Here is a 40,916-nt window from a genome sequence, read left to right as displayed (position 1 = left end):
ACGCGCTGGCCGAGACGGTGATCGGCCTGTTCAAGACCGAAGTGATCTACCGGCAGACCTGGCGCGGCCGCGAAGACGTCGAATGGGCGGTGGCCGATTGGGTGCAGTGGTACAACACAAAGCGACTGCTGGGGCCGATCGGCTACATTCCCCCGGCGGAAGCAGAGGCGGCGTTCTACGCCGAGACCAGCGGTTACGCTAAAGCGGCGTGACTCAACGAAAACAGCCTCCGGAAAAGCCGGGGCGGTTCACCCGGCTTCGCCGCCGGCTGGGCGGTCAACACGGCAGCCATCCGCACGGCACCGACGCAGCGAAGCGTTTCGATGGCCAAACGACACGCAGCACCCGCGTCGCCGGCTTGCGCCGGGCGCTGCAAGGTGGACCAGAGTCGATCCAAGGCGATATGCCGCGGCGGCAGCGTCACGGGCGCCTGCGTGGCTGGGTTGGGCTCGTCGAACATCGAGGTCGGCGCGGAGGCTGGGGCCGGGGTCGTCGAGGCCTCGACATCGCGGGGTGATGCCACCGTCGTGGGGGCGCGCTGCAGCAGCCACCACGCGAGCGCGACGACGCCGAGCGCGACGGCGGGCAAAGCGACGCGAAGGATCAGTCGCATGCCGACTCCCGATCCGCCAGCAAACCATCGGTCACGTCCTCCGCGCGCCGCCCTCGTTCGCGGGCCCGTGTTGCCCACGCATCGGAACGGCGGTCGGCTTCGGCCGCTTCTTCGGGCGACAGGCCGAGGGCCGCCGTGCTCTCCGGCGCATGGCCGCTGATCACCGCGGCGTAGGCGCGCAGCGCCGCGGCCGAATCGATCGGATCGGCCGGCTCGATCGGTCGAAGGCCGGCGCGGTCGGCGAAAGCAAACTCGAACCACAGCATTTCCGGATCGCCGCGCTCAAGCGCCGCGCGACGCACCGCGGCCGCGTCGCGACGCCATTGGTCGAACGCCGGCGAGCGCAGCCAGCCCCCACCCGCATTGTTTCCGCCAAAGCCGGTCGCCAGATTGACGGAGAAATCCGCCATCCATAGGCCGGAGGCGTACGTGACCATCGAATCCGGCTCCCCGGCGAGCGCGGCTTGGCGGAGCGAGTCGAGGATCTCGTCGTGGGAGATCGGTGGGGCGTCGGCGCAACGTCGGCCCCAGGCGTCCAGCCCCCGGAGGCTGTCGAACTCCTGCAGGGCTTGGGTATCCAGCCGCCGTTGGGCGTAGGCCCGATAGCGCTCGGGCAAGCCTTCCAGCGAGATACCGGCGTACTGCTGCCGCAGGTTCTCTTCGATCTGACGTGTCATTTCTGCGGATTGGCCGGACGTCAAGCTCACGCCGATCGATCGCGCCCTGAGGCACTGCGAACCGATCACCGCCAGCCGGCAGGCGGCGGTGGCGTTTCCGCGGTCTGCGGCGTCGCGGAGTGCGGGAATCTGCGCGGCGAGCGGCGCATCGATCGGGGGCAGGCCGGCGGTGTCCGGGCGGTACTCCCCGATCACGAGTGCCGGCGACGGGGAATCCGCGGTGCCCGCGATGGTCGAGGGCGTCATTGTCGCGGACGCGTCTGGAGCAACCGCGGGCGCCGACGGTGCGGCGCTAGGCGCCGCAGGTCGGAACGCCCAATGCCACGCGCCAGCGGCCAGAAGCAGGCCGAGCGCGGCGAGCAGGAGGGGCATTTGGCGGGAGCGGTGCATCGATCCTTCGATGGCATGCTGCGGGGGAGTCGCCACGCTAAGGCACTCACGCCCGCTTCGCTAGACTCCGCGGCCTCCGCACTGCTTCAACGAGGTTGCCCATGCTCTACCGCCGTCTCGGCCGCACCGGCCTGCAGGTCTCCGCGCTGTCCTTCGGCGCCTGGGTCACGTTTGGCACCTCGGTGGGCCGCGGCGAAGCGCGCCGGTTGATCACGCAGGCCTTCGACGCCGGCATCAACTTCTTCGACAACGCCGAGACCTACGCGAAGGGCGAGGCGGAGAAGATCATGGGCGACGTGCTCGCCGACATGCGCTTCCCGCGCGACGCCTACGCGGTGTCGAGCAAGGTGTTCTTCGGCGCGGCGACCGAGCCCTCGCCGATGCAGAAGGGGCTGTCTCGCAAGCACGTGCGCGACGCCTGCGATGCGGCGCTGAAGCGCCTGCGCGTGGACTACATCGATCTGTTCTTCTGCCACCGCCCCGACCCGGAGACGCCGATCGACGAGACGGTGTGGGCGATGGACCAGCTCGTCCGCGCCGGCAAGGTGCTGTACTGGGGCACGTCGGAGTGGTCGGCCGACGCCATCGCCGAGGCCGATCGCATCGCCAAGGCCCACCACCTCGTCGGCCCGAGCATGGAGCAGCCGCAGTACAGCCTTCTGCATCGCGAGCGCGTCGAGCGCGAGTACGCGCCGCTCTATGCATCGATCGGTCTGGGCACGACGACTTGGTCGCCGCTGGCCTCGGGCCTGCTCACCGGCAAGTACGCCGGCGGCATTCCGGCCGGTTCGCGACTCGCGACGCCGGGCTACGAGTGGCTGCAGAAGAAGGTGCAGGGCGAGGAGGGCGCGGCGACGCTGGCGCGCGTGCAGCGCTTCATCGCGGTTGCGAATGAGCTCGGCGTCGAGCCGGCGCCGCTGGCCATCGCGTGGTGCCTGGCGAATCCGCAAGTGTCGAGCGTGATCCTCGGCGCAACGAAACCCGAACAGCTCACGCAGAACCTGCGCGCGCTCGACGTGCTGTCGAAGATCGACGCTGCGACGAAGGCGCGTCTCGAGGCGGCCGTCGGCTGAACCCCAGCAGGGGAGGTGCGGTCCCCCGCTTCGGGCAGTGTTGACATTCAAATGCGAATCAGTAGCATTTGCATCGAAACACCCCCGCCTTGGAGTGCGCCATGCCTTCCGTCGACCTTCCCCCGCTGCCCCCGAGCCCGGCGCGACTGTTGTCCACCGCCCGGCCCGCCTCCGCCGTCCACGCCCCGGCGGTAGACAGCCGCCTGCTGCTCAATGGCGCCCGCGAGATCGAGATCGTCCACGGCGACAAGGTCTACCGCCTTCGCCACACGCGGAACGACAAGCTGATCCTCGTGAAGTGATCGTTTCCAGCTAATCCCCCCGCCGTCGCTCGACGGCCCGGTCGCCAGCCCCGGTTTCCACCGGACGCCCGCTCCACCGGTTCCTTTCCGAACCCTTGGAGTTGTCCATGCGTCCCCGCTGCCTTGCGGTGGCGGTCGGCCTCGCGCTGTCCGCCCCGCTGTTCCCTTCGACGGTTTTCGCCGCGCCGTCGCCATACCCTGCGCCCGAGCCAGCGACCCTCGATGCCATCATCGTCGTCGCCACCCGCGAAGCGGGCGCGATCGCCGACGCCCCCGCCACGGTCGGCGTCGTGTCGCGTCAGGAAATCGAGCGCACGCAGGCGCAAGACCTGCGCGAGCTGTTCCGCTACGAACCCTCGGTCACCGTGGTCGGCGGCTATGGTCGATTCGGCCTCGGCGATGTGCGCATCCGCGGCCTCGGTGGCAACCGCGTGCAGCTGCAGGTCGACGGCGTGAACGTCGCCGATGCCTTCAGCATCGGCAGTTTCGCCAATGCGGACCGCGATGCGGTCGATGTCGCCATCCTCAAGCAGGCGGAAGTGCTGCGCGGCCCCGCCAGCGCGCTGTACGGCTCCGATGCGCTCGGCGGCACCGTCCGCTTCGTCACCCTCGACCCCAACGACCTGCTCGACGGCGACGACGGGTTCAGCGGCCGGGTGCGGGCGGGGACTTCCAGTGTCGACGACAGCACGCGCCTCGGACTGACCATGGCGGCACGCGAGGGCGCATGGTCGTGGCTGCTCCATGCGCAGGCCCGCGACGGCGATGAAGCCAAGAACTCCGGTACGAATGAAGCGCTCGACGCCACCCGCACCGCCGCGAACCCCAGCGACCAGCAGCAGCGTGCGCTGCTCGGCAAGTTGCTCTACGACCTGGGCGATGGCAACCGGCTGCGGCTCACGCTGGATGCCGGCGAAACCGAGGCGACGACGAGCGTGCTTTCGGCCCGTGCCGACACGGTGGTGTTCGGCCAAAGGACACGCGTGCACTCGCTGGATGCCGACGATCGCAAGACCCGGGCCCGCGTGTCGCTGGACGGCGTGCATGCGATCGACCATGCGATGGCAGACACCCTGCGCTGGCAGTGGCATCGGCAGGAGAGCACGACGGAGCAGGCCACGTTCGAACAACGCGCTTCGATCATCGCGAACGCGGCGGTGAACCCCACGCGACGCGAGCGGCTGTTCGACTTCTTCCAACGGGAGGACGGGCTGGAACTGGTGGCCGACAAAGCGCTCGGCGGGTTCGACCTTCTTTGCGGCCTCCAACTCACCGAGACGGATATCCGCCAGAAGCGCGATGGCCGCAGCACCAACCTGACGACTGGGGCGGTGAGCAGCACGATCTTTCCCGATGTCTTCCCGGTACGCGATTTCCCCGTCAGCCGGACGCGCGAGTGGGCACTGTTCGCGCAGGCCGACGTTCCGCTGCTGGACGGTGCAATGCGACTGGTGCCCGCACTGCGCTACGACGACTACCGCCTTGATCCGTCGATCGATGCCATCTTCGCCGGCGACAACCCCGGCTTCGTTCCCGTTGGTCTCGATGCGCAGCGCTGGAGCCCGAAGCTCGGCCTGGTCTGGTCGTTCACCGATGCGGTCTCGCTCTACGCCAACGCGGCGGCCGGCTTCCGTGCACCGCCCTACGACGACGCCAACCTCGGGTTCACCAACGTTGCTTCGGGCTACGCGGCCCTGCCAAACCCCGATTTGAAGCCCGAAACCAGCCGCGGCGTGGATGTTGGCCTGCGCGGCGATCACGGCCCTTGGCAGTGGACCGTCACCGCGCACGCCACGCGCTACCGCGATTTCATCGATTCGCGTCGCAATGTCGGCATCGATCCGACGACCGGCTTGCTGCTGTTCCAGTCGGTGAACCGCTCGCGTGTCGACACCTGGGGTGCGGAGGCCAGCGCGCGCCTGGCCCTCGACGATCTCGGTTGGCACGGCGGTTTCCTGCGCTTCGCCGCCAGTCGCACGCGCGGTGTCGACCGCACGGCCGATGCCTGGCTTGCCTCGATCGATCCGCTGCGCGCCGTGCTCGGCGTGGGTTTGCGCGGCGAGGTCGCCGGCCTTGAACTCGTCGCCAGTGCCGCGGCACGGCAGCGGGATGTCAGCGGCACCGGCGCCTTCATCGCCCCGGGCCACGCGCTGCTCGACCTGATCGCCGACTGGGAGCTCTCGTCGGCGTGGCGGTTGGAAGCGGCCGTTTTCAATCTCGCCGATCGCCGCGTCTGGGATGCCACCGACACCGCGGGCGTGTCCGCGAGTTCAACGCTCCTCGATCGCTTTACCCGCGCTGGTCGCAATGCCCGGCTCACCGTTACCGCGTCGTTCTGACGTCGGCTTCGAACCCTTTCGCCCCTCACCCAGGAGATCGCCATGCGCGTCCCGATGTCCCCGCTCGTCCCATTGCTTCTCACCACCCTCGGCCTAGCCACGGCAGCGGCCGCCGCACCGCAGGCGGAAGACCGCGCCGCCATCCTCGCCATGCAGGGCGAGTACGCGGTGACCTTCCAGTTCAAGGAAACCGTTCCTCTCACCGCCGGCTACGAGGCGCGTGAGTCGAAGGACAGTGGTGCCCGGGAAGTGGTTCTCCTCATCGAGGACTCGCCGTCGAAGATCGTGTTGCAGCACCTGCTCGTGGCGCCGAACGGCCATGTGACCAAGCACTGGCGGCAGGACTGGACCTTCGAGGCGCCGTCGCGCTTCGAATTCGTCGCCGACCAGACCTGGCGTGTCCGCCCGCTGACGGCGGAGGAAACGGCCGGGAAGTGGACGCAGTGCGTGTTCGAGGTGTCCGACGCCCCGCGCTACTGCGGCACCGGCGCGTGGAACCACAAGTACGGCAACGCGACGTGGACCTCGGATCGCAGCTGGCGCCCGCTGCCGCGCCGCGAGCACACCGTGCGCGACGACTACAACGCGCTCAACGTCGAGAACCGCCACACGATCACGCCCTTCGGCTGGACGCATGAGCAGGACAACACCAAGACCGTCCGCGAGGGCGAGCGCACCGTGCGGACGCTGACCCGCGAGTTCGGCTTCAACGACTACCGCCGCACGACGGAAACCGACTTCGGTCCGGCCTACCGCTACTGGCAGGCGACGGCGCCGTTCTGGGCCGAGGTGCGCGCGCGCTGGCAGGCGGCGATGGACACGGGCGGTCTGGTGATCGACACGCAGGTCGACGGCATGCCGGTGATCGTCGGCCTGTTCAACCTCGCGTCGAAGGCCGAAAACGGCGACGCGGTCGAGGCCTCCGCCATCGACCGCGTCTTCGAGCGGCACATCGAACCGCTGCCGCCGTCCAACGAAGCGACGGCGGCGCGCTGATCGCGAGGCTCAGGCCATCGTCAGGCCGGCACCGGCGGGAGGTGCCGGCGGTGCCGGGGGCGGCGGGGGCGCGCCGTTCGGCGGGGCCGGAGGCGCGGGAGGTGCCGGCGGGGCGGGCGGTGGCGGCGGCAGGAAGTCGATGGGACGGCCTTCCGGCACGGTGATCTCGACGTCCTGCGCCGCGCGGTTGCGCAGGATGCGCAGCTTCAGTTTCTCGCCCGATTCCTTGGCGCCCAAGGCGCGCATCACGTCGCGCGGCGATTCAACGGCGCGGCCTTCGACGGCGGTGATGACGTCGCCGGACTTGAGGCCCGGCAGGGCAGCGCTGGCCGAGATGAGCAGCGCGCCCTTGTCCGCGCCGAAGTAGCGGCCCAGGTCCCCGTCGATGCTGCTCAAGTTCAGGCCGCGGAAGCGGAAGGCGCGCGACATGGCTTCGCGGTCGCAATCCCCTTCGCCATTGACGCAGGTGAGCACGCGGATCTCGCCGGGGCCGCCGTGTCGGCCGTGCCTGCCTTCACCCTCGCCGACGCGCTCGCGGAGGATGTGCACTTCGCGTTGTTCACGGCCTCGGCCGTCGTTCCATTGGATGGTCCCGCGCCCGGGCAGTTCATCCGCCACGACCGCTGCGGCGGCCGACCGGCCCTCACGCAGGTAGCCGACATTCACCGCCTGGCCTTTCTGGATGCCGCGCAGGGCCGCTAGGAGGTCATCGGGACCCGTCACGGTCTTGCCATGCGCGCTGCGGATGACGTCGCCGGCCTTCAACCCGGCCTTGTCGGCCGGGCCGCCGGGTGTCACCGCGGCAATGCGCGTGCCGCCGTCGACGGCTTCGCCGAGCACCACGCCGAGGCCGATGCGCGGCTCGCCAACGCGGTGCATGACGATGCGCGGTGCCGGCCCGCCGACATCGCGGGCGAGTTCGGCCATGCGCTTGCCGAGCTCGGACATCTCTTGTTGAAGGCGAGCCATCTCCGCGCGTTTCGCGGCGAGTTCGGCCGGGGCCGCGGGGGCGTTCGATTGCGCGACGCTCGCGCCCGCCAACGCGAGTGCGAGGGCGGCCGCAAGGGTTCGTTGCAGCTTCGGGGCGTTCATTCGTTTCTCCTCAGGGAGCTCATTCGAGGTCAGTGCAAAGCGACCAGGGTGGTTTCAAAGGACTGGCCCGCGGAAGCCAGCAGTCGTCGCGACGATTGCAGTTCGGCATAGCGCGACAGGATGTCGACGCGCTGCTGCCAGAGTTCTTGGGCGTCGCGCGAGCCGCGCGGCGCGGTGGCAAGGGCGGCGTCGATGCCGCCGAGTTCATCCTCGAAGGCGAGCCCGAGCACCAGCGCGTCGGCCGGCTGCAGCGGGTCGTCGTTGACGGCCGCGATCAGCCGTTCGAGGCGCGCGGATTCGCGCATCAGGGCGGGCAGGTCGACGGGGGTGAGCGGGCCCTCGCTCGCGGTTCCGTCCGCGACGGATTCCGCCGCGGCGCCTACGGCCGGCGCGTCGCCGGGCACCGGCAGCAGCAGGGCGAGCGCGAGTGCCGCTGCGGTGGCGAAGGCGTAGGGCCAGCGGGTCACGACCGGACGGCGCGGCTGATCGAGGTGCGCAGCCGCGGCGATGCCAGGCCACGCGCTGCGCGGCGGCGCCTCGAGGGGCAGGGCGCGCAGGGCCTCGGCGATCGGCAGGGCGCGCTCCGGGGGCGGGGTGTGGCCCACGTCAGGCATGGGAGGCCTCCGTCAGTTGCAGCAGGGTGCGCAGCTTTCGCGTGCCGCGCGCCAGTTGGGACTTGGAGAAGCTCACGCTCTGCCCGAGCAGCGCGGCGATCTCCTCATGGGTGTAGCCCTCGGCGTGGTAAAGCCAAAGCACGCTGCGGGTCTTGTCCGGCAGCCGGCCGAGCGCCTGCGTCAGCGCTGCGGCGTCCGCTGCCTGCGGCGGTAGCAGGCCCTCGTGTTCGATCAGGTCCGGCTCGAAGGCTTCGGCCTCCGCCGGCTCGTCGCGGCCACGGCTGCGAAGACGCATCAGGCATTCGTTCACGGCTACCTGCCGCAACCAGCCCCAGAACGGCGATTCGCCGCGGAAGCCGGGCAGTTTGTCGAACACCTTCAGGAAGGTGTCCTGCAGCACGTCCATCGCCGCGTCGGGGCAGCCAAGCATGCGCATCGCCAGGCCGTACACGGGGCGCTCGAACCAGCGGTACAGCTGCTCGCAGGCCGCGCCGTCGCGCTTCCGCGCCCGGTCGAGCAGGGCGTCGGGCACGTCGATGGCGAAGGCGGAACTGCGGGTCATGGCTCCTAGGATGCGCCAGGGCCGGAAAGCGTCGCAGCGTCCTCGCGAGGCGGCGTGCCTATACTCGCGTCGCGTCCGGTGCTGCGTGGTCGCGCCCCCACCCAAGGAGTCGTTTCGTGGAAATTCTGATTGGCGTCATCCTCGTCGCCGGCATCCTCTTCCTCTTCAAGATGGTCCGCATCGTGCCGCAGGGCTTCGAGTGGACGGTGGAGCGCTTCGGCAAGTACACCCACACGATGGAGCCGGGCCTGCACTTCCTGTTCCCCGTGGTGCAGGGCGTGGGCCGCAAGATCAACATGATGGAGCAGGTTCTGGACATCCCCAGCCAGGACGTCATCACCAAGGACAACGCGGTGGTGAAGGTGGACGGCGTGGTGTTCTTCCAGGTGCTGGACGCCGCCAAGGCCGCCTACGAGGTGTCCGACCTCGAGTCCGCCACCATCGCGCTGGTGATGACCAACATCCGCACGGCCATCGGTTCGATGGACCTCGACGAATCGCTCTCCAAGCGCGACGAGATCAACGCCAAGCTGCTCGGCGTGATCGACACCGCCACCCATGCTTGGGGCATCAAGGTCAACCGCATCGAGCTGAAGGACATCCAGCCGCCGCAGAACCTGATCGACTCGATGGCCCGCCAGATGAAGGCGGAGCGCGAGAAGCGCGCCAACATCCTCGAGGCCGAGGGCCTGCGCGCCGCGGAGATCCTGCGCGCCGAGGGCGAGAAGCAGGGCGCCGTGCTCGCGGCGGAAGGCAAGAAGGAGTCCGCCTTCCTCGAGGCCCAGGCCCGCGAACGCCTTGCCGAGGCCGAAGCAAACGCCACCCGCATGGTCTCCGAGGCCATTGCCAAGGGCGACGTGCAGGCCATCAACTATTTCGTCGCGCAGAAGTACGTCGAGGCCTTCCGCGAGCTGGCGAATTCGCCGAACAGCAAGTTCGTGATGATGCCGATGGAGACCACCGGCATCATTTCCTCGCTCGCCGGCATCGCCGAACTGGCCAAGGAAGGGCTGGGCAACCAGCAGGCCACGCAGGCCGCCAAGGCGGCCGCCCGCGCCACGCCGCCCGCGATCCCGCGCTGAACCCCATGGACCTCGATTTCCGCCCCATCGTCATCTTCTGGGCCTGCCTCGCGCTCGGCCTGATCGCGCTGGAAACCCTGGTGCCCGGCGCGGCGCTCATCTGGCTCGGCCTCGCGGCCGGCGCGATGCTGGTCCTCGTGGTCTTCGTACCCGACCTGCCGATGTTCTGGCAGGCGGTGCTCTTCGTCGGGTCGTCGTTCGCGATCGTGGCCTTCTACTGGACGCGCATCCGCAAGACCGGCATCGCCAGCACGCAGCCACTGCTCAACCGTCGCGGCGAGCAGCTGGTGGGGCAGGTGTATCCGCTGGAATCGGCCATCGAGAACGGCCGTGGCCGGGTCAAGATCGGCGACGCGTTCTGGATGGTCGTTGGCCCGGACCTGCCACAAGGCGAGCGCGTGCGCATCGTCGCCGCCGAGTCGATGCAACTGCGCGTCGAGCGCGCCTGAAGCAGGCCGAAGGGGCGACGCCGTCACGCGGCCTTGCGTTTTTCGGGATGAGAACGGTTATCATTTGTGTGCTTTCTCATCCTCTGGAGTCTCCATGCGCCTCTCCGTTTTCCCCCGCCTGCTGCCGATCGCCGCGGCCCTCGCCGCTGCGTTGACGCTCGCCGCCTGCTCCGCGCCGGCCGAGCCCGAATCGGCCGCTGCCGACGCTGCAGCAAACGCGGACAACGCAGCTGATTCGGCGGCCGCAACCTCCGCTACGCCGGAAGGCCCGCTGGTCGTTTACTCGGAGCGCAAGCCGCCGCTGCTCGATCCGGTGCTGCAGGCCTACACCGCCGAAACCGGCGTGCAGATCGAAACCCGCATCGATGGCGCCGACGCGCTGATCGAGCGCCTCGCCGCCGAAGGCGCGAGCACGCCCGCCGACCTGCTGATCACGGTCGACGCAGGCAATCTCTGGCAAGCCGCCGAGCGCAACCTGCTCGCGCCGGTGGTGTCGCCCGTGCTCGAGGCGAACGTGCCGGCCAATCTGCGTGACGCGCAGGGCCGCTGGTTCGGTCTGTCGGAGCGTGCGCGCACCATCATGTACGCGAAGGATCGCGTCGATCCCGCCACGCTGAGCACCTACGAGGCGCTGGCCGAGCCGCAGTGGAAGGGCAAGCTCTGCCTGCGCTCGTCGGCCAAGGTCTACAACCAGTCGCTGGTCGCCACCATGATCGAGCGCCTCGGCGCCGACGCCACGCGCGAGGTGCTGAAGGGCTGGGTGGCGAACCTCGCCGCGCCGCCGTTCGCCGACGACACGCTGCTGCTGCAGGCGATCGCCGCCGGGCAGTGCGAGGTCGGCATCACCAACACCTACTACCTCGGCCGCCTGCTGAAGGACGACGCTGCGTTCGCCGTGGCGCCGTTCTGGCCGAACCAGGCCGACGCCGGCGTGCACGTCAACATCTCCGGCGCAGGCGTGGTCGCGGCCAGTGATCGCCCGGAGCAGGCGCAGGCCCTGCTCGAGTGGCTGGCCAGCGATACGGTGCAGGCCAAGTTCGCCGGTCTGAACTTCGAGTACCCGGTGAAGCCCGGCATGGCGCTGGATCCCATCGTCTCGGGCTGGGGTGAGTTCAAGGCCGATCCGGTTGACATCGCCGTCGCCGGTCGTCGCCAGGCCGAAGCGGTGATGCTGATGAACGAGGCCGGATGGCGCTGACGCCGAGCCCGCTGTCCTTGTGGTCCACGCGCGGCGCCGTTCTCGGCGCCGCGCTGCTGTTGTGCGCGCCGCTGGCGTTCCTGGCGGTCTCGCCCGGCGAGGTCGCTCCCGGCCTCTGGCCGCACGTGGCCTCGGTGATGCTGCCGCGCGCACTGGGTCAGACCGTGGCCTTGCTCGTCGGCGTCGGCACGCTCGCGCTGGTGCTCGGCATCGGCTTCGCATGGGCGGTGACGCGCCATGAGTTTCCCGGGCGGCGTTGGCTGGAATGGGCCTTGGCCCTGCCGCTCGCGTTTCCCGCCTACGTGCTGGCATACGTGTATGTCGCCGGCCTGAGTTTCGATGCGGCGCCGGCCCGTGCGTGGCGTGCCATCGGTTTGCCGCCCGACGCCTTCCCCGAGGTGCGCAGTGTGCTGGGCGCCTGCGTGGTGCTCGGCCTCGCGCTCTTTCCTTATGTGTACCTGATGATGCGCGCCACCCTGCAGAGGCATGGCAGCGCGGCGTTCGACGCGGCGCGATTGCTCGGGGCCTCGCCGCGACAGGCATTCGTTCGCATCGTGTTGCCGGCGACGCGCGTGGCCTGGCTGGGCGCGCTCGGCCTCGTCCTGCTGGAAACGCTGGCCGATTTCGGCGCGGTCAAGCTGCTCGGCCGCGACACGCTCACCACGCTGGTGATCCAGAGCTGGACCGGGCTGAACTCGCTGGCGCTGGCCGCGCAGTTGGCTCTGGCGATGCTCGGCGGCGTGCTGCTGGTCCTGCTGCTGGCGCATCGAGGCCGCCGCGCCCTGCCGCCGCCGGGGCCCGAGCTGCGCGCGCCGCAGCGAACCCGCTTACCGCGCATGGCGGGGCTTGGCGTGGCGTTGGCCGCCTCGCTCGTGGTGGCGCTCGGCGTGGTGTGGCCGATGGCGCAACTGCTCGCATGGCTGCCGCCGACTCCCTGGTCTGCGATGCCTTGGGCGGCCTTGCGCGGCACCGTCATGATCGCTGCGCTTGCGGCGGTCGTCGCCGTGGCGCTCGGTGTGCTGATCGCCGCGGCGCGTCGGCGCTTCCCGCAGGATCGCTGGCTCGGCGCGGGCGCTTTCCTCGCCGGCTTGGGTTACGCGGTGCCGGGTGCGGTGATGGCGGTGGCGGTGTTCTGGTGCCTGCTGGCGATCGAGCGCGCGCTCGGCCTGTCCGGATGGTCGACTGGCCTGGCCGCACTCATCCTCGCCCTGGTGATGCGCTTCCAGCGCGTCGGCCTGTCCGGTGCTTCGGCGGCGCTTGCGGTGCTGCGTCCGCACCTGATGGATTCCGCCGCGCTGCTCGGCCAAGGGCGTTTCGCCCGCTGGTGGCAGGTGGGCCTTCCGGTGCTGCGCCCCGGCCTGTTCGCCGCTGGGCTGCTGGTGTTCGTCGAGGCCATGAAGGAGCTGCCGGCCACGCTGATGCTGCGTCCTTTCGGTTGGGACACCTTGGCGGTCGAGGTGTATTCGGCCACGTCAGAAGGGTTGTGGGACCGGGCCGCGCTGCCCGCGCTTCTGCTGGTGCTGGTGGGTCTCGTGCCGGTGGTCGCGCTGCTCCGCCAACGGCACTGACGCCGCGGCACTGCGGCAGGCGCATCTGCGATACTTGGTTCCATCCGAAACCACCGCAGAGCGCGCGATGACGAAGTCCACGGTTCTCAATGCCACCCATCGCGCCCGCGGCGCCCGCATGGTCGATTTCGGTGGCTGGGACATGCCGCTGAACTACGGCTCGCAGATCGAAGAGCACCACCTCGTCCGCCGTGATGCCGGCATGTTCGACGTCTCGCACATGACCGTGGTCGACCTCCGCGGCGAGCAGGTCCGTCCTTTCCTCCGCAAGCTCGTCGCCAATTCGGTCGACAAGCTCAAGGTGCCTGGCAAGGCCTTGTACGCCTGCATGCTGAACCCGCAGGGCGGCGTCATCGACGACCTGATCGTCTACTTCATGGGCGAGTCCTGGTTCCGCGTGGTGGTCAACGCCGCCACCCGCGACAAGGACCTGCCGTGGATCGAAGCGCAGGCGAAGCCCTTCGACGTCGCCGTGCAGGAGCACCCGGAGCTCTCGATGATCGCCGTTCAAGGCCCGAGCGCCCGCGCCAAGTTCGCCTCGCTGCTGTCGGCTGAAGCCTCGGCCAGCGTCCTGGCGCTCGGCCGTTTCGCCGCCGCCGAAGTGGCGGGTCCGCAGGGCTCGCTGTTCGTGGCCCGCACCGGTTACACCGGCGAGGATGGCTTCGAAGTGGTCGTCCCGGAAGCCGACGCGGTTGCACTGTGGGAAGCGCTCGAGGGTGCCGGCGTCGGTCCGGCTGGCCTCGGCGCCCGCGACACGCTGCGCCTCGAGGCCGGCATGGCGCTCTACGGTCAGGACATGGACGAGACGGTGAGCCCGCTCGAAGCCGGCCTCGCCTGGACGGTCGCCTTCGACGAGGGCCGTGACTTCACCGGCCGCGCGGTGCTGGAAGCGCAGAAGGCCGCCGGCGTGGCGCGCCAGACCATCGGCCTCGTCATGGACGAGAAGGGCGTGCTGCGCCACGGGCAGCCCGTGCACACCGCCAGCGGCGTCGGCGAGATCCTCTCCGGCACCTTCTCGCCGACGCTCGGCCGCTCGATCGCGCTGGCCCGCGTGCCGGGCGGTGAACTCGGCGCCGTCGAAGTCGACATCCGCGGCAAGCGCATCCCGGTGCGCGTCGTGAAATATCCTTTCGTCCGCGACGGCCAGCCGCAGCCCGGCGTGCTGGCCTGATCCACACCGAATACCCCGGCCCCGTCCGCCCCGCATTCCACCGAACCTGGAGATCCCGATGAGCAACGTTCCCGCCGACCTGAAGTTCATGAAGTCCCACGAGTGGGTCCGCGCCGAGGGCGACGGCCGCTACACCGTCGGGATCAGCGACCACGCGCAGGGCGCGCTGGGCGACCTCGTCTACGTCGAGCTGCCGTCGGAAGGCGACGAGCTCACTCAGGGCGCCGGTTGCGCCGTCGTCGAGTCGGTCAAGGCCGCTTCCGACGTCTACGCGCCGCTCTCCGGCAAGGTCGTCGCCGTCAATGCCGCGCTTGCCGACGCTCCCGAGACGATCAACGGCGACGCTTACGGCGCCGGTTGGATGTTCGTCGTCGAAGCCAGCGATCCGGCGCAGCTCGGCTCGTTGCTCTCGGCCTCCGACTACGCCGCGACTCTCGAAGACTGAGGAAACGCCATCGCGGCGGCGCCAATCGGCGCCTCGCGACGCTCGCGAAGGCCGCGCCGAAGGGTGCGGCCTTCGTCGTTCCGGGCCTCCGGAAGCGCGCATCGACGCTCCGGAATCGCGTCGCGGAGGAAAAAAGTTCGCGCAGTTTTGATTTGTGCGCTGCATCAAACGCCGATTTCGGCACTTTTGGTGTCGCTTCGTCGGCATGTCGGTTGCGTTCGGAACGAAGCGCTTCGCCGATGTCCGGAACGCTCCCGAGGCGAGTGCGCGTTTTCGATATCGCGGTTTATTCCCGCGTTTTATGCATTCTTCGCGAATGCGCCTCCGCGTCGCGAGGCATCGACGTCGAGCGAGCCGAGCTCATCGCGCGCATTTGGCGTCGGAGCAGCGGAAAAAAAATTCGCAAAGTTGTTGACACAAAAAAAATGCGTGGCTAGTTTCCGCCGCAACGCAAGTCACATCACGACGAGTGATCCGAACGCACCTCCATCCGTATTGCGAACACGACGATCTCGCCCGAACGGCTCCGGCCCGGGGCGTGCGGTCCGACTCCCTCTCTCGCAATGCCGAGGTCCCCTTTCCCGGAACTGTCCCGCAAGGCCGCGATGTCCGCGCCGGTGGGGTGCTTCCGCGCGCCGCGATCCAGCGGCCAACCGCATCCACGCCGACGATCCCGTCGGCGCGGGTTTGCCGCGACGCCCAGCGTCGTGGCTCTGCCTTTGCTACTGGGCAAGTGACACAAGGCACTACGCCAAACCACTGACGAGGAGTGAACCATGGCTGTCAAGAAAGCTGCGAAGAAAGCCGCCAAGAAAGCGGTGAAGAAGGTTGCCAAGAAGGCCGCCGCCAAGAAGACCGTGAAGAAGGCCGCCAAGAAGGCCACCAAGAAGGTCGCCAAGAAGGCCGCCAAGAAGGTCGTCAAGAAGGCTGCCAAGAAGGCCGCCCCGAAGAAGGCCGCCAAGAAGGCCGTGAAGAAGGCTGCCCCGAAGAAGGCCGTCAAGAAGGCTGCGAAGAAGAAGGCCGCCCCGAAGAAGGCCGCCAAGAAGGCTGCCCCGAAGAAGGCTGCGAAGAAGAAGGCTGCTCCCAAGAAGAAGTCGGCCCCGAAGGCCGCTCCGGCTCCGGCCGCGCCCGTCGCGGCGATGTAAGCCAAAGCCGTACCCGATTGCTGTAATCACCCCCGGTCCGTTGCCCAGGCGGCCGGGGGACTTTGCAAAGGCCATAACGCCCCGAGAGGGGCGTTAGCTTTTTCCGGGGAAGTGAGGCGTCAGCGACCGTTGACGAGGTCGACCCACTCGCCGTCGGGCTTGCCGAGCACGCGGTCGAGAAACGTCGGCATCAGTCCGGAGGGCAGGGCCGATTCGCTGTTCCAGAGCACGACGATGCCGACGTCGCGGCGCGGCAGCAGGCCGATCATCCCGCGATACCCCTGCACGGCGCCCGCGTGGTAGACGAGCGGCTCGCCGTCGTAATCGAACACGCGCCAGCCGGTGCCGTAGTGGGCGTTGCGAAGGCGCGTGCGGCGCCAAGGCGAGCCCGAGAGCTGGTCGGGCGTCCGCACCAGCGGTGCGTGCAGGTCATCGAGCATCGCCGTGGAGAGCACCTCGGGATGGTGACCGAGCTGCGCCTTCGCCCAGATGGCCATGTCGTGGATCGAGGCATTGATGCCGGCCGCCGGGGGCACGCGGTAGTAGTTCTCGCGCGGGCGCACCGGCGTCCAGCCACGGCCCGCGCGCACGTGCGGGCGGGCCCAGCGAGCGCTGCCCTCGAGCCCGTCGCGGCCGAACGTGGTGTCTTCCATCCCGAGCGGGGCGAACAGCCGCAGCTCGACCTGGCGGGTGTAGAAGTCGCCCGTCACCGCGAACACCACGTCGCCGATCAGGCTGAAAGCGACGTTCTGGTAGCCGAAGCACCCGCCCGGCGCGCACAGCAGTGGCGCCTGGTTGAGTCGTGCGGCCAGCAGCGGATAGGGCGTGTCACCTTCGAGGTCGCGGTCGTACGTGTGGTACTTCAGCCCCATGCGATGGGCGAGGGCATCGCGCACGGTGAGCCGCGTCGAGCCCGCTGCATCCGCGAGCTGGAAGGTCGGCAACTGTTGGTCGAGCGGCATGTCCCAGCGCAGGGCGCCGTCCTCCACGAGCAGCCCGGCCAGGGTGCCGGCGAAGCCCTTCGACAACGAAGCGATCCGGAAGACCGTGCGGTCGTCGATGCGCTCGCCGTTGGCACCGCCGGTGCGGCCGTAGCCCCTCGCCAGGCGCTTGCGATCGCCATGGACCACAGCCACCGCCACGCCAGGAACGCCGCGGCCGATGATCGCCTGCGCCAGCGCATCGATGTCGGCCGTGGCCTTGGCGACCGTCGCCTCGTCCACGGGGATCGTCGAGGGTGCGGGCGTCGAGAGGCTGGCCGCAGGCTGCGGAGCGGGCGGCGTCGCGAGGGTGGGCAGGGTGGCGGTCGCGATCAGGAGCGACAGGAGAAGCTTGCGGGGACGCATGGGCGACGTATGCTGGAACTGCGTCGATTCTAGCGCTTCGACGCGCCCCCCTCGTTCAAGGAGTGTTCGCGGATGCTGCTTTTCCTGCTCATCGTCATCGGTGCCGTCGCCGCTTTCGCGGTCTGGGTGGTGGGGGCCTACAACGGCCTCGTCGGAGCGCGGAACGCCTTCCGCAACGCCTTCGCCCAGATCGACGTCCAACTCACGCGCCGCCACGACCTGATCCCGAACCTGGTCGAAACCGCCAAGGCCTACATGGCGCATGAGAAGGGCACGCTCGAAGCCGTGATCCAGGCCCGCAACGCCGCGGTGTCCGGCCTCGGCGCCGCCAAGGCCGCGCCCGGCGATGCCGCGGCCATCGCCCAGCTCGGTGGCGCGGAAGGCCAGCTCTCCGGCGCACTGTCGCGCCTTCTGGTCACCGTCGAGGCCTATCCGGAGCTGAAGGCCAGCGCCAACATGCAGCAGCTCACCGAGGAGCTCACCTCCACGGAGAACCGCATCGCCTTCGCGCGGCAGGCCTACAACGACGCCGTGATGGGCTACAACAACCGGCGCGAGATGTTCCCGGGCAGCTTGGTGGCCGCCCGCTTCGACTTCCGGGCGGCTTCCTTGCTGGAGATCCCGGAAGCGGAGAGCCACAAGCGCAACGCGCCCCGCGTGCAGTTCTGAGCGCCACCATGAACCTCTTCGAGCGTCAGGAGGCGGTGCGCCGCCGTTCGCGCAGGCTGTTAATGCTGTTCGCGCTAGCGGTGCTGGGCATCGTCGCGGCGGTGAACCTCGTGGTGTGGCTGTCCCTCGCCTACATCGGTGCGGCCTCGTTCGCGACGATCGGCCAGGTCATGGCGATGACCACCATCGGCACGCTGCTGCTGATCGGCGGCGCGAGCTTCTACCGCACGATGACCCTGCGAAAGGGCGGCGGCGCGGTGGCCATGGCGCTGGGCGGCACGCCGGTGCCCGTGGACACCCACGATCCCGGCCTGCGCCGCCTGCTCAACGTCGTCGAGGAAATGGCGATCGCGTCGGGCAGTGCGCTGCCGCAGGTTTTCGTTCTCGAAGACGAACCCCGCATCAATGCTTTCGCCGCAGGCTTCGGTGGCCCGGACGCCGCCATTGCGGTCACCCGCGGTGCGCTCGACCGCCTGAACCGGCAGGAACTACAGGGCGTCGTCGCGCATGAGATCGGGCACATCCTCAACGCCGACATTCGCCTGAACCTGCGCCTCGTCGGACTGCTGTTCGGCATCACCATGCTCGGCGTGGTCGGGCGCTTCCTCGTCAGCACCCGCAACCGCGACGGGAAGCGCGAAGCGGGCGGGTTGATCCCCTTGGGCCTGGCGCTGATGGCGCTGGGTGCGATCGGCTTGTGGTTCGCCCGCTTGATCAAGGCCGGCATCAGCCGCCAGCGCGAGTACCTCGCCGACGCCTCGGCCCTGCAGTACACGCGGGATCCGGAGGGCCTCGTGGGTGCCTTCCTGAAGATCGCCGGCGTGCCCGGCCAGGGCCGCATGCTGGCGCCCGAAGCCGAAGAGATCAGCCACATGCTGTTCGAGGATGGCCTCGGTTTCTCGGGCTGGATGGCCACCCATCCGCCGCTGTTGGATCGCATCCGCGCGATCCGCCCCGGTTTCAAGCCGGAGAAGTTCAACGAGGCGCTGTCTCGACAGCAGTTGGCAGCGCCCTCGGGCCTCGACGAAGACCACGCCAAGGCGATGGTGGAGCCGCCGCCTCTGCCGCCGGAGGCCACTTCGATCCGCGTTTCCCCCGGCGCCGTGGCCGAAGGGCTCGGTGGCTGGCGTCCCGACGACGTGCAGCGCGCGCAGGCGGTGATCGCCGCCATCCCCGGCGTGCTCGACCGCGCCGCGCGTGATCGCGAGGAAGCGATGCCGCTGCTGTTCGGCCTGTTGTTCTCCGCCGAGCCCACGGTGCAGAAGAAGCAGCGCTTCGAACTGAAGGCCCGCATGGGCGAACGGATGACCGGGCAGTCGGCCGACTACGCCGAGCGCGTCCACGGCCTGCACGCGGCCCTGCGCCTGCCCTTGGCGATGCTCGCGCTGGCGACGCTGAAGCGTCGCTCCAAGACCGATGTCGCCGCCGTGGCCGATGTGTGCACGGCGTTGTCCCATGCCGACGGCCGCATCACCCTGCTGGAGTACGGCCTGGCGCAACTGCTGCATGCCGAGCTGCAGGCCTCCGCCGATCCGGCGACGGCGTGGCGCCAGCCGCGGGTCAAGCTGGCCGACGTCGAGGCCGACGTGGTGCAACTGCTGGCCGTGCTCGCCCATGCCGGTCATGCCCAGCCGGCGGAAGCGCAGCGCGCCTTCATGGCCGGTATGCCCCACGTGCTGCCGCAGTCCAGCGCCCGCTACGCGCCGCCGGCGCAAGGCGTGGCGGTGCTGGACGACGCGTGGCCGCGGCTTGACGCGCTGCTGCCGAAAGCGAAGCTGATGCTGGTGGAAGCCCTCGTCGCGACAGCGGCGCACGATGGCCGGATGACCATCCCCGAGGCCGAGCTGCTGCGTATCGTCTGCGCCATCCTGCACGCGCCACTGCCGGCTGCGCTGGAGCCGGTGCGGGCCGCCTGAGGCGGAAAGGCCCGCTCCGAGTGAGCGGGCTCAGCCGAGCATCAGGTCCGCGGCGCGCTCGGCGATCATGATCGTCGGGGCGTTGGTGTTGCCGCCGATCAGCTTCGGCATCACCGAAGCGTCCACCACGCGCAGGCCCTCGACGCCGCGCACGCGCAGCTGAGGGTCGACCACCGCGTTCGGATCCCCGTCGCGGCCGATCGCGCAGGTGCCGATCGGGTGGTAGATCGATTCCGCCTTGCGGCGGATGAAGGCGTCGATGGCGGCCTCGTCCTGCGCTTTCGCGCCCGGCAGCAGTTCGTCGCCGCGGTAGGGGGCGAAGGCCGGCTGGGCGAGGATCTCGCGCGAAAGCCGCACGCACTCGCGCATCACCTTGAGGTCGAAGCCTTCCGCGTCGCCGAGGTAGTTCGCCTCGATGCGCGGCTTGCTGGCGGCATCGGTGCCCGCGAGGTACAGGCGCCCGCGGCTCTTCGGACGCAGGAAACAGGAATGCACGGTGAAGCCGTAGCCCGGCAGCTTGTTGCGGCCGTGGTCGTCGAGCTGGGCCGGCACGAAGTGGAACTGCAGGTCGGGGCGCTCGTCCTCGGCCAACGCCGAGCGCAGGAAGCCGCCGGCCTCGGCGATGTTGCTGGTGCCCGGGCCCTGCTTGCGCAGGTAGTAGTCCCACGCGATCTTCGCTTCGTTGAGCAGCGAGTCGGAATCGTCGTAGGTGACGGCCTGCGTCGAGCGCTGCAGCGTGCAGATATCCAGATGATCCTGAAGGTTGCCGCCGACGCCGGGCAGGTCGACGCGGACCTCCACGCCCTGCTGGTGCAGGTGCGCCGCCGGGCCGATGCCGGAGAGCATCAGCAGCTGCGGGCTGTTGATGGCGCCGCCGCAGAGGATCACCTCGCGCGCCGCGCCCTCCGCGAAGGCCGCGCCACCGACGGTGTAGAGCACGCCGCTGGCGCGTCCACCCTCGAACAGCACCTTGCGAGCCATCGCGCCGGTGATGACCTTGAGGTTCGGTCGCTGGCCGCGGATCGGGTCGAGGTAGGCGGTGGCCGATGAGCAGCGCGAGCCGCCGCGCGTGGTGGTCTGGTAGAAGCCGAAGCCTTCCTGCACGCCCCCGTTGAAATCGGGGTTCGCCGGGAAGCCCGCCTGCGTCGCGGCTTCCACGAACACTGCCGATAGCGGATTGCGGAAGCGGTGGTCGCTGACGCCGAGCGGGCCATCGCCGCCGTGCAGCGCGTCCGCGCCGCGCTCGTTGCCTTCCGACTTGCGGAAGTAGGGCAGCACGTTGTCCCAATGCCAGCCGGTGGCACCGAGTTCGGCCCACTCGTCGTAGTCGCGACGCTCGCCACGGATGTAGCACATGGCGTTGATCGAGCTGCTGCCGCCCAGCACCTTGCCGCGCGGCCACCACAGCATGCGGCCGTCGAGCTTCGGCTCCGGCGCGGTGCTGTAGTCCCAGTTCACGCCCTTCTTGCCGACCAGCTTCGCGAGGCCCGCGGGCATGTGCACGAAGGGATGCCAGTCGCGTGGACCGGCCTCCAGGAGCAGGACCTTGATGGCGGGATCGGCGCTGAGCCGGTTGGCGAGGACGCAGCCGGCGGAGCCGGCACCCACGATGATGTAGTCGAACACGTACCGACTGCCGCTGAAGCGATGGGCGATGCTGGTCCGCACGTCTAGAGTGAATGCTCTAGCTCGGCGGCTGGCGGCGACTCCGCTAAAGTACGGGGCATCCATTGCCACGGAGTGACGATGCAGGCCCAAGGCCCCCAGCGACTCCGCTGGTCCGATCTGAAGCAGGCGCTGGCCGACGTGCCGGCCTTGGCGCTGTCGTTCGGCTACTTTTTCTGCCTGCTGTGCGGCTATTTCATGCTGCGCTCGATCCGTGACGCCTTCGGCGCGACGGACGACGCCTCGGCCGTGTTCCCCCCGGCGATGATCGCCTTCTTCGCGGAGCGGGGCATTGCCCTCGGGGCGCTGACCCTGCAGGTGCTGTTCACCGGCACCTTTGTGTCGATGCTGGTGCTACAGCCGTTCTACGGCGCGCTGGTGAGCCGCTACCCGCGCCGGGTGTTCCTGCCCTTCGTCTATGGCCTGCTGGTGACCGCGCTCGGCGTGTTCTACCTGGCCTTCGCCAATGACGTGCCGGGCCGAGGCGCGGCCTTCTTCATCTTCCTCGCGGTCGTGAACCTGTTCGCCGTCACGGTGTTCTGGAGCTTCATGTCCGACATCTACAGCTCGGCGCAGTCGCGGCTGTTCTACGGCTTCATCGGCGTGGGCGGCACGCTCGGGGCCCTGGCCGGCCCGGCGCTGACCAAGCTGATCGTCAAGGACGTCGGCGTCGAGACGATCATGCTCATCAGCACCGGCTTCATGGGCCTGTGCCTCGCCTTCGTCATCGCGTTGGCGCCCTGGGCCCGGCGCCGCGAGGAGGAGCGGGGCGGCCCGCGGTTCGATGAGGCCATGGGCGGGCGCTTCCTCGAAGGCCTGCGCATCGTCGCGCGCGACCCGCTGATGCGCGGCATGGCGCTGGTGATGTTCTTCGGCGTCGCGGTGGGCACGCTGCTCTACAACGAGCAGGCCGCCGTGGCGCGCCAGATCGCCGACGACGAGGCCCGGACGGCCTTCTTCGCGACCATCGACCTCTGGATCAATGGCCTGACGCTGGCCATCCAGCTGTTCATCACGCCGTTCCTGCTCGCCCGCTTCGGCGTGGCGCCCTTGCTGCTGATCCCCGGCCTGGCCATCACCCTCGGCTTCGCCGTGCTCGCGGGAAACCCGCTGCCGATGCTCTTGATGGCGGTGCAGATCGCCACGCGCACCGGCGAGTTCGCGCTGGCGAAGCCGGCCCGCGAAACCATCTACACCCGCGTGGACGCCGAAACCCGCTACAAGGCCAAGGCCTTCATCGACACCGCGATCTACCGTGGCGGCGATTTCACCTTCGTCTGGGTGCACAAGGCCATCGCGTCCTTCGGCTCGTCGGTGGTGTTCCTGCTCGGCACCGGCATGGCGATGGCGCTGTTCCTGTCGGCCTGGGGCGTCGTGCGCGCGCAGAGGGCGCTGTCGAGGGGCTGATGACGAAGGCGTCGGGCGCGCGCGGGGCTCAGCCCTTGCGCGACGGCTTCGGAGACAGCCACATCACCACTTCGGCGCGGAAGGTCGGCTCGCCGCTGGCGTCGTGCACTTCTACTTGCACGGGCAGCTCGTAGCCCGCGCTGGCTGACACGATCGGAATGCGCGGCTGGGCGATGCCGGTCTGCGGGCCCATCGCCTTCTTCAGGTACTGCACGGTCATGCCCTTGGGGATCCAGCGCATGTCGGCCGGGATCGAGGCGTCGGTCATCACGCCGGCGCAGAGCTCGGCGAGATTGCACAGCGCGATCGCGTGGACGCTGCCGATGTGGTTCTGCATGCCGCGACGGTGCGGGATGCGCGCTTCGCAGCGGCCCGGCACCAGCGCGACGAAGGTGGGATGGATCGTGCCGAAATAGGGCGCCTTGAAGCACACGGCGCGCGAAAACAGCCAGCGTCCCAGCGGCAGGCGCTCGAAGCGGCGGTACAGGGCGAGAAGGGGCGTGGTCGTGCTCATGGATGGCTCACGGTCGGTGGCGCGCAAGGGTTCGGATAGCAGAACGGCGGGCCTGGGCCCGCCGTTCCGTGGTGACGCATCGCGAGGCGATCAGGCCGCGCGGCGGGTGTCGCCGGACTTCGCACCGCGGTACAGCGATGCGGCGACGAGGTCCTCGTGGTCGAAATCGTCCACGCTGATGGCGTCCCAGGTGAGGCGGCGCAGCTCTTCGAGCTGGGCGCGCTCTTCGCCGGTGATCAGGCCCTTCTGCACGGCCTCGGCCAGCTGCGCGGCGTAATCCAGCGCGGCGATCTCGCCACCCTTCACCGCCTTCATGAACTTGCGCTCCACCGGCTCGGCGAGGATCACCTTGGCCAGCGCGGCGTTGACGCGACCAGCCGGGTTGTTCTCGCAGGGCGTCAGGAACACGCCGCTGACCAGGCGGTCGCGGGCGTCGGACGGCGACATCAGCAGCGCCGCGGCACGACGGCCGAGGCGGTCGCTCGGGGCCTGCGCACGACGGCCGAACGGGAACACCAGCAGCCACAGCAGCCAGCCGACCGGACGGATCGGGTAGTTGCGCAGCGCGCCGGAGAGCGCGTTCTCGATCTTGAACACGCTGTCGTGGAACGCCCAGGCCAGCAGCGGCTGCTCGGAAGCCGGACGGCCCTCGTCCTCGTAGCGCTTCAGCATCGCGCTGGCGATGTAGAGCTGCGAGAGCACGTCGCCCAAGCGGCCCGACAGCTTCTCCTTGAACTTCAGCTTGCCGCCCAGCGTCAGCATCGATGTGTCGGCGACCAGCGCGAGGTTGGCGGAGTAGCGGTTGAGGCGGCGGTAGAAGCGCTTCGTGTAGTCGTCGCCGGGTGCCTTGCCAAAGGCGGCGAACGTCAGGCCCATCCACAGGCTGCGGACGGCGTTGCTGATCGCGAAGCCGATGTGGCCGAACAGGTTGGTGTCGAACTCGCGCAGGCGCACGGCCGGGTCGGGGTGCGTCGCGGCCTGCATTTCCTTCAGTACCCACGGATGGCAGCGGATCGCACCTTGGCCGAAGATCATCAGCGAGCGCGTCATGATGTTCGCGCCTTCGACCGTGATCGAGATCGGGGCGGCCTGCCAGCCGCGGCCGAGGTAGTTCGACGGCCCCAGGATCACGCCCTTGCCGCCGTGGACGTCCATCGCGTCCTTGCCGACTTCGCGGGCCATCTCGGTGGCGTGGTACTTGGCGATCGCCGAGGGCACGGCCGGCTTCTCGCCACGGTCGACCGCGGCGGCCGTGGCCTGCGACAGCGCCGCGACGGCGTAGGTGTTGCCGGCGATGCGGGCCAGCGCTTCTTCGACGCCCTCGAAGCGGCCGATCGACAGGCCGAACTGCTTGCGGATGCGCGAGTAGGCACCGGTGGCCGCGGCGGCGAGCTTGGCCGCGCCGCTCGAGGTCGAGGGCAGGGTGATGGCGCGCCCCACCGACAGGCATTCCACCAGCATGCGCCAGCCCTGGCCCACGTAGTCCTCGCCGCCGATGAGCTGCGAGAGCGGCAGGAACATCTCCTTGCCATGCAGGGGGCCATTCATGAAGGTGCAGTTGAGGGGGAAGTGGCGGCGGCCGATCTCGAGGCCCGGCGTCTCGCGCGGGATCAGCGCCAGCGTGATGCCGCGATCGACGTCATCCGACAGCAGCTTCTGCGGGTCATAGAGGCGGAAGGCGAGGCCGATCACCGTGGCCACCGGCGCCAGCGTGATGTAGCGCTTGTCGAAGGTCAGCTTGACCCCCAGCACCTTGGCGCCGTTCCATTCGCCTTCGCAGACGATGCCGAAGTCCGGCAGCGAGGTGGCGTCGGAACCCGCCGTCGGGCCGGTCAGCGCGAAGCAGGGGATCTCGCGGCCGTCGGCGAGGCGCGGCAGGTAGTGGCGCTTCTGGTCTTCAGTGCCGTAGTGCAGCAGCAGTTCCGCCGGGCCGAGCGAGTTCGGCACGCCGACGGTCGAGCTCAGCGTGGCCGAGATCGAGGCCAGCTTCTGGATGACCTTGTGGTGGGCCAGCGCCGAGAAGCCGAGGCCGCCGTACTCCTTCGGGATGATCATCCCGAAGAACTTGTTCTTCTTCAGGTAGTCCCACACCTGCGGCTCGAGGTCCGCGTGCACGTGCGTGGTTTCCCAGTCGTTGGTCATCTTGCAGACCTCTTCGACCGGGCCGTCGAGGAAGGCCTGCTCTTCGGCGGTGAGCGTCGGCTTCGGCTGCGCGAGCAGGTCGGCCCACTTCGGCGCGCCGGAGAACAGCTCGCCCTCGAAGCCGACGGTGCCGGCTTCCAGCGCGGTCTTCTCGGTCTCCGAGAGCGGCGGCAGGATCTTGGTGTAGAACTTCAGCAGCGGCGCGGTGATCAGGTTCTGCCGGATCGGCGTGATCAGCAGCGGCAGCGCGACGACCGCCAGCAGCGAACCGGCGACGATGGTCGCGACCTGCGCCACGCCGGTGAGGCCGACCAGCACGAGGCCGGCGCCGGCGACGGCGGTGAACACCGCCAGCGACCAGCGGTGATACGCCGCAACGGCGACCACCAGCAGAAGGACGAGGAAGGGCAACACAGCGCTCATGGCTCAGGCTCCGCGGAGGGTCTGGAAGGATCCCGCGTGGGGGCGGGGAGAAAGGAATTCGATGACGGCCCGGGTGAAGGCGTCGTTGTCGTCGCCGGCCACCATGTGCGTGGCCTCTGGCAGGTGCACGTGTTCGGCGTGCGGCACCAGGTCGAGGAAATGCGCGACGGTCTCCTTCGAGACGAGGTCGCTGCGGCCGCCGCTCACCAGCAGCACCGGCACGTCGATGCCGCGGGCGGCCTCGGCGAGTTCGTCTTGATGCTTGGCGGAATCGGCGAGGTCGTGAAGCAGACGCGGGTCCCAGTGCCAGCGCAGGCGGCCGTCGTCGCCGCGAACGAGCAGGTGGGCGAGGTCGGCGGAGGATTTGCGCTCGCGGCGGTGCGGCAGGTACGCCGCGATCTCGCTCGCCGCGTGCTCATGGTCTTCGAAGCCATCCGGATGCGCGCCCATGAAGGCGAGGATGCGCTGCATTCCGGCGATTTCCCACTTCGGCGTGACGTCGACGAGCACCAGGCCGGCGAACCCAGCACCGCGCGACTGCGCGGCGAGGCCGACGAGGCCGCCCATCGAGGCGCCAACCAGCACCGGTGGCTGGGTCAGCGTTGCGCGAACGGCGAGGGCGTCATCGATGAACTGCTCGACGCCGTAGCGTTCTTCCGGCACGTTGCGCCCGGACTGGCCGTGGCCGCGCATGTCGTAGGCCGCACTGGCGATGCCGGCTTGGCCCAGCGCCAGCATCGAACGCGTCCACGCCTGTCGCGTCTGGCCGAAGCCGTGGGCGAACAGCACGCCGATGTCCGCACCCAGCGGACCGGCTGCGCTGGCGGCCAGCGGCAGGCCGCCCGAACCCGTCCATTCGAACGAGGCCAGGGAAGCGGGCAGGGGTGCAATGGAAACCATACGGCCGAGTATGGGTGGCAGTTTTCGCGCTTGTCAATACGTATGCGTATGGTGAAAGCGCGTCCGACACATTATTGTGTCGCTTCCATTGCCGTGAACGCCGCCAGCCCGCTGCCCATGCCCGCCGCCGCCAAGACCGAACGACCGATGCGTCTCTCCGCCGAAGACTGGGCCAACGCCGCCCTCGACGTCATCGCGGACGACGGCGTGGCTGCGGTGGCGGTCGAACCGCTGGCGCGCCGGCTTGGCGTGACGAAGGGCAGCTTCTACTGGCATTTCCCCTCGCGCGAGGCGCTGCTAGCGGCGGCACTCGAACGCTGGGAAGCCATGGAACAGGAGACCGTCTTCGGCAAGCTCGAGGCCTTCCCCGAGCCGCGCGAGCGCCTCAAGGCGCTGTTCCAGCTCGTTGCGCACGAGTTGAAGCCGCACAAGATCTACAGCGAGCTGCTGAAGGCCCTCGACCACCCGGTCGTGCAGCCGGTGCTGGCGCGCGTGTCGCAGCGGCGCATGGACTACCTCGCAGCGAGCTTCCGCCAGGCCGGCATGCCGCGGCTCGAGGCCGTCAACCGTGCGCGGCTCACTTACGCGGCCTACGTCGGCTTCCTCCAGCTGTCCCTGCAGCTCGGCCAGCCGCGCTTGAACCACGATGAGTTCGAGGCCTACGTCACCCACGTGATGGACGCGCTGATTCCGTGACCCTCCGCGTCCAGCTCGTCGAAGCCCTGAAGCGCGTGCTGAAGGCGCAAGGGCTGACCTACGCGAACCTCGCCGAGCGCATCGGCATGTCCGAGGCTTCGGTGAAGCGGATGTTCTCCGAGCAGTCGATCCGGCTCGAACGCCTCGAGCAGATCTGCGAGGCGCTCGACATGGGCCTCGCCGAACTCGCCGCCGAAGCGGAGCAGCGCCGGCCGGCCTTGGCCGAGTTGTCCGAGGCGCAGGAGCAGGCCCTGGTCGATGACCCGCTACTGATGCTGGCGCTGTATCTGGCCGTGAACCGCTGGACGCAGGACGAGGTGCTGGCGAACTACCAGATCAGCCTCCCGGACTGGATCGGCCGGCTGGTGAAGCTGGACCGTCTCGGCATCATCGAACTGCTGCCGGGCAACCGGGCCCGGGTCCTGACCGCCCGGAACTTCCGTTGGCGGACCGACGGCCCCATGCAGCGCTTCTTCCAGCAGCGCCTGCTGCCGGAGTTCTTCAAGAGCCGCTTCGCCGGTGGCGAGGAAACCCTGCTGCTGCTCTCGGGCATGGTCTCCCGGCGCTCGGCCGCGACCATCCGCGAAAAGCTCCGGGAGGCCGCCGGTCAGTTCGATCTCATGCTGGCGCAAGACGCCCACCTCCCCGCTTCCGAGCGGGTCGGCGTGAGCCTGGTGCTGGCCCAGCGGCCCTGGAGCCTGGGCCTGTTCGACCCCCTGCGGAAAGCCTCGGCGGACCCCGTCCCGACGCTATAGAATACGTATGCATTGAGGCGGGTCCCGGTCGCTGGCCGGTGGCAGGCGTCACGGGAGTGGTCCCGGCCTCCGACGATTTCCCTTCCGGAGTTCTCCCGATGAGCAGCAGCTCGCCGAGCCGTTTCGCGGCCCTCAATGACTGGGTCGCGTCCGTCGCCGCCCTCACTACGCCCGACCGCATCCACTGGTGCGATGGCTCCGAGGCCGAGGACGCCGCGCTCAAGGCCGCGATGCTCGCCGACGGCACCCTGCATGCGCTGAATCCGGAAACGCACCCGGGCTGCACGCTGCACCGCTCGCACCCGGGCGACGTGGCTCGCGTCGAGCACCTCACCTTCGTCTGCACTTCCGAGAAGGACGACGCCGGCCCGAACAACCACTGGATGTCGCCTGCCGACGGCCACGCGAAGATGGACGCGCTGTTCGCCGGCTGCATGAAGGGCCGCACGCTCTACGTCATCCCGTACTGCATGGGCCCGATCGACTCGCCGCTCTCACGCTGTGGCGTCGAGATCACCGACTCGCCGTACGTCGTGGCGAACATGCGGATCATGACCCGCATGGGTTCGGCGGCGCTGGCGCGCATCGAGCGCGAGGGCTCGTTCGTGCGCGGCCTGCACTCGACGGGCGAGCTCGACCCGGATCGCCGGTTCATCATGCATTTCCCGGAAGAGCTGGCGATCAAGAGCTACGGCTCGGGCTACGGCGGCAATGCGCTGCTCGGCAAGAAGTGCCACGCGCTGCGCATCGCCAGCTACCAGGCGCGCACCGAGGGCTGGCTCGCCGAGCACATGCTGATCGTCGGCATCGAGAACCCGCAGGGCGAAACGCACTACGTCGCCGCGGCCTTCCCGAGCGCCTGCGGCAAGACCAACCTCGCCATGCTGATCCCGCCGCAGGGCTACCGCGAGAAGGGCTGGAAAGTCTGGACGGTCGGTGACGACATCTGCTGGATGCGTCCCGGCGCTGATGGCCGCCTCTACGCGATCAACCCGGAGGCCGGCTATTTCGGCGTGGCCCCGGGCACGGGTGCCAAGAGCAACCCAAATGCGCTGGCCATGCTGGACCGCGATGCCATCTTCACCAATGTCGGCGTGACCGAGGACAACCAGCCCTGGTGGGAAGGCCTCGATACCGGCACGCCGGTGACGGATTGGAAGGGTCAGCCCTTCGATGCCGCCAAGGGCCCCGCCGCGCACGCGAACGCGCGATTCACCGTGTCGGCCAAGCAGTGCCCGTCTTACTCGCCGAAGGCCGAAGACCCGCAGGGCGTGCCGATTTCGGCCATCGTCTTCGGCGGCCGTCGCGCCTCGCTGGTGCCGCTGGTGTTCGAAGCCCGCGACTGGACGCATGGCGTGCTGGTCGGCGCCGGCATGGCCTCGGAGACCACCGCCGCCGCGACCGGCGCGGTGGGTGTGGTGCGCCGCGACTCGATGGCGATGAAGCCCTTCTGCGGCTACAACTTCGCCGACTACTTCAGCCACTGGCTCAGCTTCGGTGCGAAGGCCGACAAGCTGCCGAAGGTCTTCCACGTCAACTGGTTCCGCAAGGGCAGCGATGGCAAGTTCCTGTGGCCGGGCTTCGGCGACAACCTGCGCGTGCTCGAGTGGATGCTCAAGCGCTGCGAGGGCAAGGCCGCGGCCATCGAGACGCCGGTGGGCCTGTTCCCGAAGCGCGAGGACCTGAACCTCGACGGCGTGAAGCTCAGCGACGAGGCCCGCGAGGTGCTGTTCGGCTACGACCGCGACGGCTGGAAGGCCGAGATGGCCTCGATCGGCGAATACCTCGCCGAATTCGGCCCGCGCCTTCCGGCGGCTCTGGAAGCCGAGCGCCAGCGGGTGGCCGCCGCCCTCGAGGCGGAAGCCAAGAAAGCCGCGGCCTGATCCGGCGGCCGCGGTGGTGCCGGAACCCGGCATCGCCCGCCCTCCTCAAGGCCTTCATCGCTTCGGCTTAAGCTGCAGCGATGAAGGCTTTTTTCTGCCCCACGTTCGAGCTCCCGCTGCCGGAAGGCCACGCCTTCCCGATGGCGAAGTACCGGCGCCTGTACGAGCGCGTGCGCGATCACGCCGAGCGCTGGGGCGTGACACTGCAGGAGCCGGTGTCCGCCAGTGATGAGGCGCTGCGTCGCGTCCACTGCCCCGACTACATCGAGCGCGTCCGGCGCGGCACTTTGAGCCCGCAGGAGCAGCGGCGCATCGGCTTTCCGTGGTCCGAAGCGATGGCAAAGCGTGCGCGACGCACCGTCGGCGGCACGATCGCGGCGCTCGATGCGGCGCTTCGCGGCGACGGCATCGCTGTGAACCTCGCCGGCGGTACGCACCATGCGGCCTTCGACCGCGGCGGCGGCTACTGCATCTTCAACGACGCGGTCGTGGCCGCGCGGCACGTGCAGGCCGAGGGCCTCGCGCGGAGGCTGCTGATCGTCGACCTCGACGTGCACCATGGCAACGGCACGGCCGAGCTGGTGGCGGGCGACGACACGCTGTTCGCCTTCTCGATGCACGACGCGAAGAACTACCCGGCGATCAAGCCGGCTTCCGACCTCGACGTGCCGCTGCCGCCGGGCACGGACGACGCGCGCTACCTCGATCTGCTCGCCGCGCACCTGCCGCGCGCCGTCGAGGCCGCGCGCCCCGATGCGGTGCTCTATCTCGCCGGTGCCGACCCCTTCGTCGGTGATCGGCTCGGCCAGTTGGCGCTCACCAAGGCCGGCCTCGCCCAGCGGGACCGTGCCGTGCTCGAGACCTGCCGTCGCCACGGCCTGCCGCTGTCGGTCGCGATGGCCGGCGGCTATGCCCCGGACGTCGACGACATCGTCGACATCCATGCCGAGACCGTGCGCTTGGCAGCGCACGCCGCGTGTGCTGCGATAGCCGCATGCGCTGCCACGTCCTGACAAGCGCCTGCCTCGCCATTCTCGGCCTATCGGCCGAGGCCGCGGTGGTGCGCGTCGCGGAGGAGCGGCCCCTGGACGCCGGCCAAGCGCTCCATCTGCGCTTGGAGGCCGGCTCGCTTGAGGTGCGCCCCGGGGAGGCCGGGAAGGTGGGCCTCGAGGCCACGCTGGCGCCGGGCCAGCGCGTGATTTGGCGCGAAACAGTGGACCGCCGCGTGCTCATTGTCGACGACCCGGAACGCCTCTCGCCGCGACGGTCCGAGCTTCGCGTTGCCGTTCCGGCCGGGGCGCCCCTCGTCATCCATCTTGGTGGCGCGTCGCTTGACCTGCAGGGTGCGGAAGCGCCGCGCCTCGTGGTCCGCGGCGGGTCGGGAGCCCGCATCGCCGGTGCGTTCGATGCTGCGGACGTCCGGGTCGACGGCGCGCTCGACCTCCAGCTGGAGGGCCCCACGGGCGATGTCCGGGCGGAGGGCCGCGAGGTCGAGGTCGTGGCGCAGGGAGCCATCGGCTCGGTCGCCGTCGACGCGGTGGGCGGGCCGTCCACGCTCGCGCTGGATCGTCCGCGGCGCGTCCGCGCGACCTCGGTGTCCGGGGCGATCACGCTCCGTCTCGGGTCGGCGTCGGGCGCCGACGTCGTGCTCGAGAGCCTCTCGGGTGACCTCCGCGTCGATGTCGTTGGTGTATGGCCTCGCGCCATCGTGCCGCAGTTGGCGACCGGTGACCTTAGCCTTCCTGCGGCGGAGACTCCGCGCGTTGCTGCCGGTGCCGCGGTGGGCGAGGGGGGTAGACTCGTCTTGCGAAGCTTCTCTGGCGATGCCCGGGTGGAAGGCGTTGCTCCCCCGGCCGGTGAGCCGGGTCCGGTGCCGGGCCAGAATTGATGCGATGCAGCAGCAATCGGTGCGAAACGGCGCTCTTCATCTGGGCGCCCGCCCTCGCGCTCAGCGGATTTGCATAACGTAAACATTGCGTTATGCTCGGGAGGTCGCGGAACGTCCCCTCGGTACCGTCGGCATATCACTGGATTCCCGAATCCGCTCATACGTTGGAGAGAAACTCAATGTCGGACATCAAGCAGCTGTCGCGTGCAATTCGCTTTGCACTCCTCGCTGGCGCCACCCTGGCCGTCGCGCCCGCCTTCTCGCAAACCGCGGACTCGGCGGAGTCGTCCTCCGAGGAAACGCAGCGCCTCGACGTGGTCCAGGTCACCGGTACCCGCCTTTCCTCGCCGGGCATCGTCGCCAGCAGCCCGATCACGGAAGTGACCGCCGAGGAGCTTGAGATCAAGCAGGTCGTCGCCATCGAGGACTTCCTCCGCGAGCTGCCGGCCCTCGTTCCGGCCATCGGCCCGGGCACCAACAACGGCAGCGGCGGTGGTGCCACCATCGACCTGCGCGGCCTCGGCGCGAACCGCACCCTGGTGCTGGTCAACGGCCGCCGCCTGACCCCGTTCGACCTGGCTGGCGTGGTCGACACCAACGCGATCCCGGTCGCCCTGATCGAGCGCGTCGAGATCATCTCGGGCGGCGCCTCGGCCGTGTATGGCGCCGACGCCGTTTCGGGTGTCGTCAACTTCATCCTGAAGCGTGACTACGAAGGTGCCGAGATCGCCGCCCAGTGGGGCCAGTCGGCCGACAAGGACGGCGACCGCCAGCGTATCGACGTCACCGTCGGCGGCAACTTCGCCGAAGGCCGCGGCAACGCGGTGCTGAGCGTCGGTCACACCGACACGCAGGAAGTGCTGCAGGGCAACCGCCCGTTCGGCCTGACCGCGCTGTCGTCGGTCACCGGCAGCCCGCAGGGTTCGGGCACCGGCGTGCCGGTCACCGAACTGAGCCTCGGTGGCCTGTGCCCGGACGGCGCCTTCCGCGCCACCTGCAACAACGCCTTCAACTTCAACCCGCCGAACCTCTTCCAGACCCCGCTGAACCGCCTGCAGGCCACGGGTCTCGCCAGCTTCCTGATCAATGAGGATCACGAAGCCTACGCCGAGATGATGTACGTCCGCAGCGACGTCTTCACGCAGCTGGCGTCTTCGGGCACGTTCTTCAACAACTACCGCGTGCCGGTCGGCAACCCCTACCTGCCTGCGGCCGCCCGTCAGCAGCTGTGCGCCCGTGCGGGCGTCGCCGCTGCCGATTGCGTGGTTGGCAACGCCACGGAAGCCACGGTCTCGCTCGGCCGTCGCTTCACCGAGCTTGGCCCGCGTCTCAACAGCTTCGAGAACAAGCTGTTCCAGGGCACGGTCGGCGTGAAGGGCTACGTGTTCGACACCTGGCGCTACGACGCCTACTACTCGTTCGGCGAAGCCGACCAGGCGCAGTCGCGCGTGAACTGGGGCTCCAACTCGCGCGTCCAGCAGGCGCTGCGTGCGCTCAGCACCACGGCCTGCACCGACGCCCGCAACGGCTGCGTGCCGCTCAACGTGTTCGGCCCCGAGGGCACGATCACGCCGGCGATGCTGCGCTTCATCAACCTCGACTCGCTGCTGCAGCAGACGGTCACGCAGGACGTGCTGGCCGGTTCGCTGGTTGGCGACCTTGGTGACGCCATCATGAGCCCGTGGGCGACCTTCCCGATCAACGTCGCCGTGGGCGCCGAGCACCGCTCGGTGACGGCCGGCACGAAGTCGGACCAGGCCTCGCAGATCCAGGGTGAAGTGCTCGGCACCGGCGCCCCGACCCCGGACCGCCGCGGCGGCTTCGAGCTGAAGGAAGGCTACTTCGAGCTGATCGCCCCGATCGTCAACGACGCGGCCTGGGCCTACTCGCTGTCGTTCGAGGGTGGCTTCCGTCGCAGCACCTTCGAAACCGCGGGCAACTCCACCTCGTACAACACCTACAAGTACGGCGGTGAGTGGACCCCGGTCGAGGGCATCCGTTTCCGCGCCCTGCAGCAGCGCGCCACCCGCGCCCCGAACGTGGGCGAGCTGTTCAACCCGCAGGTCACCGGCCTCAGCAACCTGGCCGTCGACCCCTGCGGCGGCGCCACCCCGACCGCCTCGCGCGAGCGCTGCCTCGCGACCGGCGTTCCGGCCGCGGCGTACGGCTCGCTGCCGCAGCCGTCGGCGGGTCAGGTCAACGTGCTGACGGGCGGCAACCCGAACCTCGGCCCGGAAATCGCCGACACCCGCACCATCGGCATCGTGTGGACCCCGTCGTTCGTCGAGAACCTGGCGATCACGCTGGACCACTACGACATCGAAGTGACCGGCGCCGTCTCCAACCCCTCGGTCAACGACATCCTCACGGGCTGCTACACCAACGGTAACGCCGCCGACTGCGCCCTGATCGGCCGCAACCCGTTGAACGGCACGTTCAACGGCACGGAGGCGCGTGGCATCGCGCTGGTCTCGTCGAACCTGGGTGTCTACCAGACCGACGGCTTCGACCTTGGTGTCACCTACCTGTGGGACCTCGGTGACTTCGGCCGTCTGGACTTCGGCCTGAACGCCACCAAGGTCAACGACTGGTTCTTCCAGGCCACCCCGACCTCGGTCAACCGCGACTGCAAGGGCTACTACAGCGTCGCGTGCAACGGCGCGGCCGGCAACGGGGCCGGCATCGTGCATGACTTCAAGGCGAACTTCCGCACCACGTGGGTCTACAGCGACTTCTCGGTCAGCGCCAACATCCGCCACCTCGGCAGCATCACCGAGGAGCCGGGTGGCAGCGCGTTCCTGCCGGCCTACTCGAGCATCGGGTCGTTCAACTACCTCGACCTCGGCGCTTCGTGGCAGGCCACCGACCAGATCCGCCTGAATCTGTCGATCACCAACGTGACCGACCGCCAGCCGCCGATCGTGGGCAACACCATTGGCAACACCGGTGTGAACAGCGGCAACACGTTCCCGCAGTACTACGACACCATCGGCCGCTACTACACCTTCGGTGCGACGGTGAAGTTCTGACCTAGGGCACATCGGTCACCCGCTCCCTCCGGCATCATGCCGGGGGGTATCGGGCCCGCAACCTGATGGATTCGTGCCCGCGACCCGTTCGCGGGCACTTTTTTTTGGAGGTCGTGACAATGCGTAACCTGTGCTTCGCGGGTCTGCTGTCGGCGGGTCTGCTGTGGGGCGCGCCGGTGTCGGCGGCGGAGGCCGATGCCGCCGCGGTGCCCGTACCCGTCGCGCTGAGCTTCTGCTACGAGGCAAAGCGGGACTCCCATTGGCTCGGGCCGGACGGCCGGGGCGAGGCCATCGCCCGGATGCGTTCCGTCGCCGAGGCCTTGAACGCCCGTTTCGATTTCGTCGCGATGGCTGCCTCGGACTGCCAGCTCGCCGTCGCCAACGGCCGGCACGACGGGATGCTTGGCGTGCCGTTCGACGAGACCGTCGCCTGGGTCGGGGCGTTTCCGCCCGAGGCGTCCGAAAGCGGACGCCGTGCGCTGTTCGTCGAAGGCGTGGCCGTGGTCCGTGAGCGCGATGTCGTGCAGGGTGGAACAGCGGCCGAGGTGCTCAGCAATCTCCGCACCCCGATCGCGGCCGTCCCCGGTTCGGAGGCGGCGAGGGAACTCCGTTCGCTGGGTCTTCGGATCGACGACCGGACGCGGAAGCCGCGGGGCTTGCTTGACCGCGTGCTGCGGAGTCCCGTCGAGGCCGCGGCGATGAGCTACGGCGACGCGGCTTTCCATCTCGCTGCCAACCAAGCGCTGTCGGCACGGCTCGAGCTCATGCCGCAGCTGCTCACGCGGCGCGCCTACCACGTCCAGTTCTCGGCACAGCGCGTGGCGCAGGATCCGGCCCTTGTCGAGTCGGTGTGGGAGGCACTTGCGTCGCCTGCGCCCGCCGACAATGCTGGGGGTTGATCGCCGGCCCAAGTGCCGGCAGCTTCCCCCCGCCGCCTTTGATTCAAGGAGTTCCCATGCGTCGCCTCCTCCCGTCCCGTTTTCTGCTCGCCGTGCTGGCGGCTTTCCTCTGCAGCCCGCTCCTCGCGGGAGCCCCCGCTGGTGAGTCCGGTTCTCCCGATGTCGGTGAGGACGCGCTCGACGCCGTCGACGTCGAGGATTACCTCGCGCAGCGCCGCGAGATCATGCTGCAGGTGAACGCGGGCGATCTCGGCCGCCTGTCCCGCGCCCGGCGCAACGAGCTCGAGGATTCATGGTCGACCTTGCGTCGGCTGCTGGACGGCAAGCGATCCATCGCCGACCTCTCCACGCCGCAGCGCATCGAGTTCTTCAACGCCCAGTCGACGTTCACCGCGATCATCGAGCGCCAGCGCGAGAACGGCTTGATCTGCCGCGACGACGCGCCCACCGGATCGCGCATCCCCCAAGTGGTCTGCGAGAGGGTGAGGGATCGCGAGGCTCGGCGCGGCCGTGCGCGCGAGGCGGTCGATCGCCTGCAGGCTCCGACTTGCGTCCAAGTCAACGGCGTGGGGAACTGCTGACCCCGCAGTTCGCATCGCGTGGCCCTCGGGCCACGCGGGCGATCAGAGATCTTGCTGGTAGCGGACGTAGGGCACGCGGCCCTCTTGGCGCTCGTCGGCCTTGGCGCGCGGCGCGACCGGGTTCTCGCCGGTGCTCATGAGGTTCTGCGCGCCGACGGTCAGGCGACCGGACCACGGGGTGCGCCAGGTCAGGCCGAGGCCGAGGGTGCCGTAGCTTTCGCGTTCGCCCGGAACGCGGACGACGCGGCCGACCACTTCGCCGCCGATCGCGCCGTAGCCGCCGCCCACGCTCAGGGTGCGGCTGTTCCAGCGCGGCGCGACGCCGCCGAGCAGCATGCTGTTGGCCGGCAGCAGGCGCGCGCGGGCGACGCTGCCGCCGAGGCGGATCCAGCCCTGCTCGCCGATCTTGAGATCACCGACGATGCCGAGGTCGTTCTGTTCGAAGCCCACGCCCGGCAGGCCGGCGAGCGGCGCGAGTTCCGGCGTGGCGAGGGAGAGCGAGGTGCCCGGAAGCAGGCTGTCCGCACTGCTGCGGCGGACCGAGCTGAAGCCCGTCCAGTCGCTGCGCCCGATGCGGGTGCCCAGTTGGGCGGTGAGCTGGCCGTTCGCCGGGGCCGCGGGGCGCGCCAGCTGGGTGACCAGACAATGATCATCGAGAGTGCTGGCGTCGCCGCCACCGTCGCTGGCATCGCCGCACAGCAGGCCATAGCGCGGCTCGGCGCTCGCCGACAGGCCAGCCGTCAGGCTGCCGTCGCGTCGCGACCAGCGCGTGCCCAGCGAGGCTGCGGCGCTGTCATGGCCCGGCAAGGTCGACGTGTCGATCCAGAGCACGGCCTGCAGTTCGCCGCTGTCGCGGTTCCAGACCGGCACCGGCATCGAGGACGGGTCCATCGAGGTTGCGGCGGGCGGCGTCGGCACCGCATCGACCGCCTGTGCCGTGACGCCTGCGCTGGGGAGCGCAAGGGCGGCGGCGAGAGCGATGGCGAGAGCGGTGCGCATGCGAAAGTCGGACTATCGACCGGGCAAGGAGTTCCCGGCCGTGCAGGGTATCACTTTACGCACTTTTAACAACAGTGCCGCCGCGGTCGGTTCGGGGTGCGGGGTGCCGGAACGCCCCACGGGGCCTGCCTACTGCAGGCCCTTCGGGCCGCTGACGTTCGCCTGGGCCTGGGGGGTGAACAGCGCGCTGATCGCGTCCTTCGCCAGCCGGTATTCCTTGCCGCAGAACTCGCAGTGGATCTGCGCCTCACCGCTCTCGGCGGCGGCCAGAGCCTCGGTTTCGCCTAGGCCGCGCAGCATGTCCTCCACCCGGGCCTGCGAACAGGAGCAGGCGAAGCGCAGGGGCTGATCCGACAGGAGCCGCACGCCGTCCTCGTGGAACAGGCGCCAGAGCAGGTCGGTGTCGGGGCCGGCCAGCAACTCCGCCGAGCCGAGGGTGCCGAACAGGGCTTCGACCCGCGCCCAGCCGTCCCCCTCGCGATCGGCATCGGGGAGCAGCTGCAACAGCAGGCCCGCCGCACGCGACCCGTCGGCGGCCAGCAGCAGGGCGGTGGGCAACTGCTCGGACTGGCGGAAGTAGGCGGTCAGCGCCTCGGACAGGGTGTCCTCCTGCAGCCCGACCAGGCCCTGGTAGCGCTGCACCTCGCGCTGGCCGGGCGGCAGCGTTTCGATGGTAATGGCCAGCATCGAGCCCTCGCCGAAATCACGCGGGCCGAGCACGGCCGGCAGGTCGCCCTCGTGGCGGGCAAGGCCGCGCAGCGTGCCCTGAGAAGTGCACTCTGCGAACAGGGTGCGCAGGGCGCCGGTACCGCGCAGCTGCAAGCTCAGACGGCCGTCGACCTTGACGTGTCCGCAGAACAGCGCGGCGGCGGCGGCGGCCTCGCCGAGCAGGTGTCCGACGGCCTCGGGGTAATCGGCGCGCGCGCGGATCTCCTGCCAGGTGGCGTCGAGGCTGACGAGCACGCCGCGGACGCCGGTGTCTTCGATCAGGAAACGGGTGAGGGTGTCGGGATTCGCCATCGGTGCATGGACAGCGCGGCGTCGGGACGCCACGCTTCGCGCTCGGTCGGATTCGGGGATGCGAATGGTAGCGCGGGGGCGGCGATGAGGCGGAACGCACGGCGCGGCGGACGACGGGGATGGCGTGCCTGGCTGTTCCGGATCGCCTGGGGCGTGCCGCTGCTGTTCGTCGTGGTGACGGCCTTGCAGGTGCTGGCCTTGCGGGTGATCGACCCGCCGACCAGCGCCTTCATGCTCGACCGCCAGTGGCAGGCCTTCGGGAGCGACGAGGCCGGCTTCACCTTGCGGTACGAATGGGCCGACTGGGACGCGCTCTCGCCCGAGCTGCCGATCGCCCTGGTGGCGGCGGAGGACCAGCAGTTCCCGTCGCATGCCGGCTTCGACCTGGCCGCCATCGACAAGGCGCTCGAAAACAACGCGCGCGGGCGACCGATGCGCGGTGCCAGCACCATCAGCCAGCAGGTGGCGAAGAACCTGTTTCTCTGGGACGGTCGCAGCTGGCTGCGCAAGGGGCTGGAGGCCTGGTACACGTTGCTGATCGAGCTGTTCTGGCCGAAGCAGCGCATCCTCGAGGTGTACGCGAACATCGCCGAGTTCGGCGATGGCGTGTACGGGGCGGAAGCCGCCGCGCAGGCGTATTTCGGCAAGCCGGCGCAGCGCCTGAATGCCGCCGAGAGCGCCCGGCTCGCCGCCGTGCTGCCCAGCCCGAAGCGCTACAGCGTGGGGGCGCCGGGCCCCTACGCGCAGCGCCGTGCGGCGTGGATCGCCCGGCAGGCGCGCAATCTCGATGGGCCGCACTACCTCGCGGCCTGCTGCGGCGTGCCCGGCGTCGACCCCGCTAAGCTGGAGCGATGATGCCGACCGTCGATCTCGTCCTGCTGGTCGCCGCCCACAACGAAGAGGCGGCGCTGCCGGCCATGCACCCGCGCCTGCTCGCGGTGGCCGAAGCGCTGGGGCCGCGCGTGCGCGTGATGTACGTCGATGACGGCAGCCGCGACGGGACGTGGGCCCTGCTGTCGGACTTCGTCGCCGCTTGCCCCGAGCGCGTTGGTGCCCTGCGGCTGTCGCGCAATTTCGGCAAGGAACTGGCCCTCACCGCGGGCCTCGACCACGTGCCACCCGGCGCCGCCGTCGTGGTGCTGGATGCGGATGGCCAGGACCCGCCTGAGCTCGTCCCAGCCATGGTCGCGCGCTGGCGGGCCGGGGCCGAAGTGGTGTTCGGACGGCGCTCCGAACGTCACGGGGAGCCACTGCTGAAGCGGGCCACCGCGGCCGCGTTCTATCGCGTCATCAACGCGCTGTCGGACACGCCCATCCCGCGCGACACCGGCGATTTCCGCTTGATCGGCCCGCGCGCCGTCGAGGCCCTGCGTGGCCTGCGCGAACGGCAGCGCTTCATGAAGGGCCTGTTCGCCTGGGTGGGCTTCCGTGCCGAGGCCTTCGATTACGAACGCGCGCCTCGCCTCGCCGGAGCCAGCAAGTTTGACTACTGGCGGCTGTGGAACCTCGCGCTCGAGGGGATCACCGGCTTCTCGACGGTGCCGCTACGGGCCGCGACCTATATCGGGTTGGCCAGTTCTCTGGCCGCCTTCGCCTTCGGCGTATGGATCGTCGTGCGGACCCTGCTCTGGGGCGACCCGGTGGCCGGTTGGCCGAGCCTGATGGTGGTCATCGCCCTGCTCGGCGGCCTGCAGCTGATGGCGCTCGGCATCATCGGCGAGTACCTCGGCCGGCTGTACCTGGAAGCCAAGCAGCGGCCGCTGTACATCGTCGACGAGGCGCGTCTCCCCGCCGCCTGAGCCGCAGGGCGGCGTGGCTTGAGCGCGCCCCTCGCCGGCGTATGATCGGGGCATCCACGACGGGAGCCAGGACGATGCGCAGCGTTCGACAGATCCTCGACGGCAAGGACACCCCGCTGGTGACGGTCGGGCCGGACGATCCGGTGCTCGACGCGCTCCGGCGCATGGCGGAAAGCGGCGTCGGCGCGGTGCTGGTGATGGAGCACGGCGCCCTCGTGGGCATCATGACCGAGCGCGATTACGCGCGGAAAATCGTGCTCCAGGGGCGCGCATCGGCGACCACGCCGGTGCGCACCATCATGACCAGTCCGGTGAAAACGGTGACGCCGGAACATCGGGCTCGCGATTGCATGCAGATGATGAGCGACCACCGCTTCCGCCACCTGCCGGTCGTCGAGGACGGCACGCTGATGGGCGTTGTTTCCATCGGTGATCTGCTGAAGACCGTGATTGCCGAGCAGCAGCAGGAAATCGGCCAGCTTCAGGCCTACATCGCGAGCTGAAGCAGAGAAAAGAAACGCCCGCGCGAGGCCGGCGTTCCTGCGGTGACTTGCGCGATCAGAATCTGTTGTCGCCGCCGAGCACCTGGCCAAGGCCGCCGAGCACCGAGCCCTCGTCGCGCCCCGGCTTCATCGCCGCCTGCATCATGCGGCCGGCGAGGCGCGAGAA

Annotated in this window: 38 protein-coding genes and 1 pseudogene (1 of these 39 only partly in view); 26 read left to right on the top strand and 13 right to left on the bottom strand. The window is 69.4% G+C overall.

The genetic code is table 11. From position 1 onward, the window contains the following. Window positions 1-212 (top strand): IS3 family transposase (locus O9255_RS01205; RefSeq protein ID WP_297864992.1); only part of this gene is annotated, 212 nt, incomplete at its 5' end. Here O9255_RS01205 and O9255_RS01200 read toward each other — a convergent pair. Both O9255_RS01200 and O9255_RS01195 read right to left on the bottom strand, forming a co-directional pair. Beyond that, on the bottom strand, window positions 194-613 hold the full coding sequence (locus tag O9255_RS01200) for a hypothetical protein (protein ID WP_297864991.1): 420 nt from the start codon (window positions 611-613) through the stop codon (window positions 194-196). The two genes, O9255_RS01205 and O9255_RS01200, sit on opposite strands and share 19 nt — an antisense overlap. Continuing rightward, complete coding sequence (locus O9255_RS01195; RefSeq protein ID WP_297864990.1) at window positions 604-1,662, bottom strand: hypothetical protein; 1,059 nt, start codon at window positions 1,660-1,662, stop codon at window positions 604-606. Before O9255_RS01195 ends, O9255_RS01200 begins: the two co-directional genes overlap by 10 nt. Before the next feature lie 119 nt (window positions 1,663-1,781). Between O9255_RS01195 and O9255_RS01190 the strand changes: the two genes are divergently transcribed. The 4 genes and pseudogenes from O9255_RS01190 (at window position 1,782) to O9255_RS01175 (ending at window position 6,390) form a co-directional block, all read left to right on the top strand. Continuing rightward, the gene (locus O9255_RS01190; RefSeq protein WP_297864989.1) at window positions 1,782-2,753 is read left to right on the top strand and encodes an aldo/keto reductase; all 972 of its coding nucleotides are present in this window, start codon (window positions 1,782-1,784) and stop codon (window positions 2,751-2,753) included. 188 nt (window positions 2,754-2,941) lie between these two features. Further along, window positions 2,942-3,055: pseudogene (locus tag O9255_RS01185) on the top strand (hemin uptake protein HemP); the annotation flags it as partial. Window positions 3,056-3,162: 107 nt separating this feature from the next. Beyond that, window positions 3,163-5,394 (top strand): TonB-dependent hemoglobin/transferrin/lactoferrin family receptor, encoded by a 2,232-nt coding sequence (locus tag O9255_RS01180; protein ID WP_297864988.1) that lies wholly within the window; start codon window positions 3,163-3,165, stop codon window positions 5,392-5,394. A 54-nt stretch (window positions 5,395-5,448) separates the two neighbouring features. Then, a complete protein-coding gene (locus O9255_RS01175) occupies window positions 5,449-6,390 on the top strand; it encodes a DUF6607 family protein (RefSeq protein ID WP_297865001.1) in 942 nt (313 codons plus the stop codon). Between the two features lie 9 nt (window positions 6,391-6,399). Here the strand turns inward: O9255_RS01175 and O9255_RS01170 are convergent, their stop codons facing one another. From O9255_RS01170 to O9255_RS01160, 3 genes are read right to left on the bottom strand one after another with little or no spacing between them, the layout of a single operon-like run. Next, complete coding sequence (locus O9255_RS01170) at window positions 6,400-7,482, bottom strand: PDZ domain-containing protein (protein ID WP_297864987.1); 1,083 nt, start codon at window positions 7,480-7,482, stop codon at window positions 6,400-6,402. Window positions 7,483-7,511: 29 nt separating this feature from the next. After that, window positions 7,512-8,096 (bottom strand): hypothetical protein, encoded by a 585-nt coding sequence (locus O9255_RS01165; RefSeq protein ID WP_297864986.1) that lies wholly within the window; start codon window positions 8,094-8,096, stop codon window positions 7,512-7,514. Continuing rightward, window positions 8,089-8,658, bottom strand: a complete 570-nt coding sequence (locus tag O9255_RS01160; protein WP_297864985.1) for a sigma-70 family RNA polymerase sigma factor — start codon at window positions 8,656-8,658, stop codon at window positions 8,089-8,091. The genes O9255_RS01165 and O9255_RS01160 overlap by 8 nt, the downstream gene beginning before the upstream one ends. A gap of 170 nt (window positions 8,659-8,828) precedes the next feature. Between O9255_RS01160 and O9255_RS01155 the strand changes: the two genes are divergently transcribed. The 7 genes from O9255_RS01155 to O9255_RS01125 all read left to right on the top strand — a co-directional run bounded on the left by O9255_RS01155 (window position 8,829) and on the right by O9255_RS01125 (window position 15,716). Further along, complete coding sequence (locus tag O9255_RS01155) at window positions 8,829-9,740, top strand: SPFH domain-containing protein (RefSeq protein WP_297865000.1); 912 nt, start codon at window positions 8,829-8,831, stop codon at window positions 9,738-9,740. Window positions 9,741-9,745: 5 nt separating this feature from the next. Beyond that, on the top strand, window positions 9,746-10,189 hold the full coding sequence (locus O9255_RS01150; protein WP_297864984.1) for an NfeD family protein: 444 nt from the start codon (window positions 9,746-9,748) through the stop codon (window positions 10,187-10,189). Window positions 10,190-10,283: 94 nt separating this feature from the next. Then, window positions 10,284-11,387, top strand: a complete 1,104-nt coding sequence (locus O9255_RS01145) for an extracellular solute-binding protein (protein ID WP_297864983.1) — start codon at window positions 10,284-10,286, stop codon at window positions 11,385-11,387. After that, window positions 11,378-12,955, top strand: a complete 1,578-nt coding sequence (locus O9255_RS01140) for an iron ABC transporter permease (protein ID WP_297864982.1) — start codon at window positions 11,378-11,380, stop codon at window positions 12,953-12,955. Before O9255_RS01145 ends, O9255_RS01140 begins: the two co-directional genes overlap by 10 nt. Before the next feature lie 67 nt (window positions 12,956-13,022). Further along, window positions 13,023-14,126, top strand: a complete 1,104-nt coding sequence (gene gcvT / locus O9255_RS01135; protein WP_297864981.1) for a glycine cleavage system aminomethyltransferase GcvT — start codon at window positions 13,023-13,025, stop codon at window positions 14,124-14,126. 58 nt (window positions 14,127-14,184) lie between these two features. Continuing rightward, a complete protein-coding gene (gene gcvH, locus O9255_RS01130) occupies window positions 14,185-14,571 on the top strand; it encodes a glycine cleavage system protein GcvH (RefSeq protein WP_297864980.1) in 387 nt (128 codons plus the stop codon). A gap of 776 nt (window positions 14,572-15,347) precedes the next feature. Then, window positions 15,348-15,716 (top strand): hypothetical protein, encoded by a 369-nt coding sequence (locus tag O9255_RS01125; RefSeq protein ID WP_297864979.1) that lies wholly within the window; start codon window positions 15,348-15,350, stop codon window positions 15,714-15,716. A gap of 119 nt (window positions 15,717-15,835) precedes the next feature. Here O9255_RS01125 and O9255_RS01120 read toward each other — a convergent pair whose 3' ends face one another. Further along, a complete protein-coding gene (locus tag O9255_RS01120; RefSeq protein WP_297864978.1) occupies window positions 15,836-17,062 on the bottom strand; it encodes a serine hydrolase domain-containing protein in 1,227 nt (408 codons plus the stop codon). A 72-nt stretch (window positions 17,063-17,134) separates the two neighbouring features. Here O9255_RS01120 and O9255_RS01115 point away from each other — a divergent pair, with 72 nt between their 5' ends. Together O9255_RS01115 and O9255_RS01110 are read left to right on the top strand one after the other, a co-directional pair. Continuing rightward, window positions 17,135-17,731, top strand: a complete 597-nt coding sequence (locus O9255_RS01115; protein WP_297864977.1) for a LemA family protein — start codon at window positions 17,135-17,137, stop codon at window positions 17,729-17,731. 8 nt (window positions 17,732-17,739) lie between these two features. Next, the gene (locus tag O9255_RS01110) at window positions 17,740-19,647 is read left to right on the top strand and encodes a M48 family metallopeptidase (RefSeq protein WP_297864976.1); all 1,908 of its coding nucleotides are present in this window, start codon (window positions 17,740-17,742) and stop codon (window positions 19,645-19,647) included. Between the two features lie 30 nt (window positions 19,648-19,677). On the opposite strand, the gene O9255_RS01105 is transcribed toward O9255_RS01110, so the two are convergent. After that, a complete protein-coding gene (locus O9255_RS01105; protein ID WP_297864999.1) occupies window positions 19,678-21,273 on the bottom strand; it encodes a choline dehydrogenase in 1,596 nt (531 codons plus the stop codon). 120 nt (window positions 21,274-21,393) lie between these two features. Between O9255_RS01105 and O9255_RS01100 the strand changes: the two genes are divergently transcribed. Then, on the top strand, window positions 21,394-22,719 hold the full coding sequence (locus O9255_RS01100; RefSeq protein ID WP_297864975.1) for an MFS transporter: 1,326 nt from the start codon (window positions 21,394-21,396) through the stop codon (window positions 22,717-22,719). A 28-nt stretch (window positions 22,720-22,747) separates the two neighbouring features. Here the strand turns inward: O9255_RS01100 and O9255_RS01095 are convergent, their stop codons facing one another. From O9255_RS01095 to O9255_RS01085, 3 genes are all read right to left on the bottom strand, one after another. Next, on the bottom strand, window positions 22,748-23,233 hold the full coding sequence (locus O9255_RS01095) for a hotdog fold domain-containing protein (protein WP_297864974.1): 486 nt from the start codon (window positions 23,231-23,233) through the stop codon (window positions 22,748-22,750). 90 nt (window positions 23,234-23,323) lie between these two features. Beyond that, window positions 23,324-25,798 carry an acyl-CoA dehydrogenase gene (locus tag O9255_RS01090; protein WP_297864973.1) on the bottom strand — a complete coding sequence of 825 codons (2,475 nt, stop codon included), beginning with the start codon at window positions 25,796-25,798 and terminating at the stop codon, window positions 23,324-23,326. Between the two features lie 3 nt (window positions 25,799-25,801). Next, a complete protein-coding gene (locus O9255_RS01085; RefSeq protein WP_297864972.1) occupies window positions 25,802-26,698 on the bottom strand; it encodes an alpha/beta hydrolase in 897 nt (298 codons plus the stop codon). Between the two features lie 117 nt (window positions 26,699-26,815). Between O9255_RS01085 and O9255_RS01080 the strand changes: the two genes are divergently transcribed. The 8 genes from O9255_RS01080 (at window position 26,816) to O9255_RS01045 (ending at window position 36,429) form a co-directional block, all read left to right on the top strand. After that, window positions 26,816-27,394, top strand: coding sequence for a TetR/AcrR family transcriptional regulator (locus O9255_RS01080; RefSeq protein WP_297864971.1), 579 nt, complete (start codon window positions 26,816-26,818; stop codon window positions 27,392-27,394). Beyond that, window positions 27,391-28,149, top strand: coding sequence for a helix-turn-helix transcriptional regulator (locus O9255_RS01075; protein WP_297864970.1), 759 nt, complete (start codon window positions 27,391-27,393; stop codon window positions 28,147-28,149). Before O9255_RS01080 ends, O9255_RS01075 begins: the two co-directional genes overlap by 4 nt. A gap of 98 nt (window positions 28,150-28,247) precedes the next feature. Then, the gene (locus O9255_RS01070; protein ID WP_297864969.1) at window positions 28,248-30,032 is read left to right on the top strand and encodes a phosphoenolpyruvate carboxykinase (GTP); all 1,785 of its coding nucleotides are present in this window, start codon (window positions 28,248-28,250) and stop codon (window positions 30,030-30,032) included. Window positions 30,033-30,112: 80 nt separating this feature from the next. Next, on the top strand, window positions 30,113-31,045 hold the full coding sequence (locus O9255_RS01065) for a histone deacetylase (RefSeq protein ID WP_297864968.1): 933 nt from the start codon (window positions 30,113-30,115) through the stop codon (window positions 31,043-31,045). Next, complete coding sequence (locus O9255_RS01060) at window positions 31,027-31,920, top strand: hypothetical protein (protein ID WP_297864967.1); 894 nt, start codon at window positions 31,027-31,029, stop codon at window positions 31,918-31,920. Before O9255_RS01065 ends, O9255_RS01060 begins: the two co-directional genes overlap by 19 nt. A gap of 179 nt (window positions 31,921-32,099) precedes the next feature. Next, window positions 32,100-34,949 (top strand): TonB-dependent receptor, encoded by a 2,850-nt coding sequence (locus O9255_RS01055; protein ID WP_297864966.1) that lies wholly within the window; start codon window positions 32,100-32,102, stop codon window positions 34,947-34,949. A gap of 119 nt (window positions 34,950-35,068) precedes the next feature. Next, window positions 35,069-35,848, top strand: coding sequence for a hypothetical protein (locus O9255_RS01050; protein WP_297864965.1), 780 nt, complete (start codon window positions 35,069-35,071; stop codon window positions 35,846-35,848). Window positions 35,849-35,904: 56 nt separating this feature from the next. Continuing rightward, the gene (locus tag O9255_RS01045) at window positions 35,905-36,429 is read left to right on the top strand and encodes a hypothetical protein (RefSeq protein WP_297864964.1); all 525 of its coding nucleotides are present in this window, start codon (window positions 35,905-35,907) and stop codon (window positions 36,427-36,429) included. A gap of 42 nt (window positions 36,430-36,471) precedes the next feature. Here the strand turns inward: O9255_RS01045 and O9255_RS01040 are convergent, their stop codons facing one another. Next, entirely contained in the window at window positions 36,472-37,428 is a 957-nt protein-coding gene (locus O9255_RS01040; RefSeq protein ID WP_297864963.1) for a hypothetical protein, read from the bottom strand. A 129-nt stretch (window positions 37,429-37,557) separates the two neighbouring features. Next, window positions 37,558-38,448, bottom strand: coding sequence for an Hsp33 family molecular chaperone HslO (locus O9255_RS01035; protein WP_297864962.1), 891 nt, complete (start codon window positions 38,446-38,448; stop codon window positions 37,558-37,560). 84 nt (window positions 38,449-38,532) lie between these two features. Here O9255_RS01035 and mtgA point away from each other — a divergent pair, with 84 nt between their 5' ends. The 3 genes from mtgA to O9255_RS01020 all read left to right on the top strand — a co-directional run bounded on the left by mtgA (window position 38,533) and on the right by O9255_RS01020 (window position 40,750). After that, a complete protein-coding gene (mtgA, locus tag O9255_RS01030; RefSeq protein WP_297864961.1) occupies window positions 38,533-39,303 on the top strand; it encodes a monofunctional biosynthetic peptidoglycan transglycosylase in 771 nt (256 codons plus the stop codon). Further along, entirely contained in the window at window positions 39,303-40,247 is a 945-nt protein-coding gene (locus O9255_RS01025) for a glycosyltransferase family 2 protein (RefSeq protein ID WP_297864998.1), read from the top strand. The genes mtgA and O9255_RS01025 overlap by 1 nt, the downstream gene beginning before the upstream one ends. Window positions 40,248-40,321: 74 nt before the next feature. Continuing rightward, window positions 40,322-40,750: a CBS domain-containing protein gene (locus O9255_RS01020; protein ID WP_297864997.1), complete on the top strand. Its 429-nt coding sequence runs from the start codon at window positions 40,322-40,324 to the stop codon at window positions 40,748-40,750. 55 nt (window positions 40,751-40,805) lie between these two features. Here O9255_RS01020 and O9255_RS01015 read toward each other — a convergent pair whose 3' ends face one another. Then, window positions 40,806-40,916, bottom strand: partial view of a TIGR00266 family protein gene (locus O9255_RS01015; protein ID WP_297864960.1) — the final stretch only. Its footprint extends 894 nt past the window's final position; only the last 111 of its 1,005 coding nucleotides appear in the window; its start codon lies off the right edge, out of view; its stop codon occupies window positions 40,806-40,808.

It is taken from the genome of Silanimonas sp. (assembly GCF_027530345.1).
In the GTDB taxonomy this organism is placed as follows: domain Bacteria; phylum Pseudomonadota; class Gammaproteobacteria; order Xanthomonadales; family Xanthomonadaceae; genus Silanimonas.
This window is presented reverse-complemented; position numbering and strand designations above follow the sequence as displayed.

Coding starts and splice junctions, on each gene's coding strand:
- O9255_RS01200 (WP_297864991.1), bottom strand. CDS start 613: ATGCGACTGATCCTTCGCGTCGCTTTGCCCGCCGTCGCGCTCGGCGTC.
- O9255_RS01195 (WP_297864990.1), bottom strand. CDS start 1,662: ATGCCCCTCCTGCTCGCCGCGCTCGGCCTGCTTCTGGCCGCTGGCGCG.
- O9255_RS01190 (WP_297864989.1), top strand. CDS start 1,782: ATGCTCTACCGCCGTCTCGGCCGCACCGGCCTGCAGGTCTCCGCGCTG.
- O9255_RS01180 (WP_297864988.1), top strand. CDS start 3,163: ATGCGTCCCCGCTGCCTTGCGGTGGCGGTCGGCCTCGCGCTGTCCGCC.
- O9255_RS01175 (WP_297865001.1), top strand. CDS start 5,449: ATGTCCCCGCTCGTCCCATTGCTTCTCACCACCCTCGGCCTAGCCACG.
- O9255_RS01170 (WP_297864987.1), bottom strand. CDS start 7,482: ATGAACGCCCCGAAGCTGCAACGAACCCTTGCGGCCGCCCTCGCACTC.
- O9255_RS01165 (WP_297864986.1), bottom strand. CDS start 8,096: ATGCCTGACGTGGGCCACACCCCGCCCCCGGAGCGCGCCCTGCCGATC.
- O9255_RS01160 (WP_297864985.1), bottom strand. CDS start 8,658: ATGACCCGCAGTTCCGCCTTCGCCATCGACGTGCCCGACGCCCTGCTC.
- O9255_RS01155 (WP_297865000.1), top strand. CDS start 8,829: ATGGTCCGCATCGTGCCGCAGGGCTTCGAGTGGACGGTGGAGCGCTTC.
- O9255_RS01150 (WP_297864984.1), top strand. CDS start 9,746: ATGGACCTCGATTTCCGCCCCATCGTCATCTTCTGGGCCTGCCTCGCG.
- O9255_RS01145 (WP_297864983.1), top strand. CDS start 10,284: ATGCGCCTCTCCGTTTTCCCCCGCCTGCTGCCGATCGCCGCGGCCCTC.
- O9255_RS01140 (WP_297864982.1), top strand. CDS start 11,378: ATGGCGCTGACGCCGAGCCCGCTGTCCTTGTGGTCCACGCGCGGCGCC.
- gcvT (WP_297864981.1), top strand. CDS start 13,023: ATGACGAAGTCCACGGTTCTCAATGCCACCCATCGCGCCCGCGGCGCC.
- gcvH (WP_297864980.1), top strand. CDS start 14,185: ATGAGCAACGTTCCCGCCGACCTGAAGTTCATGAAGTCCCACGAGTGG.
- O9255_RS01125 (WP_297864979.1), top strand. CDS start 15,348: ATGGCTGTCAAGAAAGCTGCGAAGAAAGCCGCCAAGAAAGCGGTGAAG.
- O9255_RS01120 (WP_297864978.1), bottom strand. CDS start 17,062: ATGCGTCCCCGCAAGCTTCTCCTGTCGCTCCTGATCGCGACCGCCACC.
- O9255_RS01115 (WP_297864977.1), top strand. CDS start 17,135: ATGCTGCTTTTCCTGCTCATCGTCATCGGTGCCGTCGCCGCTTTCGCG.
- O9255_RS01110 (WP_297864976.1), top strand. CDS start 17,740: ATGAACCTCTTCGAGCGTCAGGAGGCGGTGCGCCGCCGTTCGCGCAGG.
- O9255_RS01100 (WP_297864975.1), top strand. CDS start 21,394: ATGCAGGCCCAAGGCCCCCAGCGACTCCGCTGGTCCGATCTGAAGCAG.
- O9255_RS01095 (WP_297864974.1), bottom strand. CDS start 23,233: ATGAGCACGACCACGCCCCTTCTCGCCCTGTACCGCCGCTTCGAGCGC.
- O9255_RS01090 (WP_297864973.1), bottom strand. CDS start 25,798: ATGAGCGCTGTGTTGCCCTTCCTCGTCCTTCTGCTGGTGGTCGCCGTT.
- O9255_RS01085 (WP_297864972.1), bottom strand. CDS start 26,698: ATGGTTTCCATTGCACCCCTGCCCGCTTCCCTGGCCTCGTTCGAATGG.
- O9255_RS01080 (WP_297864971.1), top strand. CDS start 26,816: ATGCCCGCCGCCGCCAAGACCGAACGACCGATGCGTCTCTCCGCCGAA.
- O9255_RS01070 (WP_297864969.1), top strand. CDS start 28,248: ATGAGCAGCAGCTCGCCGAGCCGTTTCGCGGCCCTCAATGACTGGGTC.
- O9255_RS01065 (WP_297864968.1), top strand. CDS start 30,113: ATGAAGGCTTTTTTCTGCCCCACGTTCGAGCTCCCGCTGCCGGAAGGC.
- O9255_RS01060 (WP_297864967.1), top strand. CDS start 31,027: ATGCGCTGCCACGTCCTGACAAGCGCCTGCCTCGCCATTCTCGGCCTA.
- O9255_RS01055 (WP_297864966.1), top strand. CDS start 32,100: ATGTCGGACATCAAGCAGCTGTCGCGTGCAATTCGCTTTGCACTCCTC.
- O9255_RS01050 (WP_297864965.1), top strand. CDS start 35,069: ATGCGTAACCTGTGCTTCGCGGGTCTGCTGTCGGCGGGTCTGCTGTGG.
- O9255_RS01045 (WP_297864964.1), top strand. CDS start 35,905: ATGCGTCGCCTCCTCCCGTCCCGTTTTCTGCTCGCCGTGCTGGCGGCT.
- O9255_RS01040 (WP_297864963.1), bottom strand. CDS start 37,428: ATGCGCACCGCTCTCGCCATCGCTCTCGCCGCCGCCCTTGCGCTCCCC.
- O9255_RS01035 (WP_297864962.1), bottom strand. CDS start 38,448: ATGGCGAATCCCGACACCCTCACCCGTTTCCTGATCGAAGACACCGGC.
- mtgA (WP_297864961.1), top strand. CDS start 38,533: ATGAGGCGGAACGCACGGCGCGGCGGACGACGGGGATGGCGTGCCTGG.
- O9255_RS01025 (WP_297864998.1), top strand. CDS start 39,303: ATGCCGACCGTCGATCTCGTCCTGCTGGTCGCCGCCCACAACGAAGAG.
- O9255_RS01020 (WP_297864997.1), top strand. CDS start 40,322: ATGCGCAGCGTTCGACAGATCCTCGACGGCAAGGACACCCCGCTGGTG.